This window comes from Nocardioides ganghwensis (assembly GCF_014779655.1).
In the GTDB taxonomy this organism is placed as follows: Bacteria; Actinomycetota; Actinomycetes; order Propionibacteriales; family Nocardioidaceae; genus Nocardioides; species Nocardioides ganghwensis.
In genome coordinates this window covers 112,522-168,903 of the sequence record NZ_JACXYX010000009.1, presented here as the reverse complement: position 1 = coordinate 168,903, position 56,382 = coordinate 112,522, and the positions used below count along the sequence as shown (strand labels likewise).

The 56,382-nt window shown below is 72.1% G+C and carries 55 protein-coding genes (2 of these 55 cut by a window edge); 22 read left to right on the top strand and 33 right to left on the bottom strand.

The genetic code is table 11. The annotated features are described in order from the left end of the window. The 6 genes from topA to IEZ24_RS12755 form a co-directional block, all read right to left on the bottom strand. Positions 1-1,960: the 5' portion of a type I DNA topoisomerase gene (topA, locus tag IEZ24_RS12780; protein WP_129454230.1), read on the bottom strand. The gene continues 764 nt to the left of window position 1, outside the view; only the first 1,960 of its 2,724 coding nucleotides appear in the window; its start codon is at positions 1,958-1,960; its stop codon lies beyond the left edge, outside the window. Positions 1,961-2,120: 160 nt separating this feature from the next. Beyond that, positions 2,121-2,876, bottom strand: a complete 756-nt coding sequence (locus IEZ24_RS12775) for a sugar phosphate isomerase/epimerase family protein (RefSeq protein WP_207206739.1) — start codon at positions 2,874-2,876, stop codon at positions 2,121-2,123. Between the two features lie 332 nt (positions 2,877-3,208). Continuing rightward, the gene (locus tag IEZ24_RS12770; protein WP_129454229.1) at positions 3,209-5,335 is read right to left on the bottom strand and encodes a PQQ-dependent sugar dehydrogenase; all 2,127 of its coding nucleotides are present in this window, start codon (positions 5,333-5,335) and stop codon (positions 3,209-3,211) included. A gap of 212 nt (positions 5,336-5,547) precedes the next feature. After that, positions 5,548-7,041 (bottom strand): DUF7059 domain-containing protein, encoded by a 1,494-nt coding sequence (locus IEZ24_RS12765; protein WP_129454228.1) that lies wholly within the window; start codon positions 7,039-7,041, stop codon positions 5,548-5,550. Between the two features lie 119 nt (positions 7,042-7,160). Further along, the gene (locus tag IEZ24_RS12760; protein ID WP_129454227.1) at positions 7,161-9,476 is read right to left on the bottom strand and encodes a sodium-translocating pyrophosphatase; all 2,316 of its coding nucleotides are present in this window, start codon (positions 9,474-9,476) and stop codon (positions 7,161-7,163) included. Positions 9,477-9,688: 212 nt separating this feature from the next. Beyond that, on the bottom strand, positions 9,689-10,024 hold the full coding sequence (locus IEZ24_RS12755) for an anti-sigma factor antagonist (RefSeq protein ID WP_129454226.1): 336 nt from the start codon (positions 10,022-10,024) through the stop codon (positions 9,689-9,691). Positions 10,025-10,247: 223 nt separating this feature from the next. Between IEZ24_RS12755 and IEZ24_RS12750 the strand changes: the two genes are divergently transcribed. Next, entirely contained in the window at positions 10,248-12,590 is a 2,343-nt protein-coding gene (locus IEZ24_RS12750; protein ID WP_242498418.1) for a DEAD/DEAH box helicase, read from the top strand. A 16-nt stretch (positions 12,591-12,606) separates the two neighbouring features. Continuing rightward, the gene (locus tag IEZ24_RS12745; RefSeq protein WP_129454225.1) at positions 12,607-12,912 is read left to right on the top strand and encodes a hypothetical protein; all 306 of its coding nucleotides are present in this window, start codon (positions 12,607-12,609) and stop codon (positions 12,910-12,912) included. Positions 12,913-12,930: 18 nt separating this feature from the next. Here the strand turns inward: IEZ24_RS12745 and IEZ24_RS12740 are convergent, their stop codons facing one another. From IEZ24_RS12740 to IEZ24_RS12715, 6 genes are all read right to left on the bottom strand, one after another. Further along, positions 12,931-13,278: an Rv3654c family TadE-like protein gene (locus IEZ24_RS12740; RefSeq protein ID WP_191192856.1), complete on the bottom strand. Its 348-nt coding sequence runs from the start codon at positions 13,276-13,278 to the stop codon at positions 12,931-12,933. After that, positions 13,275-13,637, bottom strand: a complete 363-nt coding sequence (locus IEZ24_RS12735) for a TadE family protein (protein ID WP_129454224.1) — start codon at positions 13,635-13,637, stop codon at positions 13,275-13,277. Before IEZ24_RS12735 ends, IEZ24_RS12740 begins: the two co-directional genes overlap by 4 nt. Next, a complete protein-coding gene (locus IEZ24_RS12730; protein WP_129454223.1) occupies positions 13,637-13,816 on the bottom strand; it encodes a DUF4244 domain-containing protein in 180 nt (59 codons plus the stop codon). The genes IEZ24_RS12735 and IEZ24_RS12730 overlap by 1 nt, the downstream gene beginning before the upstream one ends. 141 nt (positions 13,817-13,957) lie before the next feature. Beyond that, positions 13,958-14,641, bottom strand: coding sequence for a type II secretion system F family protein (locus IEZ24_RS12725; protein ID WP_242498417.1), 684 nt, complete (start codon positions 14,639-14,641; stop codon positions 13,958-13,960). After that, the gene (locus IEZ24_RS12720) at positions 14,638-15,321 is read right to left on the bottom strand and encodes a type II secretion system F family protein (RefSeq protein ID WP_129454222.1); all 684 of its coding nucleotides are present in this window, start codon (positions 15,319-15,321) and stop codon (positions 14,638-14,640) included. Before IEZ24_RS12720 ends, IEZ24_RS12725 begins: the two co-directional genes overlap by 4 nt. Further along, the gene (locus IEZ24_RS12715; protein WP_129454221.1) at positions 15,315-15,890 is read right to left on the bottom strand and encodes an ATPase, T2SS/T4P/T4SS family; all 576 of its coding nucleotides are present in this window, start codon (positions 15,888-15,890) and stop codon (positions 15,315-15,317) included. Before IEZ24_RS12715 ends, IEZ24_RS12720 begins: the two co-directional genes overlap by 7 nt. A 136-nt stretch (positions 15,891-16,026) precedes the next feature. On the opposite strand from IEZ24_RS12715, the gene IEZ24_RS12710 reads away from it, so the two are divergent. Genes IEZ24_RS12710 through IEZ24_RS12700 form a run of 3 tightly spaced genes read left to right on the top strand, consistent with a single transcriptional unit; the run spans position 16,027 to position 17,733 of the window. Then, on the top strand, positions 16,027-16,866 hold the full coding sequence (locus tag IEZ24_RS12710) for a hypothetical protein (RefSeq protein WP_129454220.1): 840 nt from the start codon (positions 16,027-16,029) through the stop codon (positions 16,864-16,866). Next, positions 16,863-17,321, top strand: coding sequence for a hypothetical protein (locus IEZ24_RS12705; RefSeq protein ID WP_129454219.1), 459 nt, complete (start codon positions 16,863-16,865; stop codon positions 17,319-17,321). The genes IEZ24_RS12710 and IEZ24_RS12705 overlap by 4 nt, the downstream gene beginning before the upstream one ends. Next, positions 17,314-17,733, top strand: a complete 420-nt coding sequence (locus tag IEZ24_RS12700; RefSeq protein WP_129454218.1) for a hypothetical protein — start codon at positions 17,314-17,316, stop codon at positions 17,731-17,733. Before IEZ24_RS12705 ends, IEZ24_RS12700 begins: the two co-directional genes overlap by 8 nt. A gap of 503 nt (positions 17,734-18,236) precedes the next feature. Here the strand turns inward: IEZ24_RS12700 and IEZ24_RS12695 are convergent. Then, positions 18,237-18,443: a hypothetical protein gene (locus tag IEZ24_RS12695; protein ID WP_129454217.1), complete on the bottom strand. Its 207-nt coding sequence runs from the start codon at positions 18,441-18,443 to the stop codon at positions 18,237-18,239. 201 nt (positions 18,444-18,644) lie between these two features. On the opposite strand from IEZ24_RS12695, the gene IEZ24_RS12690 reads away from it, so the two are divergent. After that, positions 18,645-19,163 (top strand): hypothetical protein, encoded by a 519-nt coding sequence (locus tag IEZ24_RS12690; protein ID WP_129454216.1) that lies wholly within the window; start codon positions 18,645-18,647, stop codon positions 19,161-19,163. Positions 19,164-19,247: 84 nt separating this feature from the next. On the opposite strand, the gene IEZ24_RS12685 is transcribed toward IEZ24_RS12690, so the two are convergent. From IEZ24_RS12685 to ssd, 8 genes are all read right to left on the bottom strand, one after another. Continuing rightward, positions 19,248-19,811: an HK97 family phage prohead protease gene (locus IEZ24_RS12685; RefSeq protein ID WP_129454215.1), complete on the bottom strand. Its 564-nt coding sequence runs from the start codon at positions 19,809-19,811 to the stop codon at positions 19,248-19,250. Further along, complete coding sequence (locus tag IEZ24_RS12680) at positions 19,811-21,049, bottom strand: phage major capsid protein (protein ID WP_129454214.1); 1,239 nt, start codon at positions 21,047-21,049, stop codon at positions 19,811-19,813. The genes IEZ24_RS12685 and IEZ24_RS12680 overlap by 1 nt, the downstream gene beginning before the upstream one ends. A 265-nt stretch (positions 21,050-21,314) precedes the next feature. Then, a complete protein-coding gene (locus IEZ24_RS12675) occupies positions 21,315-21,758 on the bottom strand; it encodes a hypothetical protein (protein WP_129454213.1) in 444 nt (147 codons plus the stop codon). A 127-nt stretch (positions 21,759-21,885) separates the two neighbouring features. Continuing rightward, positions 21,886-22,209, bottom strand: a complete 324-nt coding sequence (locus tag IEZ24_RS12670; RefSeq protein WP_129454212.1) for a hypothetical protein — start codon at positions 22,207-22,209, stop codon at positions 21,886-21,888. 408 nt (positions 22,210-22,617) lie between these two features. Next, positions 22,618-22,965, bottom strand: coding sequence for a hypothetical protein (locus IEZ24_RS12665; RefSeq protein ID WP_129454211.1), 348 nt, complete (start codon positions 22,963-22,965; stop codon positions 22,618-22,620). 416 nt (positions 22,966-23,381) lie between these two features. Beyond that, on the bottom strand, positions 23,382-24,887 hold the full coding sequence (locus IEZ24_RS12660; protein WP_129454210.1) for a recombinase family protein: 1,506 nt from the start codon (positions 24,885-24,887) through the stop codon (positions 23,382-23,384). A gap of 16 nt (positions 24,888-24,903) precedes the next feature. Further along, entirely contained in the window at positions 24,904-25,557 is a 654-nt protein-coding gene (locus IEZ24_RS12655) for an ATPase, T2SS/T4P/T4SS family (protein ID WP_129454209.1), read from the bottom strand. Then, entirely contained in the window at positions 25,554-26,567 is a 1,014-nt protein-coding gene (ssd, locus tag IEZ24_RS12650) for a septum site-determining protein Ssd (RefSeq protein ID WP_129454208.1), read from the bottom strand. Before ssd ends, IEZ24_RS12655 begins: the two co-directional genes overlap by 4 nt. Positions 26,568-26,700: 133 nt before the next feature. Here ssd and IEZ24_RS12645 point away from each other — a divergent pair, with 133 nt between their 5' ends. Continuing rightward, on the top strand, positions 26,701-27,498 hold the full coding sequence (locus IEZ24_RS12645) for an HAD family hydrolase (protein ID WP_129454207.1): 798 nt from the start codon (positions 26,701-26,703) through the stop codon (positions 27,496-27,498). Positions 27,499-27,746: 248 nt separating this feature from the next. On the opposite strand, the gene IEZ24_RS12640 is transcribed toward IEZ24_RS12645, so the two are convergent. After that, complete coding sequence (locus IEZ24_RS12640; protein ID WP_129454206.1) at positions 27,747-28,466, bottom strand: Fic family protein; 720 nt, start codon at positions 28,464-28,466, stop codon at positions 27,747-27,749. Between the two features lie 84 nt (positions 28,467-28,550). On the opposite strand from IEZ24_RS12640, the gene IEZ24_RS12635 reads away from it, so the two are divergent. The 9 genes from IEZ24_RS12635 (at position 28,551) to IEZ24_RS12595 (ending at position 38,839) form a co-directional block, all read left to right on the top strand. Continuing rightward, positions 28,551-29,861: a hypothetical protein gene (locus IEZ24_RS12635; protein ID WP_129454205.1), complete on the top strand. Its 1,311-nt coding sequence runs from the start codon at positions 28,551-28,553 to the stop codon at positions 29,859-29,861. 36 nt (positions 29,862-29,897) lie between these two features. Next, positions 29,898-30,749, top strand: coding sequence for a class I SAM-dependent methyltransferase (locus tag IEZ24_RS12630; RefSeq protein ID WP_129454204.1), 852 nt, complete (start codon positions 29,898-29,900; stop codon positions 30,747-30,749). A gap of 79 nt (positions 30,750-30,828) precedes the next feature. Then, positions 30,829-32,202: a calcium-binding protein gene (locus IEZ24_RS12625; RefSeq protein ID WP_129454203.1), complete on the top strand. Its 1,374-nt coding sequence runs from the start codon at positions 30,829-30,831 to the stop codon at positions 32,200-32,202. Between the two features lie 94 nt (positions 32,203-32,296). Continuing rightward, a complete protein-coding gene (locus tag IEZ24_RS22370; protein ID WP_129454202.1) occupies positions 32,297-33,571 on the top strand; it encodes a calcium-binding protein in 1,275 nt (424 codons plus the stop codon). A gap of 70 nt (positions 33,572-33,641) precedes the next feature. Further along, positions 33,642-35,045: a calcium-binding protein gene (locus tag IEZ24_RS12615; protein ID WP_129454201.1), complete on the top strand. Its 1,404-nt coding sequence runs from the start codon at positions 33,642-33,644 to the stop codon at positions 35,043-35,045. Between the two features lie 30 nt (positions 35,046-35,075). Further along, positions 35,076-36,203: a sensor histidine kinase gene (locus tag IEZ24_RS12610; RefSeq protein WP_129454200.1), complete on the top strand. Its 1,128-nt coding sequence runs from the start codon at positions 35,076-35,078 to the stop codon at positions 36,201-36,203. Then, positions 36,200-36,913 carry a LytR/AlgR family response regulator transcription factor gene (locus tag IEZ24_RS12605; protein ID WP_129454199.1) on the top strand — a complete coding sequence of 238 codons (714 nt, stop codon included), beginning with the start codon at positions 36,200-36,202 and terminating at the stop codon, positions 36,911-36,913. The genes IEZ24_RS12610 and IEZ24_RS12605 overlap by 4 nt, the downstream gene beginning before the upstream one ends. A 10-nt stretch (positions 36,914-36,923) precedes the next feature. Beyond that, positions 36,924-37,325 carry a hypothetical protein gene (locus IEZ24_RS12600; protein ID WP_129454198.1) on the top strand — a complete coding sequence of 134 codons (402 nt, stop codon included), beginning with the start codon at positions 36,924-36,926 and terminating at the stop codon, positions 37,323-37,325. After that, positions 37,322-38,839: a sodium/solute symporter gene (locus IEZ24_RS12595; RefSeq protein ID WP_129454197.1), complete on the top strand. Its 1,518-nt coding sequence runs from the start codon at positions 37,322-37,324 to the stop codon at positions 38,837-38,839. The genes IEZ24_RS12600 and IEZ24_RS12595 overlap by 4 nt, the downstream gene beginning before the upstream one ends. A gap of 6 nt (positions 38,840-38,845) precedes the next feature. On the opposite strand, the gene IEZ24_RS12590 is transcribed toward IEZ24_RS12595, so the two are convergent. From IEZ24_RS12590 to IEZ24_RS12570, 5 genes are all read right to left on the bottom strand, one after another. Next, a complete protein-coding gene (locus tag IEZ24_RS12590; RefSeq protein WP_165356022.1) occupies positions 38,846-38,989 on the bottom strand; it encodes a hypothetical protein in 144 nt (47 codons plus the stop codon). Between the two features lie 328 nt (positions 38,990-39,317). Next, a complete protein-coding gene (locus IEZ24_RS12585) occupies positions 39,318-40,430 on the bottom strand; it encodes a uroporphyrinogen-III synthase (RefSeq protein WP_129454196.1) in 1,113 nt (370 codons plus the stop codon). Beyond that, entirely contained in the window at positions 40,427-40,825 is a 399-nt protein-coding gene (gene nirD / locus IEZ24_RS12580) for a nitrite reductase small subunit NirD (protein ID WP_318151921.1), read from the bottom strand. Before nirD ends, IEZ24_RS12585 begins: the two co-directional genes overlap by 4 nt. Next, positions 40,822-43,407, bottom strand: coding sequence for a nitrite reductase large subunit NirB (gene nirB / locus IEZ24_RS12575; RefSeq protein ID WP_129454195.1), 2,586 nt, complete (start codon positions 43,405-43,407; stop codon positions 40,822-40,824). The genes nirD and nirB overlap by 4 nt, the downstream gene beginning before the upstream one ends. 76 nt (positions 43,408-43,483) lie before the next feature. Continuing rightward, positions 43,484-43,723 carry a hypothetical protein gene (locus IEZ24_RS12570; protein ID WP_129454194.1) on the bottom strand — a complete coding sequence of 80 codons (240 nt, stop codon included), beginning with the start codon at positions 43,721-43,723 and terminating at the stop codon, positions 43,484-43,486. Positions 43,724-43,779: 56 nt separating this feature from the next. Here IEZ24_RS12570 and IEZ24_RS12565 point away from each other — a divergent pair, with 56 nt between their 5' ends. Together IEZ24_RS12565 and IEZ24_RS12560 are read left to right on the top strand one after the other, a co-directional pair. Next, a complete protein-coding gene (locus IEZ24_RS12565) occupies positions 43,780-45,237 on the top strand; it encodes a phospholipase D family protein (RefSeq protein ID WP_242498416.1) in 1,458 nt (485 codons plus the stop codon). A 143-nt stretch (positions 45,238-45,380) separates the two neighbouring features. Next, positions 45,381-45,779, top strand: a complete 399-nt coding sequence (locus tag IEZ24_RS12560; protein WP_129454193.1) for a DUF1304 family protein — start codon at positions 45,381-45,383, stop codon at positions 45,777-45,779. Here the strand turns inward: IEZ24_RS12560 and IEZ24_RS12555 are convergent. Next, positions 45,692-46,417 (bottom strand): phosphatase PAP2 family protein, encoded by a 726-nt coding sequence (locus IEZ24_RS12555; RefSeq protein ID WP_129454192.1) that lies wholly within the window; start codon positions 46,415-46,417, stop codon positions 45,692-45,694. The genes IEZ24_RS12560 and IEZ24_RS12555 overlap by 88 nt on opposite strands. A gap of 125 nt (positions 46,418-46,542) precedes the next feature. Here IEZ24_RS12555 and IEZ24_RS12550 point away from each other — a divergent pair, with 125 nt between their 5' ends. Further along, positions 46,543-47,649, top strand: coding sequence for an RNA polymerase sigma factor (locus IEZ24_RS12550; protein WP_129454191.1), 1,107 nt, complete (start codon positions 46,543-46,545; stop codon positions 47,647-47,649). Positions 47,650-47,651: 2 nt separating this feature from the next. Further along, a complete protein-coding gene (locus IEZ24_RS12545) occupies positions 47,652-48,977 on the top strand; it encodes an MFS transporter (protein WP_165356021.1) in 1,326 nt (441 codons plus the stop codon). Here the strand turns inward: IEZ24_RS12545 and IEZ24_RS12540 are convergent. From IEZ24_RS12540 to IEZ24_RS12525, 4 genes are all read right to left on the bottom strand, one after another. Continuing rightward, positions 48,877-49,587: a potassium channel family protein gene (locus IEZ24_RS12540; RefSeq protein ID WP_129454190.1), complete on the bottom strand. Its 711-nt coding sequence runs from the start codon at positions 49,585-49,587 to the stop codon at positions 48,877-48,879. The two genes, IEZ24_RS12545 and IEZ24_RS12540, sit on opposite strands and share 101 nt — an antisense overlap. Continuing rightward, positions 49,580-50,947: a TrkH family potassium uptake protein gene (locus tag IEZ24_RS12535; RefSeq protein WP_242498415.1), complete on the bottom strand. Its 1,368-nt coding sequence runs from the start codon at positions 50,945-50,947 to the stop codon at positions 49,580-49,582. Before IEZ24_RS12535 ends, IEZ24_RS12540 begins: the two co-directional genes overlap by 8 nt. Before the next feature lie 33 nt (positions 50,948-50,980). Then, on the bottom strand, positions 50,981-51,946 hold the full coding sequence (locus IEZ24_RS12530; RefSeq protein WP_129454189.1) for an NAD-dependent epimerase/dehydratase family protein: 966 nt from the start codon (positions 51,944-51,946) through the stop codon (positions 50,981-50,983). A gap of 122 nt (positions 51,947-52,068) precedes the next feature. Further along, positions 52,069-52,737 carry a hypothetical protein gene (locus IEZ24_RS12525; RefSeq protein ID WP_129454188.1) on the bottom strand — a complete coding sequence of 223 codons (669 nt, stop codon included), beginning with the start codon at positions 52,735-52,737 and terminating at the stop codon, positions 52,069-52,071. Between the two features lie 246 nt (positions 52,738-52,983). Here IEZ24_RS12525 and IEZ24_RS12520 point away from each other — a divergent pair, with 246 nt between their 5' ends. Continuing rightward, positions 52,984-54,642: an FAD-dependent oxidoreductase gene (locus IEZ24_RS12520; RefSeq protein ID WP_129454187.1), complete on the top strand. Its 1,659-nt coding sequence runs from the start codon at positions 52,984-52,986 to the stop codon at positions 54,640-54,642. Beyond that, positions 54,639-56,051, top strand: a complete 1,413-nt coding sequence (locus tag IEZ24_RS12515) for an ATP-binding protein (protein WP_129454186.1) — start codon at positions 54,639-54,641, stop codon at positions 56,049-56,051. The genes IEZ24_RS12520 and IEZ24_RS12515 overlap by 4 nt, the downstream gene beginning before the upstream one ends. A gap of 22 nt (positions 56,052-56,073) precedes the next feature. Here the strand turns inward: IEZ24_RS12515 and IEZ24_RS12510 are convergent, their stop codons facing one another. Further along, on the bottom strand, positions 56,074-56,382 hold the 3' end of the coding sequence (locus IEZ24_RS12510; protein ID WP_129454185.1) for a sensor histidine kinase. Its footprint extends 612 nt past the window's final position; the window shows 309 of its 921 coding nt (coding positions 613-921); the start codon falls outside the window, past its right edge — the gene reads right to left on this strand; its stop codon occupies positions 56,074-56,076.

The window sequence follows — 56,382 nt, the reverse complement described above, 5'->3', positions numbered from 1 at the left end:
GGACGTTGGCCCGCACGGGCGCGGCGTCGCCGCCGTCGGGGCCGGGGCCCTCGACGTAGGGGCCGTAGCGGCCGACCCGCAGGTCGATCCCGTCCCCGATCGGGAAGGTCGCCATCTCCTTGGCGTCGATCTCGCCGAGGTCGGTGACCAGCGTCTTGAGCCCGACGACGTCGCCGGAGCCGTAGTAGAACTCGCCGAGCTCGGTGGCGCGGTCCTTGCGACCGCCGGCGATCTCGTCGAGCACGTCCTCCATCGAGGCGGTGAACTCGTAGGACACCTGCCGCGGGAAGTGCTCCTCGAGCAGCCGGACCACCGAGAACGCCAGCCACGCCGGCACCAGCGCGGTGCCCTTCTTGTAGACGTAGCCGCGGTTGAGGATGGTGCCGATGATCGAGGCGTAGGTCGACGGGCGCCCGATCTCGCGCTCCTCGAGCTCCTTGATGAGCGTGGCCTCGGTGTAGCGCGACGGCGGCTTGGTCTCGTGGCCCTCGGGCGACAGCGAGGCGGCAGACACGGCCGCGCCCTGGGTGAGGTTGGGCAGGCGGGTCTCGGCGTCGTCGCGACGCTTGGACGCGTCGTCGATGTCCTCCACGTAGGCCTTGAGGAACCCGTGGAAGGTGATCGTGCGCCCGCTCGCGCTGAAGACCACGTCGCGGCCGTCCGCGGCGGCACCGCCGAGGCGGATCGTCACCGAGTTGCCGACCGCGTCCTTCATCTGGGAGGCGACGGTGCGCATCCAGATCAGCTCGTAGAGGCGGAACTGCTCGCCGGACAGGCCGGTCTGCGCAGGCGTGCGGAACGTGTCGCCGGCCGGTCGGATCGCCTCGTGCGCCTCCTGGGCGTTCTTGACCTTGGACGCGTAGGTGCGAGGCGAGTCGGGGAGGTACTCGGCGCCGTACAGCTCGCGCACCTGGTCGCGCGCGGCACCGACCGCGGCGTCCGAGAGCGTCGTGGAGTCCGTACGCATGTAGGTGATGAAGCCGTTCTCGTAGAGCCGCTGCGCGACCGACATCGTCACGCTCGCGCTCATGCCGAGCTTGCGGCTGGCCTCCTGCTGCAGCGTGGTGGTGCGGAAGGGGGCGTACGGGGAGCGGCGGTAGGGCTTGGACTCCACCGAGCGCACGTCGTACGTCGCCTCCGCCAGCCCGGACGCCAGCGCCTCGGCGTCGGCGCGGGACAGGTGGACCCGCTCGGCCTTGCCCTTCAGCTCGCCGGTGTTGTCGAAGTCGGAGCCGCGCGCCACGCGGACGTCGTCGATGGAGTGGAGCTTGGCGGGGAACATCCGCGGGTCGTGGCCGGTGCCGGCGTCGAAGGTGGCGTCGAGGTCCCAGTAGGAGGCGACGCGGAACTTCATCCGCTCGCGCTCGCGGTCGACGACCAGCCGGGTCGCCACCGACTGCACGCGGCCGGCGGACAGGCCGGACATGACCTTCTTCCACAGCACCGGCGAGACCTCGTAGCCGTAGAGGCGGTCGAGGATGCGGCGCGCCTCCTGGGCCTCGACGAGGTCGTCGTTGATCTGGCGCGGGTTCTCGACCGCGGCGAGGATGGCGGGCTTGGTGATCTCGTGGAAGACCATCCGGTGGACCGGCAGGCCCTTCGGCGGCTTGAGCTCGTCGAGGAGGTGCCAGGCGATCGCCTCGCCCTCGCGGTCCTCATCGGTGGCGAGGTAGAGGGCGTCGGCCTCCTTGACCAGCTTCTTGAGCTTGGCGATGTGGCTCTTCTTGTCGCGGGGCACGACGTAGTAGGGCTCGAAGCCGTTGTCGACGTCGACGGCCAGCCGACCCCAGGGCTTGTCCTTGATCTTGGCCGGGGTGTCCGCGGCGTTGTTGGGCAGGTCGCGGATGTGACCGATCGAGGACTCGACGACGTAGTCCGAGCCCAGGTAGCCGCCGATGGTGCGGGCCTTGGCCGGGGACTCGACGATGACGAGCTTTGCCACTTCTGTTTGCTCCCTCATGGTGTGCGCTGCGATGGTGCTCAGCGCCGCAACGGTAGCGCCACATCCCGATATCGCCACTCCGCGCCGTCCACAGCCTCCCCTCCCGACCGCCCCCGGCACGGATCGGGCCCCACGCCGCGAGGACGTGGGGCCCGAGCGCGTCAGGCGGCCGTACGGGTCAGAAGTCGAGACCCTCCAGGTAGCGGAAGCCCGTGTTGGCGGTCGCCGCCGGACGGAAGTCCGGGGTGTCGTTCTCGACGATGTACTCCTCGACCTGGTGCTTCTTGAAGATGGCCGGGAAGTCGACCACGCCGAGCCCCAGGTCCGCCATGTCGCCCGGCTGCTGGCCGTACAGCGCAGCGGCGTCGGCGCCGTGGCGGTCCTTCACGTGGTACTGCCGGACCTCCTGCGGAGCCGAGCGGATCACGTCGTCGGTGAAGGCGACCGGGTCCGCGACCCCGAGGTTCACACCGGCGGTGTAGGCCCAGTAGAGGTCGATCTCGAGGTGCACGAGCGTGGGGTCGAGCTCGGAGGTGAGCACGTCCCACGGGGTCGTGCCGTCCGCGAACGTGATCGTGAACTCGTGGGCGTGGTTGTGGTAGCCGTACCGCAGGCCACGGCTGCCGGCCACCTGCGCCTCGCTGTTCATCTGGTCCGCGAGGTCCTGCCACGCCGCCTTGTCGGGCGAGTTGAAGTAGGGCACGTTGATGAACTTCTGCCGGAAGGTGTTGGCGTCGTCGAGCTTCTTGTTCAGCGCGGCGGCGTCCCGGTTGCTGACGCCGTCGTGGCTGGAGGAGGCCCAGATGCCGCGGGCGTCGAGCTCGGCCTTCAGCTGGGCGGCGGTGTACTGGTACAGACCGGCACGCTCCACGCGCTCGTAGCCGAACTTCGCGAGCTGGTCGAGCATCAGCTTGATGCCGGCGTCGGAGGTCATCGCCGAGCGCAGCGTGTAGAGCTGGATGCTGATCCGGTCCGCCGGTCCGCCGGTACGCGGTGGCGCGGCCCCTTCCCGTGGCTGGGGTCGTCGCCGCGCCGGGGCTGCGCCGCGGTCGCGGGTCCGCCGACGCCCAGCACGGTGGCTCCCGCCGCGCCCGCCACGGCGCCGCGCAGCAGGCCGCGCCGGCTGGCGCCCTTCCTCTCGAGCGACTCGCGCAGGGCGGCGTCGCCGTCATATCCGAAACACATGTGCTGCCTACTTTCTCGGGGTTTCTCAGGGGGGTTTCCAGATGGTCTTCTCAGAGGGCTTTCTCAGAGGTGGTGCGCGTGTCAGCCGGCCGGCTCGAGGACGACCTCGGCGGACCCGCTCAGCGGCGGCTCGGAGCCGGCGTCGGTGTACTCGGCGACGAACACGGCGGCGAGGTCGTCGGTCGCCGGGTCGTGGCCCTCTGGCACGGTCGTGGTGAGCGAGCCCGTGCAGCCGAAGGCGGTGGACTGCGGGTGGCCGTGGGTGTCGTGGCCCAGCACGTAGGTCACGCTGACCCGGCTGCAGTCGACCTCCTGGTCGTCGGTCACGCGCACCTCGTACGTCACGGTGTCGCCGAAGCCGAACTCCTGGTCCGCCACCGGGGTGACGAGCTCGACGACCGGGGCCTGGTTGCCCACCACGATGTCGACGTCGGCCGAGGCGAGGCGTCCGCCGCGGTCGGTCACGGTGAGCGTGGCGCGGTAGGTGCCGTCCTCGGTGTAGGTGTGGGTCGCGTCGGCCCTGCGGCTGTCGACCTTGCCGTCACCGTCGAAGTCCCAGGCGTACGCGAGATCGGTGTCGCCGTCGGGGTCGGTCGTGCCGTCGCTGGAGAACTCCACCGTCAGCGGCGACCGGCCGGCCGTCGGCTCGGCCTTGATGGCCGGGACGGGGCTGCGGTTGCCGCCGGCTCCGACGAAGTCGATCCGGGAGAGCTGCGCGTCGGGGTTCTGGGCGAAGTAGCCGTCGCCGTACTCCAGCACGTAGAGCGCGCCGTCGGGGCCGAACTCCATGTCGATCGGGTTGTCGGTGACGACGTCGTCGACGACGTCCTCGATGGCCGCGACCTCGCCGTCGTCGAGGTGGAGGCCCTTGATGTAGTCACGGGTCCACTCGTAGAAGAGCGGGGTGTCGTCGTAGCGCTCCGGCCAGGCGACGGGGTTGCGACCGCGGGTGGCCTGGCGGTCGTACTGGTAGGCGGGGCCGGCCATCGGGCCGATGCCGCCGGTCTCGAGCTCGGGGAACTCCTCGGAGAGGCCGTAGGTGTACCAGACCTCCGGCTGCTCGACCGGGGGCAGCTCGCGCAGGCCGGTGTTGTGCACCGAGTCGTTGACCGGGGCGTCGCAGTCGAACGTCGAACCGCTGGCGCGGGTGGCGAAGTCGAAGTCGTTGTAGGGCAGCTCGGCAGTGGCGCAGTAGGGCCAGCCGTAGTTGCCGGGCTCGTCGACGACCGCCCACTTGCCGTGGCCGGCAGGCCCGCGGTCGGGGTTGGCGGAGCGGGCGTCGGGCGAGTAGTCGGCGACCCAGAGGTCGTCGGTGTCGGGGTCGATCTCGATGCGGAACGGGTTGCGCCAGCCCATCGAGTAGATCTCCGGCCGGGTCTTCGGGGTGCCGGGCTCGAACAGGTTGCCGTCGGGGATCGTGTAGCCGCCACCGGCCTTGGGCGTGATCCGCAGGATCTTGCCGCGCAGGTCGTCGGTGTTGGCCGACGTCCGCTGGGCGTCGAAGGCCGGGTTGCGGTCGGGACGCTCGTCGAGCGGCACGTAGCCGTCGGACTGGAACGGGTTGGTGTCGTCACCGGTGGAGAGGATCAGGTTGCCGTCGGAGTCGAAGACGATGTCGCCGCCCACGTGGCAGCAGATGCCGCGGTCGACGGGGACGTCGAGCACCTTCTGCTCGGAGCCGAGGTCGACCTGGCCGCCGGAGTAGCGGAACCGCGCGACCGTCAGGTGGCCCTCGAACCGCTCGAAGTCGGCCGCGGTCCCGGTCTCCGGGGCGTCACCCTCGTTGACCGAGGTCGTCGCCGGGTCGTCGACGGGGGTGTCGAGCGGCGGCGAGTAGTAGAGGTAGATCCACTGGTTCTTCTTGCCGTCGTAGCCCGGGTCGAGGGCGATGCTCTGCAGGCCCTCCTCGTCGTGGAGGTAGACCGGGATGCGCCCGGCGACGCTGTTGACGCCGGTCCTGGCGTCGTTGTGCCAGATGACGCCGGCGCGGGTGGTGTGCAGGACGTCGCCGTCCGGCAGGACCGCGAGGTCGACGGGCTCGCCGGGTCGGTCGTTGAGGGTGACCTTCTGGAACGACCCGGAGGGCGGGGGCGGAGGTGTGTCGTCGTGCCCGTCGTGGGCGGTGGCCGCGGTGGTGGCGGCGACGAGGGGCAGGCAGAGGGTGGCGCCGACGGCGGCCGTGAGCCCTGCGCGGAACGGGTGCAACATGTGGGGATCTCCTGTTCCCGAGTGGTGAGGAGGTGGCGGGAGCCGACAAGCAACGTAGGCACGTGACGGGGGTCACGTCAACGATCATGCGTCTTTTGCTCGCCTGTCGACACAAGTCCGCCGCGCACGACTCACCCCCAGCGGTGGACCACGCACCGCCGGGTCGCCCCGGGCTCGTTCCGGGCTCGTTCCGGGCTCGCTCCGGGCCCCGATCAGCCGAGCAGGAGGAAGCCCTCTCCCACCAGCTCGCGCACGACCGGGACGTACGCCTCGCGCAGGTCGACCTCGTCGCGCTGCAGCAGCGTGGCGAGGGCTCCGAGCAGCTGCCCCAGGGTGAGGTCGCCGTCGCTCGCGCCGACGAGCGCCGCCTCGACGGTGTCGGCCGTCCGCGCCCGCCGGAAGCCGCGCTGCTGGCGCAGCACGATCGCCTCGGGGTCCTCGGCACCGGGCCGCCCGACGGTCTCCTGCTGGACGTCCTCGCGGGCGCGCAGCGTCGTCGCGAGCAGCGCGTCGTCGTCCAGTCCGCGCAGACCGGTGGCCGCGCCGCCCCAGGCCCGGATCGCCGGGCCGATCGGCTGCTCGACGTCGTACGGCCACTCGAGGAGCTCGTGCCGGCCGGCCACCGCCCCGGAGCCGCCGCTGCGGACGTTGACCCAGCCGAACCCGATCCCCTCGATGCCCGTGTCCTCCAGCCACGACAGCCACGTGTCGTAGCGCTCGGCGTAGTCGGGGCCGCCGTGGTGGCCGCTGTCCTTGAGCCAGAGCTCGACGTACGCCGCGGGGTCGAGCACCTCGCGCTGGACGACCAGCGCGTCGCAGTCCTCCCGCAGCCACGAGCCGAGCCGCTCGTCCCACGGCCGGCCCTCGACGATCGCCCAGTTGGCCAGGACCTGCAGCCAGCCGCCCTCGGCGAGGTGGTCCGGGCCGGTGCGCACGATGTGCTCGACGACGCGGTCGCCGGGCAGCCCGGAGTCGCGGTAGACCAGCCGCTCCCCCGTCGCCGGCGAGATCACGAAGGGCGGGTTGGTGGCGATGAGGTCGAACCGCTCCCCCGCCACCGGCTCGAAGAACGACCCGTCGCGCACGTCGACGACGATGTCGTTGAGGGCGGCGTTGAGCCGGGTCATCCAGAGTGCGCGGGCGTTGACGTCGGTCGCCACGACCGTGTCGGAGTGGGTGGCGAGGTGCAGGGCCTGGACCCCGCACCCGGTGCCGAGGTCGAGCGCGCGCTCCACCGGCTCGCGCATCGTCAGCTGCGCGAGGCTGGTCGACGCGCTCGAGATGCCGAGGACGTGGTCGGGGCCGACCGCGACCGGCGCCCCGTCGAGGCCGGGCGTCAGGTCGGAGACCACCCAGAGGTCGCGCTCGATGCCGGCCTCGGAGGCGGCGTACGGCCGGCAGTCGGTCCGCGCGGCGACCTCGCCGACGCTCTGCTCGAGCAGCCCGGCGTTGCAGAGGCGGTCGACCAGGCCGGGCAGGGCCCGCTCGGCGTCGTCGCGCGGCACCGGCGCCTGGAGCAGGAAGAGCCGGACCAGCGTGTCGAGCGGATCGCCGGACCTCGTACGCCTCAGGGCGGGGAGGGTCTCGTTGCGCCCGAGTGCGCGGTGCGCGTCGTCGCCGATCGCCTCCGCGACCGCGTCGAAGGTGAAGTCGGCGGTGAGCAGGGCGTCGCGCAGCGGGCCGGTGAAGTCGAGGTCGGACGACATGGGCCCAGCCTCCCACCCGGGCCGACCGCGCCGTACGCCGACAACGTCATGGCGCCCGGTCGCCGGAGCGACCAGCCGCCATGACGTCTGGAACGGTGCTGCGGGTGGATCAGGTGCGGTCAGGCGTGGTGCGGGCTGAACGACGACGAGCCGGTGTTGTCGCCGTCGTCGGCGATGGCCACCTCGCGCCGCTTGGAGACCACGACCGCGCCCGTGATGATCGCGACCGCGACCAGCGCGATCACGATCCGCAGGACGTCGTTCTGGTCCTCGCCGACGCTCATGGAGACGATGGCGCTGGCGATGAGCAGCGAGACCAGGTTCATCACCTTGATGAGCGGGTTGATGGCCGGGCCGGCAGTGTCCTTGAACGGGTCGCCGACGGTGTCGCCGATGATCGTGGCGTCATGCGCGTCGGAGCCCTTGCCGCCGTGGTGTCCGTCCTCGACGAGCTTCTTGGCGTTGTCCCAGGCGCCACCCGCGTTGGCCAGGAAGACCGCCATCAGCGTGCCGGCGCCGATCGCACCGGCGAGGAAGCCGGCCAGCGCGGTGACACCGAGGCCGAAGCCGACGGCGACGGGTGCCAGGACGGCCAGGATGCCGGGCGTGACCAGCTCGCGCAGCGAGTCGCGGGTGACGATGTCGACGACCTTGCCGTACTCCGGGCGACCGGTGCCCTCCATGATCCCGGGGATCTCGCGGAACTGGCGGCGCACCTCGAAGACGACCGCGCCGGCAGCGCGGGCGACCGCGTTGATCGCGAGGCCGGAGAAGAGGAACACCACGGCCGCGCCGAGCAGCACGCCGACGAGGACCGCGGGGTTGAAGACCTCGAAGCTCAGCAGGCCCACCTCCTCGGCGGTGGGGCTGGCCTCGGCGAGGGCCTCCGCCACCGACGTGGCGTAGGAGCCGAACAGCGCGGTCGCGGCGAGCACCGCCGTCGCGATGGCGATGCCCTTGGTGATGGCCTTGGTGGTGTTGCCGACGGCGTCGAGCTCGGTGAGGATCTGCGCGCCCTCGGGGCTGACGTCGCCGGACATCTCGGCGATGCCCTGCGCGTTGTCGGAGACCGGGCCGAAGGTGTCCATCGCGACGATGACGCCGACGGTGGTCAGCAGGCCGCAGCCGGCCAGCGCGACGGCGAACAGCGACACCGTGAGGGTCGCGCCACCGAGGAGGTAGGCACCGAAGACGGCAGCGCCGATCACCAGCGTCGTGTAGACCGCCGACTCGAAGCCGACGCTCAGGCCGGAGAGGATGACGGTCGCGGGACCGGTGAGCGAGGTCTTGCCGACGTCCTTCACGGGGCGGTACTCGGTGCCGGTGTAGTAGCCGGTGAGGGCGAGGATGCCGGCCGCCATCACGATGCCGATGACCACCGCGGCGCTGGCGATGAAGCGCGGGTCGCCCTCGATGCCGGCGAAGCCCTCGCCGAACTCGGCGAAGTCGCCGGGCAGGTAGACGTAGGAGAGGATCACCGACGCCACGGCGCCGACGGCGGCCGAGATGTAGAACGCGCGGTTGATGGTGGTGAGGCCGTTCTCCTCGGGCCGCGGCTTGGTGATGTAGATGCCGAGGACGGCGGTCAGCGCACCGATGGCCGGGATGAGCAGCGGGAAGACGAGGCCCTTGTCGCCGAAGGCGGCCGCGCCGAGGATCAGCGCGGCGACCAGCGTGACGGCGTACGACTCGAACAGGTCGGCGGCCATGCCGGCGCAGTCGCCGACGTTGTCGCCCACGTTGTCCGCGATGGTCGCGGCGTTGCGCGGGTCGTCCTCGGGGATGCCCTGCTCGACCTTGCCGACGAGGTCGGCGCCGACGTCGGCGGCCTTGGTGAAGATGCCGCCGCCGACACGCATGAACATGGCGAGCAGGGCGGCACCGAAGCCGAAGCCCTCGAGCACGACCGGCGCCTCGTCCTTGAAGAGCAGGACGACGACGCTGGCGCCGAGCAGGCCCAGGCCGACGGTCGCCATGCCGACGAAGGCGCCCGTACGGAAGCCGATCGTCATGGCGGGGTCGCGGCCCTCGGACTCGGCCGCCGCGGCCACGCGCAGGTTGGCGCGCACCGCCAGGCTCATGCCGAGGTAGCCGATCGCGGCGGAGAAGCCCGCGCCGACGAGGAAGAAGATGGAGCGCCCGATGCGGACGGCCATGTCGTCGGCGGGCAGCGCGAACAGGACCACGAACGCCACCGCGGCGAAGACCGCGAGCGTGCGGAACTGCCGCTGCAGGTAGGCGTTGGCGCCCTCCTGGACGGCCTGGGCGATGGTCTTCATGTTGTCGGTGCCCTCACCCGCGGACAGCACCTGCGACCTGAACATCGCGGCCATCCCGAGCGCGCCGAGCGCGATCAGGGCGACGACGACGACCAGGACGAGGTTGCCACCTTCGAGCTCCGGCTGCGCAACGACAGCGGGCAAGATCCCCGTCATGCGTGTCCTCCTCGGACTTGAGCTAAGCACTGGAAATGATCCGTGAACGCGCCGGAGTCTACGCAGACGTGACCCAGATCACGGGGCAGGGTGACCCACACCACACCGGCTATCTGGTCCGGTCCCGGATTCGATCGTGACAAAACCCCTCCGGACACGTCCGGAGGGGTGATCGGTGGGCCGCGAGCGGGCCCGCGACGGCGCCGGCTGGGTCAGGCGCCGGGGGTCATGCCCACGGTGTCGTGGATGGTGAACACCTTGGCCAGGCCGGTGATGCGGAAGATCTTGAGCAGGCGCTCCTGGGTGCACACGAGGTCGAGCGAGCCGTCGTGGGCGCGCACCTTCTTGAGCCCGCCGACCAGCACGCCGAGGCCGGTGGAGTCGAGGAACTCGACCGCCTCGAGGTCGATCACGATGTCGTAGGTGCCGGCGCTGACCAGGTCGGTGATGCAGTCGCGCAGCTTGGGCGCGGTGTAGACGTCGATCTCCCCGCCGACGGCCACGACGGCACGACCGTCCACCTCGCGTGTCGCAAGGGTGAGATCCACGACTGCTCCCCGGTCCCCGAACTCGTTCGGACAGTGCGTCTGCGGGCACACCGGTGCCCTTGGTCCATTCGGGTGGTATCAAACCACGAGTCACAAGTGTTGCGCAGGAGTCCTCTCCACATCCCGACCCGATGCCCGGTGGCGGGCCCCGCGGGCGCCCCCTCCGCCGACGTCTCCGGCCTTTGCCAGGCCGACGTCTCCGGCCTTTGCCAGACTGCGCCCGGTGAGCCCCTCCCGTCCCGGCGCCGCGCCTGCGGTGGACGCCCTGGTCCGTCGCCTCGTCGGCGTGCCCGGGCGCGAGGACCGGCTGCGGCACCTGGAGGTGCTGCCCGCCCGGGAGGCCGTCCACGAGGACTGGCCCGGCTGGGTGCCCGACGACGTCCGCGGGGCGTACGCCGCCCAAGGCGTGGCGCGTCCGTGGCGGCACCAGGTGGTCGCCGCCGACGCGGCCCACGCGGGCGACCACGTGATCGTGGCGACCGGCACGGCGTCGGGGAAGTCGCTGGCCTACCAGCTGCCGGCGCTGTCGGCGATCCGGGCGGCCCGCGGGCCACGGGGTGAGCGCGGCGCGTCGGTGCTCTACCTCGCACCGACGAAGGCGCTCGCCCACGACCAGCTCGCCGGGCTCGAGTCGCTCGGGCTCGACGTGCGCCTCGCCGCGCACGACGGCGACTCCTCGCGCGAGGAGCGGGACTGGACGCGCGACTTCGGGGAGTACGTCCTGACCAACCCCGACATGCTCCACCGCTCGCTGCTGCCGTCGCACCACCGGTGGGCGCGGCTGCTCGGCTCGGTGCAGTACGTCGTGGTCGACGAGTGCCACCACTACCGCGGTGTCTTCGGGGCGCACGTCTCCCACGTGCTGCGCCGGCTGCGGCGGGTCTGTGCGATGTACGGCGCGCACCCGACCTTCGTGCTCGCCTCGGCGACCGTCGCCGAGCCCGAGGTCACTGCCGCCCGGCTCACCGGGCTCGACGTGGTCGCGCTGACCCGCGACGACTCGCCGCGCGGGGAGGTCTCGCTGCTGCTCTGGGAGCCGCCGTTCACCTCGCACGCAGGGGAGAACGGCGCGCCCGTGCGTCGGGCCGCGTCGTCGGAGGTCGCCGACCTGCTGGCCGACCTGGTGGCCGAGGACGTACGCACGCTCGCCTTCGTCCGGTCGCGCCGCGGGGCCGAGCAGGTGGCCCTGACCGCCGCCGACCTGCTCGCCGAGGTCGACCCGTCGCTGCCCGGGCGGATCGCGGCCTATCGCGGGGGCTACCTGCCGGAGGAGCGACGCGCGCTCGAGGCGGCGCTGCGGCGCGGGGACCTCATCGGGCTGGCGGCCACCAACGCGCTCGAGCTCGGCATCGACATCAGCGGCCTCGACGCGGTCCTCGTCGCCGGGTTCCCCGGGACCCGCGCGGCCTTCTGGCAGCAGGTCGGGCGCGCCGGGCGGGGGGCGCAGGACGCACTCGGGATCCTCGTCGCCAAGGACGACCCGCTCGACACCTACCTGGTGACGCACCCCGAGATGCTCATCGGCGCTCCCGTGGAGGCCTCCGTCTTCGACCCGTCGAACCCCCACGTCATGGGACCGCACCTGTGCGCCGCCGCGCAGGAGCAGCCGCTCACCGAGGCCGACCTGCCGCTCTTCGGGCCGACCGCCCGCGAGGTCGTGGACGAGCTGACCTCGCTCGGGCTGCTGCGCCGGCGACCCCGCGGGTGGTTCTGGACGGACCGGTCGCGCGCCGCCGACCTCGCCGACATCCGCTCGGCCGGCGGATCGCCCGTGCAGCTCATCGAGGCCGACACCGGTCGCGTGGTCGGCACCGTCGACGCCGGCGGCGCCCACAACCAGGCCCACCCGGGTGCGGTGTACGTCCACCAGGGCGAGACCTGGCTCGTCGAGGACCTCGACCTCGAGCACCACGTCGCGGTCATGCGCCGCGACGAGCCGGCGTACAGCACCACCGCACGGGAGGTCACCGACATCAGCATCGTCGCCACCCGTGAGCGGCAGTCGTGGGCCGGCTGCGAGCTGGCGCTCGGCGAGGTGGACGTGTCGCACCAGGTGGTCTCCTTCCTCAAGCGGCGCCAGCCCGGCGGCGAGGTGCTGTCGGAGGACCCGCTCGACCTGCCCGAGCGGACGCTGCGGACCACGGCGGTGTGGTGGACCGTGCCGGACGACGTGGTCGCCGAGGCGGGACTGGCCGCGCTCGACGTCCCGGGCGCCGCCCACGCCGCCGAGCACTGCTCCATCGGCCTGCTCCCCCTCTTCGCGACCTGCGACCGGTGGGACATCGGCGGCGTCTCGACCGCACGGCACGCCGACACGGGAGTGCTGACCGTCTTCGTGTACGACGGCCACCCGGGCGGGGCCGGCTTCTCCGAGCGTGGGTTCCGCACGGCCGCCACCTGGCTGTCGGCCACCCGCGAGGCCATCGCGAGCTGCGAGTGTGCCAGCGGATGCCCGTCGTGCATCCAGTCGCCCAAGTGCGGCAACCAGAACAACCCCCTCGACAAGGCCGGCGCCATCTCTTTGCTCGATGCCCTCCTCGCGGGTGCACCCCGCGACCACGGATAGGGCTAGATTCGGGACCATGGTGATCCTCGGTCTTGGCCTCATGATCCTCGGCGCGATCGCCGTGCTGTCCGCGCTGTTCGTCAGCGAGCCCGGCACCGGCGGGGAGCTCCTCGGCTTCGAGGTCACGACGTTCGAGTCCTTCCTCGTGGGTGTCGCCGCGGGCGCCGCGATCCTGTGGGGCTTCGCGCTCCTCAAGTGGGGCACCCGGCGCACCCTGGCGCACCGCAAGGAGCGCAAGGAGCTGACCAAGCTCAACGAGAAGCTCGAGCGGGTCGAGGCCGAGCGCCGCGAGGACGACCCCGAGCGGCGCGACCCGGCCTGACCCACCCCGGCCCGACGCTCACCCGGGCCCGGCACGCGCCTCGGCCGTCACCCGGACCTGCGACCACCTCGACGCCCACGGGAGCTCGGGACCGGGCACCGACACCGCGACACTGACCTCCTCACCGTCGAGCCGGCACCGGTCGAGGGCGGCGTCGTTGGCCGCGGCGACGCGACCCGCCTCCACGCAGGAGTCGCCCGTGGCTGCCGCACCGGCGAGCGCCGAGAGGTCGGCGGCCGCCTGGGCGCGACGCTGGGCCACGACCAGCCCGCCGGCCGCGCCGAGGCCGACCATCACGAACATCAGCACCCCGGCCATCGCCACCACCACGACGGTCGCCCCACCCACGTCGTCGCGCCGGCTCACGACTCCTCCACCACAGCGACCGACTCGGACGAGACCGTGACGCCCGGCAGCGACCCCAGCAGGCCGCCCGGGCCCGAGACCCGCGCGGAGGTGGTCACCACGACCTCCGCGTCGCCGACGTGGATGCTGACCTCGGCCGACTCGGGAGCGATCCGCAGGGCCACCGCCTCCGCCGCGGCGACGTCGTCGCCCCGGGCCACGATCCGGGCCGCCTCCCGGGAGGCGTCGACGACCCGGACCTGGGCCGCGCCGACCGCCAGCACCCACACGAGGCCGGCGGTCAGTGCGACCAGCAGCGGGATGCCCAGTGCGAGCTCGGCGGTCGCCGCACCCCGCTCCTGCCGGGCACGCGTGACCATCAGCCGATGCCGAGCAGACCCATGACGTGCTTGAACAGCCGCTCCAGCAGCTGGTCGCCGAACGCCCCGGTGAGCAGCGTGTAGAGGAGGCCGGCGAAGCCAGCCCCCGCTGCGGTGCCCACGGCGTACTCCGCGGTGGTGATGCCGGACTCCGACCTGTGGTGACGCTGGACCTTCATCGATTCCCCTGTCGTCGCGGGGCTCCCGATGAGTCCCGACCGGGACCCAGCCTGCGAGCACCCGGCTGCTCCTGCACGACCACGCCGCCGAGGCTGTGGAGGACGCCCGGAAAGGCCTGCCTGTGGACGTCCTGCGGCCCGTCACCGCGCCACCGCCCCGAAGAGCGAGGCGACCGTCGGCACCACGCCGAGCAGCATGAAGGCCGGCAGCAGGCACGCGCCCAGGGGGATGGCGGCGGCCACGCCGACCCGCCGCGCCGCGTCCTCGGCACGGGCCAGCGACTCCCGCTCGAGCTCGTCGGCGAGGCGCTCCACGGCCTGGACGACGGAGGCGCCGGACGCCTGCGAGCGGACGAGGGCACGCGCGAGCGGCGCCAGGGCGTCGTCGTCGTCGATCGCCGACCAGGCGTCGACGCCGGCTCCCCAGCGGGCGCGCTCGACGACCGGCGCCAGCCGGTCGGCCGCCGGCCCGGGCAGTGCGGCGCAGACCCGCGCCAGCCCAGCGACCGGCTCGGCGCCCGCCCGCAGCGTCGAGGCGAACAGGTCGACGAGGTGGGGCAGGGTCCGCTCCACCTCCGCGCGCTCGCGCCGGTCGGGTGCGTTCTCTGCTCCTGCGAGCACCTGCCGGGCACCCACGGCCGCGACCAGGCCCACGACGACACCGGCCCACCCGCCGACGAGCAGCCACCCGCCGATCGCGACCCCGACGACCGCGACCGGGCGAAGTCCGGGACCCGACGGGCTGACGACGCGGACGGACCGGGGCAGCGGCGGCAGCATCGCGGCGACCGCGGCCGAGGCGAGGACCGCGCAGACCCAGGTCACGGCGCAGCCGCCCGATCGGCCATCCGTTCGATCCACCAGAGGCCGGCGCCGACGAGGCTCACCCCCACGGCAGCACAGGCCCAGCCGACCGGAGTGCCCAGCAGGAAGGACCACGGGTCGGACCCGGCCCCTGACCCCATCAGCAGCACGGCCAGCGGCAGGCACGCGACCAGCCGGGCGGTCGCCCGGGCGGACGCCAGCTCGGAGTCGACGAGACGGCGCGTGCGTCGTCGGCCCCGCAGGCCTCGGGCGGTGCGCTCGAGCGCGGCAGCGAGTCCGTGCCCGGAGTGCTGGGAGACCTGCCAGGCGCCGGCGACCCACCGGAGGTCCGCGGCACCCCGCCTCTCGGCTGCCACGCGTCGCATGGCCTCAGGCACGTCGGCGCCCAGCCGGAGCGCGTCGACCACTGGGCCGAGCGGGGGCCACCGTTCGGCCGCGGCGGACAGCGCGGCCTCAGGCGGACGCCCGGCGGCGAGGTCGGCGGCCAGGAGGTCGCACACCTCCAGCACCGCGGCCTGGTCGGCGGCGGTGCGACGGCGGGCGGCGTACGGGGAGGGCGGCCGCCGCGATGGGACGGGAGACCGGCGCGCGGAACCAGAGCGGACCGGGGGCACGAGCGTCGCGACCGCTGCCCCTGCGAGCAGCGCGGCGAGCACCGCCGCGAGCCAGGCCGTCACCACGCCACCGACCCGAGGCGCGCGGCCAGGGTCGCGGCCGCCGGTCCACGCACGACGCGGTCCGGCTCGAAGGTCGCCGCCGTCCGCAGCACGACCAGGCCCGAGTCGTCCCGCTCGGGGACGCCGAGCTCGACGACGCGTCGGCGCCCGTCGCGACCGCGACCGAGGTGGATGACCACGTCGAGCGCCGAGGCGAGCTGGCTGTGCGCGGCCGCCCGCGGGAGACCCGCGGCGAGGGCGAGCGCCTCGATCCGGGCGGGGACGTCGGCGGCCGAGTTGGCGTGGAGCGTGCCGCAACCGCCGCCGTGGCCGGTGTTGAGGGCGGCGAGCAGGTCGACCACCTCCGCGCCGCGCACCTCGCCGACGACCAGGCGATCGGGCCGCATCCGCAGGGCCTGCCGCACCAGCGTCTGCAAGGAGATCTCGCCGGCGCCCTCGATGTTGGCCGGACGACCCTCGAGGGCGACGACGTGCGCGTGCTCGGGTCGCAGCTCGCTGGCGTCCTCGACCACCACGATCCGCTCACCGGGGTCGACCAACGACAGCAGCGCGGAGAGCACCGAGGTCTTCACGACGGTTCAGTACAGACGTAAAAGAAGTAGCACCCGACACGCTAGGCGCTGAGACGACCGCCCACCCTTGACGAAGTTGGCTAGTGTACAAGCGTGACGCTCTTCAGAGGATGCTCGATGAAGCCATGAGGGCTCGATGACCTACGAGCGGCCGGACAATCTCCCGCGTTACAAGAGCCCTCCGGTGTCAGAGGTGCAACTCGGACTCGTATTGCAGCCAGTTCACATACCGGTGACGATGCTGCCTGCGCTTTTCGAGTTGCTTGAGAACGACTATCCGAAGCGGATGGAACTGCCGCAGAGACCTCCCGAACTTCTCAACGGGAGCATGCGCCGTTCCGCCTTCCGGCTGGAACTTGGGGACATACCGCCCGCCCCGAGAATTCGATTCCGCGACCAGGCGAATACCCGATGGCTCGACCTGCAGTCCGACATGCTTACTTGTGGGTGGCGCAGGACCCCAGACGGCGAGTACCCAAGTTACGGCGATCTGCGTAGCGAGTTCGAGCGCCTTCTGCGTCTCTTTGAGGTCTTCTGGTCTCAGGTAGGGACTGAGGAAGAGCTTTACATCGTTGACACGTCGGTGAAGTACTACAACGACTTCACGGTCGATGCGCAATCGTCCATGGATGCGATGCAGCGCGCGTTTGGCGTTGACATGGAAAAAGTGAGCATCGACGGCCTACCGGCTCCCGGTACGACGGGACTGTTCCTCCGATTCCCGTTCTCGGACGGTCAAGACGGGCCATATGCTCTACTTACGGTGCAGGGTCGCGTGTCGCCACAAGAGCATGACTTTCACGCGTTGCTGAATCTCAGCTACAGGGGGGACCCGTTTGTGAAGCGCTACGACGAAGCAACCGAGCCACTGGACGCCGCGCTGTCTTTCCTCGACAACGGCCACGACCACATCGTCCGCGCCTTCACAGGCGTTACGTCGACTGAACTGCACTCCACCTGGGGTAGGTACCAATGACCGTCATGCACGCTCATCCACGACACATCGGAGACGACGAGAAACTGGCGCGCTCGGCGCGCGTCTCTCATTGGTCGCCGGACCAACCACTTCACGACCCAATCGATGAGTGGCTGCCAGCGGTCCTGGGCAAGCTGAGGCGACTGATGCGCCCTGCGCGGACTGCCTATGACCTGCAAGCAACACCTGACGCAGTGCTACAGACCCTCAACCTGCTCTCAAAGATCATGTCGACCGACACTCCTCCGCCGACCGTCGTGCCGCGGTTCGGGGGTGGCGTCCAACTCGAGTGGCATCAGAATGGCATTGACCTAGAGATCTACGTCGACGCTGACGGCTCTCGAGCCGCGTGGTGCTTCGAAGAGGCGAGCCACCGGGAATGGGACGCCGAGGGCGAAGCTCTACGATTCTCGGCTCTCCGAAAGGAACTGAGCCTTCTATCGCGGCATGACTGACGCGCTAGAGCCCGAGGATCGCATCTACCGACGCCTCCTTCCTACTCACTACGTACCCGACGGCAACCAGGAACGCATGCGTCCGTCGTCGGCGGCCTTCGAACGGCGGCCGCATGAGGCGCACGCGTCCTGCTACATCGATTCCTTGCTCGTAGACAACGGACTACAGCCAGCGGACGTGCTGGACGGTCAGGAACGCCTCGGCCTTGTGCGGGTGGGGGTCGACTGCTTGCGCGACCACGATCGCGATGCCGCGCCCGACCCCGACACCGACCCTGACAAGCCGCACAAGTGCGACCCGGCCCATGGGAAATTGATCGAACCGACTGGCGTCAGCAAGGGTGAGCTCAGGCGCGGCTGGGGCCGGGTCGCGCAAGATTCGCGGGTCGAGATCCTCAAGCCGCCCGGCTAGAAAACACCTACGCGGCGCGTCGAAAGTCGCCCACCGGCGGCGGGTCGCTTGCGGGCGTCGCGGCATGGGCGCCAGAGTGCTGCGGTGCGTGACTGGATCACCGTGCGAGAGGCGGCTCAAATACTGGGCGTGCACATGTCTGCCGTGCCGAAGATGATCCGGCGCGGGGACCTGACCAAGCGCGAGCAACGGCCCATCCTCGACCGAGCCGAGGTCATCGCGCTACGGGAGGCCAGGTCGGCGGCCGCCGATGCTCGTGTAGCTCGTCGAGGCGCGCCCGCGCCTCCCGACGTCGAGCATGAGTGGCTGTCTGCACGTGAGGCGGGCGCTGTCATGGGCGTGGGTGCCGCAGCCGTATCAATCCGCGCTCGCCGAGGACGCTTGCCGAGCGTGCTGCACGACGGTCGGAGATGGTTCCGACGTGATCATCTGGAGCTCGTGCAACGGGCGGATCGGGTTAAACGCGGCGAGCCGGTTGCTCTGGAAGCACGGCCAGCGAGGCGCTAGGCGTCCTCGATGACAGCTCGCTTCCACTGGCCGTCGGCGTAGACCGCAACGACGTCCTGCACGTGGGAACTGGCAAAACCGACAGGGCGATTCAGAACATAGAGCTTGTCTTCGTGAATGACAGCCACTCGCCCCTCGTCGTACTTGTCTCTTGCGTCCGGGGTGCCAGCCGCGCCGAACTGCGTTGTAACCACAACGGCCATGATGAGACGTCTCCTTCGATGTTGCCGCAGCCTCCGTATGAGTCTCCAGCGGTTACCTGCAAACCCTAGGGGCGAGCACCGACACCGCAGAGGCCGCGTGCGCTCCCTCCCCAGATCGATGGACGTCCCAGCATTTGCACGACGCACCAAAGGAAAGCGACATACCCTGAGGAGCCGCTCAACTACTTGGGGGAACCAACAATGCGAGTCGTCGTTCGTTTGCTGCTGTCTGCGCTGATGGTTATAGCTGCCATTGTGGGCGTCGGGACAGCACACGCCGCCGAACCCATGAGCAAGGAGCGCGCCGGCCGCTACTACTTGGCCGGAACGTGTGAGACGAAGCGCGCCTACAACCACTTCGATTGGCATGTGTGGCTCGGCCGAAAGCAGATCAGTAGGCGCGAGGTGGCCAATCGTCTCCCCGAGATCAAGCGTCTCACCGCGCGATACGCCCGCGCTGAGCAGCGTTTCCTCAATCGCCTGAAGAACCCGCCCGCGGCCTGGCCATCTGACGTTCGTACGCCGGTCAAGCGCATGGCGACCCTCCAAGGTCGATACGTCAACGCCCTACTGCGCGCCTCGAGGGCGGCTAATGCGGGCTCGTGGGGGTTCTGGATCAAGACAGCTTGGCGCGCGGGCGACTACAAGGACTACCCCGAGATCATCCGGGAGCGACTCGAGCTTCCGCCCCCCGGCAAGGGCTGCGGCCAGCTGGGCTAAGCCGCCCCCGCCTGTCGCCTCGACCCATGCACGTTTTGTGCGCCTTGCCGGGGCCAAGCGCCTCGCTCCGGCCAGGCGCGCCTCTTACCCCGGCAAGTGGTGCTGATCCAGCCGTTCGGAGACGACCAGCCAGTCGCGGAGCCACGCATGGCTGTGTTCCCGCTCTGTCTTGATGGCTGAAACGGAGGCACGTGGGTTGGCTGGGAAGACGACGACCGACGTTTCCCAGAGGCGCACCGACTTGAGCACGCGCACCTGCTGGCCGTCGCGCGCCTCGTAGACGTAGTCGACTGGTTCGTAGCCGATGGACAGTCGGGACAGATGTCCCTCGGTCAGCAATGTCCGCACGGCTTGGGCGGACGGGATCGAAGAGAACGCTGCCTCGATGACGAGTCCGTGCGCGTCCTCGCGAGCGTCGGTGATGGTGCCGAGCACGGAGCTGGTCGACGCGTTGTGGTCGGCCAGGAGCGGTATGCCTCCGTTGGCGCGCAGGTCGGCGATGGTGTCGGCGAATGCTCCGCGCTCGACGACGTCGCCTTGCCGGTCGACGTTGCCGAAGGTGGAGGCGTAGCCGGTGAGGGTGCCGCCGTTGGCGGCACCCCCTTTGGCGCTCCACTGGACGTCGAGCGTCTTGGTCTCGCGGGTCATCAGACGAGGTACTTCGCGATCGCCGACGGGCGGATGACGTCGCCACCGACGCGGTGGGTCAGCAGCAGCCCGACCTTGCCTTCTGCGGCATAGAGCTCGTCGAGCCGCTGCACGGTGAGACGTCGTCGGTCCGCGACCATGTACCCGGCGTGGAAGTCGCCGAACAGGGCGGACGGATCGGTCGCGGTGCCGGTGGTGGTGGGCGCGGGAAGGCCGTCACAGGAGTAGGCCGGGTACCCGAACAGCGTCGGAGGCTCACCTGCCGCCGAGTTCGGCTGCAGCAGGTAGCGACCGTCCGCGTCCTTGATGAGCGCCACGGCCTCCTCCACGGCGCCGTGCATGACGTAAGCGCCGTTGCGGCGGAACCGCGAGGCGACCTTGAACGGCAGACGCTTGAGGTCGTCGGCGGTGACGACCGCGTTCACGGCAGCGGTGACGTTCTGCGTGACGTTGTGGTGCGCCGCCCACGGTTGACCGGTTCCCGAGCCGTTTGCGAACGCGTTGTCCTCGATCTCTGCGAACGCAAGCGCCAGTGCATTGCGGACGATCTCGGCGAGGTTCTCGTCGGAGTCCTCCAGCTCGTCGCGACCGATCTTGGCCAGGCAGGTCAGGTCGTGGACCTCGATGGTGTCCTTGGCAGCGGGGGTCGCGGCCAGCCCGTCGGGCGGAGTGGCACCGGTCTCGAGCTTCCCCCAAGCCGGCGTACCGACAGCCACGGAGCCGACGTCGACCTTGTTCTTCGTCGTCGGTCGCACGAACGCGATCCGACGGAACACCGCCTCCTTCGCGAGCGCTTTGAGAATCGTGCCCGCGAAGTCAGTCGGGACGAGGTTCTGCCCGGTCGCGTTCTCGACCAGGTCTGCCTTGTGCTCCGGGGCGATCGTGCCGGTGCGCACGAAGTCCAGGAACGCCTTGGACTGCGGCGAAAGCACCGAACCGTCGTCGTGGCTCGGCGAGCCGGGCGTATAACCCTTCTCGGAGCGGTACGTCGGATCGTCGCCGGTCGCGCCGTTGCTCATGTCGTGCTTGTAGTCGGGCTCGCTGAGCCAGTCCTCGGTCTCGACGAGCAACGCCTCACGCTGAGCGCGCTGCCGGTAGTCGGAAGCCGCCTTCAGGTGCTGCTCCATCTGGTGGGCAGCCTCGGCGGGCATCGTCTTGCCCTCGAACTCGTCGTTGATCGCGCGAGCCTGAGCGGTGTGCTGAGCTGCCTTCTGCTGCAGCTCTCGAATGGTTGCCACGGGTCTGAACTCCTTCGTGGTGGCAGGGACGAATCAACCTGCGCCTCGTCGTCGGAGACACCACATGCGGAGTCGTCGTCCGCTGTGCCCGTGATCCGCCTCGTCGGCGGTCTCGTCGCGGCTCGTCGCCACGGCCCAGCAGGGCCTGGGAGTTCCCTGCAGTTCGACTCCTGCCGGAGTCCATTCCGCGCTCGTCACGCGGGACGCTCGCTGCGGGCTCGTCACCCGTGGTCGCGCCATCGGCTCGTCACCGACATCTCAAACCCTACGCCTCACCTGGGACATCGCCCCACCAGCCCGTCACCCGGTCGCTCGCGGCGTCGCGGTCGAGAGCCCGATACGTTCGTCGTCGCTCGCTCGCTTCGTAGCGCAGCATCTGCCCCAAGCAGGCATACATCCGGTGGCGTCGCTCGTCGAGTCGTCCGTCGTCGTGGAACAGCCGCTGGTGCGCCTCCATCGCCTCGTGGAGGTCTGAGTCCGGCAGCGCCTCGATGGCCTCGACGACGCCGTCGAGGCGGTATGCCTGCCCGTTCATCCATCTGTTCCACTCGTGCTCGCATGCAGTAGCCATCGCCAGCGCGAGCCGACGTTGGGGCAGCTCGCAACGATCTGCGATGCGCTCGAACATGGCTTTGAGAGCCAGAAGGTCGATCCCGTGGCACGCGGCCAAGCGTTCGGCCAGATCGTCGAGCAGGGCTGGCGGGATCATCCTGCGCTCCCGTCGCGCGACAAGCGCGGCTTGTCGCTGAATTGACGCGGCAAGTCCGCCCGCCCGATCACACATGGGGCGCCTTGAAAGCCCATCAGATCGAGGCTGGCGGCGTCTGGCGACGTAATCACGACGACCCCTGCCCCTGCTCGCGCGCCCGTTGGCGCCGCAATCGGTCAGCGAGACGCATCCTCCGCTCCGCGATGTCCAGCTGACGTCTCGTCGCTCGGTCGGCAGCCTCCTGCGCCTCGGCCGCGAGCCGCGCCGCCCACCGAGCGTCCTGCGCGTCGTCGGCTGCCAGTGCCTCTTCGACGGTCCCGCCACTCTGCAGGACCGCGATCCCGGACTCCGTCGACACGAATCGACGCGGCGCGTTCGTTGACGGCACGGGCGGCAGAACGTGTGCCAGGTCGGCGAGGTCATCGCCGTCCTGCGGCTTCTTCTTGGTCATCGAGCGTTCCTCCCAATCAGAAAAATGCGAATTCCGGATCCCGGTCGGGTTACTTGTCACCGGGAATGCCGCCCGACGCAGGCTGGGCCGCTGTTGCGCCGATGCAACCGGTGCCCCTCCCCCGGGGGTCCTCGTCGTGCTCACACAGTTGGCAGCACGGCAGTCCGAGGCGTTCTCGGCGCGCGTCGCACTCGCGTTCGCTCGCGCGGCAGACGCGGCACGACTCATCGTGCGGCTGCCAGCCGTCGCAGGCGCGCGTGCGCGTTTGGGCCTTGCGGGCGGGCAGTGCCAGAAGCCCAGATAAGACCGGGTACGGGGCGGGACGGGACGGGACGGGGTCCTGTGACGCGCGACGTGACGTGATGCGAGACGTGACGCGTGACGTGACGCGTGGCGTAATGCGCGACGTCATGCGTTACGGCCGTTGCTTATGCGGCGGGCCCGGTAGGCCTTCGATCGCGCGGCAGCCTGCGCCTTGCGTGCCCTGATCTCGTCCGGCGTCGGCTGATCGCCCATCGCGTGGGTGATGCGCCAGCCCGTCTGGGTCTCCTGCCAGAACCCGGCCGCAACCAGTTCGGCAATCGCCGAGGCGGGGTCAGCAGTCTCGACGAACCGGCGGATGTCGCGTGGCGAGAGATCCCCGCCGGTCTCGCGACGCATCGCCCACAGCAGGCCCTCGACGTGGGTACGGAACGCGGCGTCCGAAAGGTCGGCGCAAGCGTCGCCGAAGTCGTCGGAGAGTTTGGCCCAGGTCATGACTCTTCTACAGGCACGCCAGCCGTCACCGCCCGGGGCGCGGTGGACGGCGACGGCTGGTGTGGATCGTGTGCGCGCCCCATCTTGATCACCCGCTCCCGTTGCTAGCGACGATCGACGAGAGCCTTGCCAGTTGAGACGTAGATAGAGGCGGCGGCGAGTTTCGTCGGGCGCGCGCCTCGTCTCGCGCGGCACGAAGTTCCTCGACGGTGAAGGACTGACGCCCGACGGAGGCCGAGCGGGCGTGCGTGACCAGCGCTGGAGCTGGGCTTCGACGCCGGGCGTCAGCTCGAGGGACGCTGGTCACGGATCACAGTGTCACCCCGGTTTTCGGCCCTCATCGGGTCACGGAACGCCCTGCAACGCGGGGGGACACCATGACGCTGAAATTCGCGCCGTCAACCTATTGACAGGGTCTACAGCGGCTCGACTCTCACGCGTTCCGGCGGGATGCGGTAAGTCCCATCCGGGAGCCTCAGGCTGTTCGGCAGCCGTCCCGGCCCGGACGGCTTGACCGTGACGCGAGCCAGCAGCCGCAGGATGTCGCGCTGGCGTGCGAGGTCGAGGCTCGTCCAGACTTCAGCGGCGTCCTGACCGCCAGTGAACTCGCGCAACGGCGTGGGACGCGCCGCGACCGCGGCGAGCCGTGCCTCGCGGTCCGCGATGCGTTCCTTGAGGGTAGCGATCGCAGCCCGAAGATCGTCGATGTCTTCGGCGTCGGGGTCGGCCAGCGCGGCACGCAACTGGCGGATGCGCGTCTCGTCCTTCGCGATTGCGCTGGCGAGGTCCTCCTCGGCGGCGCGTTCACCGTGCGGGTCGTGGCGAGAGTTGAGCACCTGTAGAGCTGCCGGGTCCGAGAGGCGGTCGAGCAGCTCGCCGATGACGTGGCGGTCGAGGGCGCGCGCATCGGCGGTCACGTGAGACGGCCCGGTGTGGTGGCTCCGACAGCGGTAGGCGGGTCGGCGGTCCTTCCCTCCCCCGCCTCGACCGGAGCAGTAGAGGGTGTCGCCGCACGTGCCGCACGCGTAGATACCGGATCCCAGCCAGCGCGGTGCGTTACCGGGTGTTGTGCGGCGGCTGGGGTCGCTCAGCAGAGCAGCCACGGCACGCCAGGTGTCCTCGTCGAGGATTGCCGGCCAGCGGCCCTTCCCGACGATCTCGCCTCGATGAACGGCCAGTCCCGCCACCCTCGGGTTCATGAGGATGTCTCGGAGGACCTTGCTCTGCCACGCGCCGCCTCTGACCGTCGGAACCTCTCGTTCGCGGAGATCGACGATCAGGGCGCGCAGCGACTTTCCTGCCGCTAGCGCCGCTGCGAGTCGGCGAATCTCGCTCGCCTCATCCTCTCGCACCGTCATGCCGTCGTTCTCATAGCCGAATGCTCGGGTGCCTCCGTGGTGCCCTCCGTTCTCCGCACGGGTCCGGGCAGCACGCGCCACGCGTCGGCCGGTGTCTCGGCTGGCCTTGTTGGCGATGGCGACCATCACACGTGCCATCGTCACGTCGGCGTCGGTGGAGAGTCGTAGTGAGCCGGTGACGGATTCGACGGGCAGTCCCGCACAGGCATGTTCGACGAGATCGATCAGGTCCTCGAGGTCGCGAGGATCGCGGCACGCTCGATCGAGGTCGTACGCGATCAAGCCGTCGGCCTGCCCACTGACAAGCATGTCGAGGGCGCGCCTGAACTCGGGTCGGACGACACGCCATTCGGGATGCGTCTTGCCTGGGACGTTGACCTTGCGCCGCTTGAACGCGCTCGTGTCGGGCTCGCGCAGGACGTGGGTGTCGTCAGGGCCAATGCCCCAGCGAAGTCGGTCGGCGAGCTCGCGGGCGTCGCGGACCTGGTCAGACACGGATCGACCGTCACCACGGGCGTCCGAGATTCGCGCGAGGACGATCGCGTTGCGGGGTCGACTGGTCATCCTTCAATTGTGCGCTCTAAATACGTCGTGAAACAACCCTCGTCTTGCCCGTGCCGGTGCCGCCGGTGACGAGGAACGCACAGCGCGAGTCGACGACCTCCTCCAGCAGGAAGGCGCCGTCCGGTGGCACCGCGCCCGCGGCCACCAGCTCGGGGAGCGTCCACACCCGGCCCCGCGGCACCCGCAGCGACAGCACGGTGCCGGAGCGGGCCACGGGCGCCAGCACGGCGTGGAACCGCGTGCCGTCGGGGAGGCGTACGTCGGCGTGCGGGGTGGCGTCGTCGAGCCGTCGCCCGGCGGAGGCGGCCAGCCGCTGCGCGAGGCGGCGTACGGAGGCGTCGTCGGGGAAGGTCACCGAGACCCGCTCGAGGCCGACGCCGCGATCGATCCAGACCTCGTCGGGGCCGTTGACCAGCACGTCGGTGACGTCGGGGAGCCGGAGCAGGTCCTCCAGCGGGCCGGCACCGAGCACGTCGCGCCGGAGCAGGTCGTGGACCGCGAGCACGGTCGCGTCGCCGACCGGGGACCCCGACGCCCGCAGCGCCTCCGCCACCCGGTGCGGGGTCAGCTCGCCCGCGGAGCCGGACAGGCGGCGGCGCACGTCGTCGAGCACCGCCATCGGGACGGGGGTGGGCGCGGGGACGGACGCGGTGGAGGTCGGGGCGCTCATGCCGCCTCCGCCAGGAGGTCGCGGGCCGCCCTGGCGAGCGGGCCCCGCCCGGCCAGGGGCCCGAGGCCGCGGTCGACCGCGGCGGCGAGGCCGCGCTGGTCGGCGACCGCGGCGACGACCGGCAGGCCCGTCACGCGCTCGGCGTCGGCGTCGCCGAGACCGCCGGGGCGGACCACCAGTCCCGCCCGACCGGTTCGGCCGAGGCCGGCGACCAGGCGGGCAGTGGCCGCCAGACCGGGCACCGTGGCCGGGGTGACCACCAGGAGGTCGTCGCAGCGGTCGGCCAGCTCGGCGAGGTCGGCGCCGCCCTGTCGGGCGAGGTCGACCACGACGAGGCCGTGCCCCCGCACGGCAGCGGGCAGGATCCTGCGGGCAGTCGGCACGTCGAGCCGCCGCCGCAGGCCCGACCAGGTGAGGACGCCGAGGTGGTCGCGCCGGGGAACACCCTCCCGCAGCGCCCCGGCACCCAGCCGCCCCGACGTCTCGGCGAGCGCCTCCCACCGCACCCCGGGCACGTCCTCCATCCCGAGCAGCCGGTCGACGCCCGGCCCCAGCGGATCGCCGTCCACCAGCAGCGTCGGCGCTCGTCGCGCGTGCCACTGCGCGAGCGCGCACGCGAGGGTGGTCGCGCCGGCACCGCCCGTGCCGCCGACGACCCCCACGAGGCGGCCCGGGGAGCCCCGCTCGCCCACGTCGGCGAGCACGTCGGACAACCACGGCGTCCCGTCGGGCAGCCCGACCACCGAGTCGGCGCCCAGCGTCACGGCGTGGCGGAAGGCGGCGTCGTCGGGCGGCATCCCCACCACGTGGACCCCGGGCCGTCTCGTGGGCGCGAGCGCGGCGACGGTCTCTGCGAGGTCGGACCCCACCAGGACCAGGTCGGCCTCCCGCCACGCCGCGAGCGACAGGCCGGGGTCGGCGCAGACGTCGGCGCCGATGCCCGCCGCCGCGCAGAGCGGGATGACGGACTCGTGGACGGACGGGGAGCGGGTGATCAGCAGGACGGGCATGCGACGAGCGTCCGCGTCGGCACCGACGCCGGTCAGCGCCGACGCCCCGGGCCTGTGGAGGAGCGCCGGGCGCGGGCGCCTGTGGACGGCTGATGGCCCACGATCGCGGTCGTACGGCCCCTACGATGGCGGCATGACCCGCCCGACAGCGGCCTTCTTCGACCTCGACAAGACGATCATCGCCAAGTCGAGCACGTTGGCCTTCAGCCGCGAGTTCCAGGCGGGCGGGCTCATCTCGAGGCGCGCGATGCTGCGCTCGGCGTACGCCCAGTTCATGTTCTTCACCGGCGGCGCCGACCACGACCAGATGGACAAGATGCGCGAGTTCATGTCGCAGCTGTGCGCCGGCTGGGACGTGGCGACGGTGCGCGAGATCGTCCACGAGACCATCGACAACATCGTGGAGCCGCTGGTCTACGACGAGGCGGTCACCCTGATCGAGGAGCACCGCGCCGCCGGCCGGGACATCGTCATCGTCTCCGCCTCAGGTGCCGAGGTCGTCGAGCCGATCGGGCAGCTGCTCGGCGCGGACCGGGTCATCGCGACGCGGATGGAGATCGTCGACGGGAAGTACACCGGCACCATCGACTACTACGCCTACGCCGAGGAGAAGGCGCGCGCCATCCAGCACCTGGCCGAGACCGTCGGCTACGACCTCGACGCCTGCTACGCCTACAGCGACTCGGTCACCGACGTGCACATGCTGGAGGTCGTCGGACACCCGTTCGCGGTGAACCCGGACAGGGAGCTGCGCCGCATCGCGGGTACCCGCGGCTGGCCGGTCCTGCTGTTCGTACGACCGGTCGCCCTGCGTCGCCGGCTGCTGGTGCCGGCCACCAGGCCGACGCTCGCCGCCCTTGCAGTCGGAGGGGCCATGGCTGCCGGCGGGGTCCTGTGGGCCAACCGTCGCAGGCGGATCACCGACGCCTGAGCGGGACCCATCGACGGCCACCAAAGTCAACCCTTGAAGGTGGCCGGCGACAGGGATAGAACTGAGGCAGAACTACACAGCAGCACGTGGTCCAGGTACCCACGCGGCGATCCACCCATCCGATGGGGTGCTGGCCGATCGGGATCTGCCCGAGGCAGCAATTAGACAATGCACGCTTGGTAGCCAGGCATCACGTGTCAGCGGCGGCACCCGATCCATGTGAGCGGGTGCCGCTCGCACGTGCTGGGTCAGGCGGTGCGCAGGGGCGATGCCTCGGCGCCCGCCGCGAACGCCTCGGCCCCGTAGAGCGCCCAGGCGTGCACCCCGCTCGGCCCACCGTCGCTGTAGGCGCGCAGGTTGGACTCGTACGCCGCGCGGTGGGCCAGGTGCCCGGCCTCGGGGACCACGAGCGACTTGGCGTCCACGCCGCGGGAGACGAGCACCAGGCGCTCCAGGGCGCGGGCGACGATGCCGTTGTGCGAGACGAACGGCGCCGCGGTCGCGACGTCGGCGTGGGCGATCGCGGCCACGAGCAGGGCGGGCGCCTCCGTGCCGGAGAGCAGCAGCTCGGCGACCCCGCGCAGCCGGTCCGCGGAGGCGGCGTCACGCGGGCGGCCGAGCTCCTCGGGCGACAGCGACGAGGACGCGACCACCGTGTGCAGCCGCGCGATCGCCTGCAGCGGCGCGGTCTTGAGCAGCGGCGCCAGCGCGAGCATCGAGGCGGACAGCCGGACGGCGTCGGCGGCGATCTCGTCGGCCTCCCCCGCCCGTACCTCCTCCAGCGTCGATGCCGATCCCTCGAGCACGGCGCTCGCGTGGGCGCCGCGCAGGAGCGACTCGGCGGTCAGCTCGGGGGACGTACGCCGCAGGCCGCGGTCTCGCAGCATCACGTCGATCCCGTCCCGGGTGCCGGCGTAGGCCGAGCGGACGCCTTCGAGGTCGGTGAGCCAGGCGAGCGGGTCGGTCATGGGGAGGACGGTAACGGCGTGACAACCGATCGGGGCCGGCGGGCGTCTGACCGGTAGAAGCCGGCAACCGACCGAAGGACACCCATGCGACGTCTCGTCCCCCTGCTCACGACCGCGACGCTCGCCGTCGCCCTCACGGCGACCACCTCGACCGCGACCGCTGCTGCGGGCACCTGCCGCGGCGTGCCCGCCACGCTGGTCGGCACCCCCGGACAGGCACTGACCGGCACCGACGGGCCCGACGTCGTCGTGACCGACGGGGCGAACCTCGTGAAGACCCTCGGCGGCAACGACGTGGTCTGCGTGACCGGCGGGCCCTCCCAGGTGTACGCCGGGGAGGGCGACGACGTCGTCGACGCGTCCACCTCCACGAGGTTCGGCGCGCAGGTGCGGCTCGGCCCGGGCAGCGACCAGTTCGTGGGATCAACGGGCTTCGACGTGGTCTACGCCGGCGAGGAGGCGATCCCCGGCGTCGCCCCGGGCGCGGACGCGGAGCGGGACGTCATCGACACGGGGCCGGCCGGCCGGGTCCGCGACTCGGTCACCTCGGGCCAGGCGGGTACGCCGAACGCCGACCACGTCCGGATGGGCAGCGGACAGCTCAGCTGGGCGGGGATCCCGACCGCGGCCACGGACATCCGCGGCGGCGGCACCAGCAGCCTCAACCTCGAGCCCGCCGCGGGCGAGCTCGTCACGCTCGACGGCCGTGCCGGCACCCTTGCGGTCCATGCGCAGCCCGTCCTGCACTTCGACGGCTTCGCCGAGTACCGGGTGTACGCGCCCACCGGCCTGGGGTACTTCGCCTTCCGTGGCGACAGCCGCACGGAGACCCTGAACCTCCACCTGGGTGCCGACACCCCCCACCGCGTCATGATGGGCGGCGGGAACGACCACCTCCGCTTCATCCGGACCGACGCCCTGCCCGCGGGCGGGACGTACGACGGCGGCCGCGGACGCGACCAGCTCACCCTCGCCCTGCCCGACGAGCGGGACCTGGACCTCGACCTGCGCAAGGGCAGGCTCTCGATCGGACAGCGGTCCGCCGAGGTCACGGTCCCGGCGCGACGATTCGAGGACGCCTGGGTCATGGCCCGCGACGTCGAGCTGCTCGGCACGCCCGCGCGCAACGAGCTCGTCGTCGGCGCGTGCCGGTCGCGGGTGGACGGTCGTGACGGACGCGACGTGCTCGCGACCTTCGAGCAGTTCGACGAGGACGCCGAGCTGGAGTGCAAGCCGCGCGCCCGGCTGCTCGGCGGGAGCGGCAACGACAGGCTGACCGGAAGTCGCGGTCCCGACGTGCTGCTCGGCGGCCCCGGCCGTGACCGTGCGGACGGCGCCAAGGGCCGCGACGTGTGCGGGGCCGAGGTGCGCAAGCGGTGCGAGGCACGTCGCTGAGCACCCGGGGGCAGGCCCGCTTGTAGCCTGACACCGATGAGCGACGACCCCACCTCCAGCCCCGCCCCCGTCGACCGCGCACGGTCCTTCGGTTCCGTCGCCGAGGCGTACGACCGCGGCCGCCCGGCGTACCCCGCCGACGCGGTCGCGTGGCTGGCCGGCGGCGAGGCGCGGGTGGTCCTCGAGCTCGGCGCGGGCACCGGCAAGCTGACCCGCGAGCTCGTCGACCAGGGGCACGCGGTCTTCGCGACCGACCCCGACGAGGCGATGCTGGCCGTGCTGCGCGAGCGGGTGCCCGAGGTGAGCGCCAAGGTCGCGACCGCGGAGGAGATCCCGGCCAACGACCGCTCGGTCGACGTGGTGGTGGTCGCGCAGGCGTTCCACTGGTTCGACCACGAGGCCGCGCTGCCCGAGATCGCGCGCGTGCTCAAGCCGGGCGGTCACGTCGCGCTGGTGTGGAACAGCCGCGACGAGCGGATCCCGTGGGTGCGGCGGATGGGCGACATCCTGGGCCGGCAGGACCTCGACACGTCGTCGTCGGAGCACCTCGTGCACAGCGACCTCTTCGGCTTCATGGAAGAGGCGAGCTTCAAGCACTGGCAGGAGATCGACCGCGAGACGATCCTCGACATGGCGCGCTCGCGCTCGAGCTTCGCGGTGATGGACGAGGAGGAGCAGGCGAGCCACCTCGCCGAGGTGCGGGCGTTCTACGACGACTTCGGCCGCGGCATGGACGGCATGCAGATCCCCTACGTCACGCGCTGCTACCGCGCGGTGGTGGTCGACCGCGACGACACGGGGCCCGCCCCGGAGCACGAGCCGTCGCAGGAGGGGCCGGTCGTGAGCGACGGCACCGACACCGACATGTTGCTCATCGACTTCCGCTGACGTCCGAAGGGTCCGCAACCTTCGGGCCCCCGCGCGCATCACACCTCCGGAAGCACGACCACGACATCTCGGGGGATCCATGCGACGTACGACGTCACTCACCGCCGCCGGCCTGCTCGGCCTGGCCCTGCTCGCACCGACCACCTGGGTCGGCCCCGCGTCCGCCGCGGGGGAGACCTGTCGCGGGGAGGCGGCGACCATCGTCGGTGTTCCCGGTCGCGACATCGTCGGGACCGAGGGTCGCGACGTCATCGTGACCAACCGGAGCCAGGACGTGGAGGCGCTCGGCGGCGACGACCTGATCTGCATCACCGGACCGGACCAGCGGTCCGGGTACCGCCCCGTCGAGATCGACGCGGGCGCGGGCGACGACGTCGTCGACGGCACCGCCGCCGCGGACTGGCCGATGTCCGGCAGCCTCGGTCCCGGAGCCGACACGCTCCACGGAGGGGCAGGCTCAGAGCACGTCGACACCGGGGCGCGCTCGGCGGACTACGCCCACGTCGACACCGACCACGACGTGGTGCTCGGCGGGGGCGGCGCCGACAGCGTCACCAGCGGCCAGACCGGCGCGCCCAACACCGACGTCATCGACCTGGGTGGCGGCGACGACCACCTCGGCTATTCCGGGACGGCCACCGGCGGCAGCACCGTCACCGGCGGCCCGGGCGACGACGTGCTCTCGGTCGTCACAGCCGCCCACGCCCTCACCGTCGACAACGACCTGGGCCGGCAGACGGAGGACGGTCTGCCCACCCTCACCTGGACCGGGCTCGAGGGATTCACCGTGTGGGCGTCGCACGAGGACCGGATCGACCTCGACCTCCAGGGCACCGGGGCCGACGAGAGCTTCACCGTCTACAGCGAGCGCGGCGTCGTCCGGGCATCGATGCGCGGTGGCAGGGACACCTTCACGACCAGCTCGACCCTCCTCGACGGGAGCGTCGTCGACGCCGGGGCGCATCGAGACCTGTTCTACGCCATGGACCGCGACCTCGACCTCGACCTCGACCTGGAGGAGCAGCTGCTCGTCACCAGCGACGGCGCGTCGTCGTCGCGGGCGGACGTGGAGGCCTTCGAGGACGCCGATCTCCACGGCAGGACCGTCTCGCTCACGGGGGACACCGGCCACAACGACCTCGGCGTCTCGGCCTGCGAGGGCACCGTACGGGGTCGCGACGGCCGCGACAGCCTGCGCCGTGCGTACGACTACTGGTTCGAGACGAGGCCGGGTTGCGGCGAGCGCTACAGGATGAACGGCGGCGCCGGCGCCGACCGGATCAAGGGCCACGGCGGCGCGGACCGTCTGGTGGGCGGCTCGGGCAACGACACGCTCGAGGGCTCCAACGGCGCCGACACGCTCGTCGGCGGGCCGGGGCGCGACCGTGCCGACGGCGGCCAGGGACGACCGGACCGCTGCGTCGCCGAGCGCACGAAGCGCTGCGAGCGCTGACCGCCGTCCGGCACCACGACCACTCGACCGACCTTCTCGACCTCACCTCTCGACCTCACCTCTCGACCACAGATCTCGACCACAGGAGAAACCCGTGCGACGTACGACCTCACTGACCGCTGCAGCTCTCATCAGCCTCACCGCGCCGGCCCTGGCCATGACCGGCCAGAGCGCCGCCAACGGTGCCGCCGAGACCTGCCAGGGCAGGACGCCGACGGTGATCGGCTCGGGCCATCGCGTCGACGGCACGGAGGGACCCGACGTGATCCTCACCAACGGCGTCCGGTCGGTCTACGCCCTGGGCGGCGACGACCTCATCTGCATCTCCGGCCCCTACACCGGGAAGAACTACCCCGTCTTCGTGCGGGCCGGCGACGGCAACGACGTCGTCGACGGGACCGGCTCGCCGCGGCAGGAGGTGTACGCCTTCCTCGCCTCCGGCGTGGACACCTTCCTCGGCGGTGACGCCCGCGACTTCGTCGAGCTCGACCACCCCGACGCCGCGGGCGGCGTCGACACCGTCCACGGCGGGGGCGGCTCAGACTCGATCCGGATCCAGACCGGCCCCGGCGACGTCGTCGTCGACAACGAGGTCGGGCGCTTCACCTCCGCCGGCGAGGTCCGCACCACCTGGACGAGCGTGGAGGGGTTCGGTATCGACCAGTCCACCGGATCGCAGCGGATGACCTTCGTCGGCACGGACGCCGACGAGTCCGTGAGCTGGTCGTCGTCGGACGACGCCACCGTCGACGTCACCCTGGGCCGCGGTGACGACCACTGGTCCAGCCCGACCCCGCCGACCCCGTCGAGCCGCCTCTTCGGTGGGCCGGGTCGCGACAGCATCTACATGGCCTCCGAGGAGGCCGGCATCGACCTCGACCTGCGCGCCGGGACCATGGGCGTCGCGGCCCCTGCGCCCTACGTCGTGACGGCCTCCGACTTCGAGGACGCGGACCTCTTCGCCCCGAGCGTCACCGTGCGGGGCACCGACGGCCCCAACGACATCGGCCTGACCGCCTGCACCGGCGTGGTGCGCCTCGGCGGCGGCGACGACTCGGTGCGTCGGCAGTACGACTCCGGCTTCGAGTCCGACATCCGGTGCGAGGAGACCCTCACGGCCAACGGCGGCTCCGGCGACGACGAGCTCTCCGGCACGCGGGGTGACGACACGCTCAAGGGTGGCTCCGGCAAGGACGTCCTCAAGGGCGGGTTCGGCAAGGACCGGCTCGTCGGCGGCCGCGGCCACGACCGGCTCGTCGGCCAGGCCGACGCCGACGTGCTGCTCGGCGGCAAGGGGCGCGACCGGGCCGACGGTGGCACCGGCCGCGACCGCTGCCAGGCCGAGCGCGAGCGGCGCTGCGAGCGCTGAGCGCTCGCAACTTCCCCGCGCCCTCGCTCGTCACACCACTGGACACCGACACAGGACACGGGAGGACACCATGCGTCGCAGCCCGCTGACCGCGCTCGCACTGATCGGACTGGCCGCGCCGGGCCTGGCCCTGCTCGGCCCAGCCCCCGCGACGGCGGTCGCCGAGACCTGCCGGGGCGAGGCCGCGACCATCGTCGGCACCGGGCCCACGATCACCGGCACCGAGGGTCGCGACGTCGTCGTCACCAACGGGGCCACGCAGGTCCGCACGGTGGGAGGTGACGACGTGATCTGCGTGACCGGAGGGACAGCGCAGACCGGACGGACCACGATCGTCTCCGGGGCCGGCGACGACGTCGTCGACGCCACCACGGCCCCCGGGTGGTTCGTCCAGGCCGAGCTGGGCGAGGGTGCCGACCGCTTCGAGGCAGGCGCCGCAGGCTCCAGCGCCTACGGGGCGTACATGAACCCACTCCCCGCGGACACCGAGAAGGACGTCGTCATCGGCGGCACCGGGTCGGACTCGGTCACCAGTGGCGTGTCCGATGAGCCCAACCCCGACGTCATCGACCTCGGCGCCGCCGACGACGGCCTCACCTACGGAGGGACCATGGCGCCCGGGGGATCGATCGACGGCGGTGCCGGCGAGGACCTGTTCACCCCCTTGACGGGGCGGCTCGGCGCCAAGGTGATCGACAACGCGGCCGGGATCCTCACCGTCGACCAGCAGGTCGTGGCGACCTGGACCGGTCTCGAGACCTTCCACACCGGGACCATCAACGGCGCCTCCCTCCGGTTCGTCGGCACCGCGGCCGACGAGGAGCTCGTCGGCCGGGCCTCCGGGCCGATCCACGCGACCTTCGGCGCGGGCGACGACAGCCTCGTGACGAACGAGGCGCCACGTGCCGGCAGCTCGATCGCCGGCGGGGACGGCCGCGACGTCGTCTACGTCAGCACGGAGTCGGGCCTCCTGGACCTCGACCTGCGACGCGGCAGGCTGACGACGGATGCCGACGACCCGTACACGGTCCCGCTCACCGACGTCGAGGACGCGACGCTGCACGCGCGCCGGGTCGTCGTCGCGGGTACTGATGGACGCAACGCGCTGCAGTTCTCCGCCTGCGACGCCACGCTCCGCGGCCGAAAGGGCGCCGACACGGTCACGCGGAACTACGACACCTGGTTCGAGAGGGTCTTCTGTCCTCGATTCATGAAGGCGAGGATCAACGGCGGACGAGGACACGACGACCTGCGTGGCACGCGCGGTCGCGACGTCGTCCGTGGCGGTCCGGGCAACGACGTCCTCGACGGGCTCGAGGGCCCCGACCGGCTCTACGGAGGCGACGGACGTGACGAGCTGAGAGGCAGGGACGGCACCGACCAGCTCTTCGGCGGGCAGGGACGGGACTCCGCCTTCGGCGGGCAGGGACGGGACACGTGCCGCGCCGAGGTCCGTCGGTCCTGCGAGCGCTGACCCGCCCCGGATCGGGGTTAGTCTCCGGCCATGGCGTGGAGATGGCGGCGTACGTCGTTGGGCGGCGAGGCGGACCGCGCCGCCTTCCGCGCGCTGCACAACGCCTCGCTGGCGAGCCCGGCGTTGCGGGAGGGCCTGACCACCGCCAGCGCCGAGAAGTCGGTCGGCCACCTGCGTGCGCTGCTCGGCACTCCGGCGGCCGGACTGGGTGACACCAGCGGGCTCCTCGCGTGGGACGGGCTCGGCGCGCACCACCGGTCCCAGCTCGCCGGCACGATCCGGCAGGTCGCCGAGACCGGGCGCACGATGATCGTCGACGAGCGGACCCTGGTCTGCGACAACAGCGGCTGCGAGGTGCGCCAGGCGATCGTGAGCCCGCTCGTCGTCGAGGACACCCTCGTCGGTGCGCTCGTGGTCGGCGCGCCGCACACCACAGGCGGGCTGGTGCGAGCCGCCGACGAGGTCGCCTCCTGGGTGAGCGGGCAGCTCGAGCTGGCCGAGCTCGACGCGTCGCGGACCCGGCTGATGGAGGCCGAGGTCCGGGCGCTCCGGGCGCAGATCAGCCCGCACTTCGTCTACAACTCCCTCGGCGCGATCGCCAGCTTCGTGCGTACGGACCCCGACCGCGCCCGCGAGCTGCTGCTGGAGTTCGCCGACTTCACCCGCTACTCCTTCCGCCGCCACGGCGAGTACACGACGCTCGCCGAGGAGCTGCGCTCCGTGGAGCGCTACCTCCTGCTCGAGCAGGCGCGCTTCGGCGAGCGCCTCCAGGTGACGCTCCAGATCGCGCCCGAGGTGCTGCCCGTGGCGGTGCCCTTCCTCTGCATCCAGCCGCTCGTCGAGAACGCCGTGCGACACGGCCTCGAGGCGAGCGCCGACAAGGCCGACGGCGTCGGCCGGCTCTCCATCACCGCGCGCGACCTCGACCAGGAGTGCGTGCTCGAGGTCGAGGACGACGGCACCGGCGAGGACCCCGAGCGGGTGCGCCAGGCGCTGGCCGGTGACGCCTCGATGGACTCCGTCGGCCTCGGCAACGTGGACGCTCGGCTGCGCAACGCGTACGGCGACGACTACGGTCTGGTCGTCGAGACCGCGCCCGGCGCCGGCACCAAGGTGATCGTGCGGGTGCCCAAGTTCGCCCCGGGGGTCCAGGTATGACTGCACTGAAGGTCCTCGTCATCGACGACGAGCGCCCCGCCCTCGACGAGCTCACCTTCCTGCTCGGCCGCGACCCACGCATCGGGGAGGTGAGGGGCACCGACTCCGCCACCGAGGCGCTGCGGGTGCTGCAGGCGGAAGAGGTCGACGCGGTCTTCCTCGACATCCAGATGCCCGGCCTGACCGGGCTCGACCTCGCGCAGGTGCTGTCGCGCTTCAAGACCCCGCCGCCGGTGGTGTTCGTGACCGCGCACGAGGAGCACGCCGTGGCGGCCTTCGAGCTGCGCGCCGTCGACTACGTCCTCAAGCCGGTGCGCGAGGAGCGCCTCGCCGAGGCCGTACGCCGCGTCGTCGAGGCCGGCGGCCCCGCGCCGTCGGGCGACGTCCAGATCCCCGTGGAGCGTGGCGGCGTGACCCGCTTCATCAACCGCTCCGAGATCACCCACGTCGAGGCGCAGGGCGACTACGCCCGCCTGCACACCGCCGAGGGCTCGCACCTGGTCCGTACGCCGCTCTCCTCGCTCGCCGAGCAGTGGGCACCGGCCGGCTTCGTCCGGATCCACCGCTCCGTCCTGGTCGCACTCCCCCATGTCGAGGAGGTGCGCAGCGAGGGCGGCCGCGTCAGCGTCGTGATCGGCGGAGTCGAGCTGCCGGTGAGCCGCCGCCACACCCGCGAGCTGCGCTCGGTGCTGACCAGGCGTGAGACGTGACGGCAGCGCCGTGAGCGACCAGCCGCCCCCGCGCGTACGCGTCACCGGCCCACCGCGGCGCCGCGCCCACTCCGTACGCTCCGCCGGCACCCGCGAGATCGACGCGGAGACCGCGCTGGGTGAGGTGTTCATGCGCTCCCTGCTCCGCGAGCAGCTGTTCCTCGCGCTACGGGTCCTCGCGGCGCTGGCCGCGACCGTGGGGATGCTGCCGTTGCTGTTCCACCTGATCCCGGCGCTCGACGACGTGCGGGTCGGGCAGATGCCGCTCTCCTGGCTGCTGCTGGGCGTGCTGACCTATCCCTGGCTGGTGCTGCTCGGCTGGTTCTACATCCGGCGCTCCGAGGCCCACGAGCGCGACTTCGCCGACCTCGTCGGGTCGGTGGACGAGCGGGACCCGGCGGACCCGCGGTGACCACCGACGTCGTGCCGGGCCTCGTGGCCGTCCTGCTCGTGTCGCTGGCCACGCTGGTCATCGGCACCTGGGGCCTGCGGATCTCGCGCACGACGAGCGACTTCTTCGTGGCCTCGCGCACCGTGCGGCCCCGGCTCAACGCGAGCGCGATCGGCGGCGAGTACCTCTCCGCCGCCTCCTTCCTCGGCGTCGCCGGGCTGCTGCTGACCTTCGGCGCGGAGATGCTCTGGTACCCCGTCGGGTGGACCGCGGGCTACCTCGTCCTGCTGGTCCTCGTCGCCGCCCCGCTGCGGCGCTCCGGGGCGTACACGCTCCCCGACTTCGCCGAGGCACGGCTCGGCTCGCGCGGCGTGCGCAAGCTCTGCTCGGTGCTGGTCGTCGGGATCGGTTGGCTCTACCTGCTGCCGCAGTTCCAGGGGGCGGGCGTCACCCTCCGCTCGACCATCGGGGCACCGCCGTGGGCCGGCTCGCTGGTGGTCGCGGTGGTGGTGCTGGCGTCGGTGAGCCCGGGCGGGATGCGCTCGATCACCTTCGTGCAGGCCTTCCAGTACTGGCTCAAGCTCACCGCCCTCCTCATCCCGGTGTTCGTGCTGCTCGCCGTCTGGCTGGCCGACGGCGCGGCCGACCCCACGACCGCCGCGCCGAGCTCGTGGTCGGTCCCGCTCGCCTCGCCGGGCGGGGGCATCGGCCTCTACACGACGTACTCCCTCATCGTCGCGACGTTCCTCGGCACGATGGGGCTGCCGCACGTCGTCGTGCGGTTCTACACCAACCCCGACGGCCGCGCGGCCCGCCGTACGACGCTCGCGGTTCTCGCGCTGCTGGGCATCTTCTACGTCCTGCCGCCGGTGTACGCCGCCCTCGGCCGCATCTACGCACCCGACCTCGTCGAGGGGCGCTCCGACGTGCTGGTGCTCGAGCTGCCGAACCTGATGGTCGGCGGGGCGGTGGGCGCCGTGCTGACCGGGCTCGTGACCGCGGGCGCGTTCGCGGCGTTCCTGTCGACCAGCTCGGGGCTCACCATCGCCGTGGCCGGCGTGCTGTCGCAGGACGTGACGGGGCGGCGGTGGGGGTCCTTCCGCCTCGGCGGGGTCGCGGCCTTCCGCGTGGCCGCTGCGATCGCGGTGGTCGTCCCGCTGCTGATGTCGCTGCCCGCCCAGGACGTCGCGGTCGCGCGGACCGTCGGCCTGGCCTTCGCCGTGACGGCCTCGACGTTCGCCCCGCTGCTGATGCTGGGCATCTGGTGGCGCGGCCTGACGCCTGCGGGTGCCGTCGCCGGTCTGCTGGTCGGAGGGCTGGGGTCGGGCGTCGCCGTCGCCTGGACCCTCGCGACCTCGGCGTCCTCGGGCTGGACGTCGGCCCTGCTCGGGCAGCCGGCCGCGTGGTCCGTGCCGGCGTCGATCGTCACCATGGTCGTGGTCTCACGGCTGACCCGCGCCTCGGTCCCCGCCCACGCGGGGCGGTTCATGGTGCGGCTGCACACGCCCGAGGTGGTCGAGCTCGAGCGGGGCTGACCGGGATCACCTGGTCGTCTGCACCGTCCGCGGCCCCGTCCCGGTCGGGCCGAAAGTGTCGTCCCACCAGTCCGAGGCCCGATTGAGCAGCAGGATCAGGCCGATGAGGACGAGCATGAGCAGCAGCCCCCGCAGCGGGTCTCGCTTCACGTGAGCTCCTCTCCTGCCGTCAGCGGCTCGATTCCCAGACGTTGGCGGGAGCATCGCACCCTGGGCTGGACTGCCACCAACCCAGGCAGTTCGGACCGGTCGCCGCGTGGGCCACGCTCAGCCCAACCGCTCCTGCCGCGAACTGCCTACGTTGGGCCGCCGCTGTGCCGCGCTGACAGGTGCACCATGTCGGCAGTTCACGCGTCCGACCCTCAGGCGCCACGCTCAGTCGGTCGCCGGGAGCTTGCGAACTGCCTGCATGGTGTTCACCCCTGACGGGGCTGTGGCCCGACCCGGTCCGGTCCCCGCCGTCCATGCCCGGCGACGCTCACCCCACCGCCAGCCGGTACCCCCGCTTCACCACCGTGAGCACCGCCTTGGTCCCGATCGCCGCCCGCAGCCGCGCGACCGCCATCTCCACCGCGTGCTCGGACCCGGCCTGGCCGGAGGGCAGCGCAGCCAGGAGGGCGCGCCGCGAGACGACGTGACCGGGGTTGACGAGCAGGGCGAGGAGCACGGACAGCGGCGCGGGTGACAGCTCGACCGGTACGCCGTCGAGGAGCAGCGAGTCGGAGTGCACGATGAGGGTCTGCCCGTCCGCGAGGCGTACGTCGACCCCGTCGCGCCGCGTCGGCAGCTCGGTCTCGAGCTGCTTGACCATCCCGGCGAGGCGCGAGCGCTCGGGGACGATCGTCGGGACGCCCCACATCTCGAAGGCCGCCGCGGTGACCGGTCCCACGCAGGAGGCGACGACGTCGGACTGGAAGGCGGAGACCACGTCGTCGCGGCGACCGACGGAGTACGCCGCCTCCATCAGCGCGCCGACGGCCGGCGCGGAGGTGAAGGTGACGGCGTCGAGCTCGCGGTCGGCGATGAGGTCGATCATGTGGAACATGGGCGACGGGTCGTCCGCCGAGGCGACGCGGTAGATCGGCACTGTGACCACCGAGGCCCCCTGCCGCCGCAGGGCGTGCGCGGCCATCGACAGCGACTGGCCGTGCTCCTGCACGACGATCCGCTTGCCGGTGAGGTCGCGGCCGCGCAGGTGGGCGAGGACGTCCTCGAAGCACTCCGACTCCGGCGCCCACAGCTCGCGCAGCCCGTTGGCTCGCAGCACGCCGACGCTCTTCGGGCCGCGCGCGAGGATCTCCGCGGCGCCGAGCGCGGCGACCAGCTCGTCGTACAGCCCCGCCTCGGACGCCGCCGACAGCCAGGTCTTCATGCCGATGCCCGTGGTCGCCAGGAACAGGTCGACCGGGCCGACCAGCACCTCCTTGGTCGCGGCGAGCAGCTCGGCGAGGTCGACGTGGTTGGGCTCGAGCGACAGCGCCGCGGCCCACTCGACCGTGGCACCGCGACGCTCCAGCAGGGCCACCTGCTCCTCGGCCTTGCGAGCAGCGGTGACCCCGATCCGGAAGCCCTCGAGCGGGCGGGCGCTCACGTGACGCCCCCGACGTGCACGACGCCGTCGACGACCGAGACGGCGTACGCCGGCACCCGCACGCTGTCGTCGTCGAGGCACTGGCCCGTGCGGAGGTCGAAGGCCTGCTTGTACATCGGTGAGCTCACCACGGGAGCGTCGCCGCGGTTGCCCACGATCCCTCGCGAGAGCACCGAGGCCCCGCTGAACGGGTCGACGTTGCCGATCGCGAACACCGAGCCGTCGTACGTCCGGAAGACCGCGACCGCCGCCCCGCCGACGAGCGCCGCCACCCCGCCCTCCAGCGGGATCGCCTCGACGGCGCAGACGGGGGTCATGGAGTCCGGGGTCATGGAGTCCGGGGTCATGGAGTCCGGGGTCATGGCATCGGGAGTGGAGTCGGTGACGGTGCTCATGCGGGCGCTCCGACCGGGATCAGGGCCGGGGCGATGGGCTGGATCTGGTCGCGCTCCGTGGTGAAGGCGATCGACGGGTCGGGGGTGCCGGGCGCGTTCACGAAGGACACGAAGCGCTCGAGCTTGGCCGGGTCCTCCAGCGTCGCGCGCCACTCGTCCTCGTAGCCGCCGACGTGTCGTGCCATCTCGGCCTCCAACTCGGCACCGAGGCCGAGGGAGTCCTCGACGACGACCTCACGCACCCGGTCGAGCCCGCCCTCGAGCTGCTCGATCCAGGTCGACGTGCGCTGGAGCCGGTCGGCGGTGCGGATGTAGTACATGAGGAAGCGGTCGAGGTAGGCCACCAGCGTGGCGGTGTCGAGGTCGCCGGCGAGCAGCCGGGCGTGGGCCGGGGTCGCACCACCGTTGCCGCCGACGTAGAGGTTCCACCCCTTCTCGGTCGCGATGACGCCGAAGTCCTTGCCGCGCGCCTCCGCGCACTCGCGCGCGCACCCGCTGACGCCGCCCTTGAGCTTGTGGGGGCTGCGCAGGCCGCGGTAGCGCAGCTCCAGCGCGATCGCGAGGCCGACCGAGTCCTGGACGCCGTAGCGGCACCAGGTCGAGCCGACGCACGACTTCACGGTGCGCAGCGACTTGCCGTAGGCGTGCCCGGACTCGAAGCCGGCGTCGACGAGCCGCCTCCAGATCACCGGCAGCTGCTCCATCCGGGCACCGAAGAGGTCGATCCGCTGACCGCCGGTGATCTTGGTGTAGAGCCCGAAGTCGCGCGCCACCTCGCCGATGACGATGAGCTTCTCGGGGGTGATCTCGCCGCCGGGGATGCGCGGGACGACGGAGTAGGTGCCGTTGCGCTGGATGTTGCCGAGGTACTTGTCGTTGGTGTCCTGCAGCTCGGCGGTCACGGGCTCCAGGATGTGGGTGCTGGTCTGGCTGGCCAGGATGCTGGCGATCGCGGGCTTGCAGATGTCGCAGCCGCGGCCGGTGCCGTGGGCCTCGACGATGTCGTCGAAGCGCCGGTAGCCGTGCACCGCGACGACGTCGAAGAGCTCCTGCCGGGTGAGCCGGAAGTGCTCGCACAGGCCCTTGTCGACGACCTTGCCGACGCTGGCGAAGTGGTCCTCGATGATGTTCTTGACCGTCGAGACGCACGACCCGCAGGTCGACCCGGCCCGCGTGCACTGCTTGACGTCGGCGACGCTCTCGCAGGCCTCGTCCGTCAGCGCGTGGAGGATGTCGGCCTTCGTCACGTCGTTGCACGAGCAGACCTGCGCCTCGTCGGGCATGCCGATCTGCACGCCGCTGGAGGCCGGGAGGATGAGCTGCTCGGGGTTGTCGGGCAGCGCCATCCCGCTGCTGACCATCGGTCGCAGCACCCCGTACGCCGACGCGTCGCCGACGAGGATCCCGCCGAGGAGCCGGGTCCCGTCCTCGCTCACCACCAGCTTCTTGTAGACGCCGGCCACGGCGTCGGAGTAGGTCAGCTCGAGCGCGCCGTCAGTCGTCGCGAACGCGTCACCGAAGCTCGCCACGTCGACGCCGAGGAGCTTGAGCTTGGTGGACATGTCGGCGCCGGTGAAGGCGCCGGGCCCGTCGAGGAGGGCGTCGACGACGACCTCGGCCATGGTGTAGCCCGGCGCGACCAGGCCGTACATCGTGCCGCCCGGTGCCGCGCACTCGCCGATCGCGAAGATGCGGGGGTCGGCGCTGCGGCACTGCTCGTCGACCAGCACGCCGCCGCGCGGGGCCACCTCGAGGTCGCACTCGCGGGCCAGCGCGTCGCGGGGGCGGATGCCGGCGGAGAACACGACGACCTGCGTCTCAATCACGTCCGTCGGGGCGCCCTCGTCGGTGCCGGCCTGCCTCACACGCAGGCCGGTGACCGCCTCGCCCCCTTCGATCTCCTCGGTGAGGACACCGGTGTGGACCTTCACCCCGAGCTTCTCGATGTGCCGCACGAGCGTGGAGCCCGCGGCGCCGTCGAGCTGGACCGGCATCAGCCGGGGGGCCATCTCGACGACGTGGGTGTCGAGCCCGAGCTGCACGAGCGCGTTGGCCGCCTCCAGGCCGAGGAGCCCGCCGCCGATGACGACACCGCTGGTCGCGCTCTCGCTGGCGGCCTTGATGGCCTCGAGGTCCTCGATCGTGCGGTAGACGAAGCAGCCGTCCTTGCCACGGCCCTCGACCGGCGGGACGAACGGCGCCGCGCCGGTGGCCAGCACCAGGACGTCGTACTCGTGCACGGTGACGGCACCCGGGTTCGACAGCAGGTCGGGCACCGCCGACGGCGGGGAGACGACGGTGACGGTCTGCGCGACCCGGTCGACCTCCGTCACCACGCTGTCGAGGACCAGCCGCACCCGCGGGTCGTCGTACGCACCGCCGGGCAGCAGGGACAGCGCGTCGGAGCCCTGGCCGAACCAGCTGGTGAGGGCGACCCGGTCGTACGCCTCCCGCGGCTCCTCGCCGAAGACCAGGAGGTCGTGGGTCTCGGTGAGACCGCGCTCGACGGCGGCCTGGGCGAACCGGTGGCCCACCATGCCGTGCCCGACGACGACGATCCGCTGACGCTTGCCTGTAGCCATGCCGATGACGGTAGGAAGCGGATGTTGTCTGCGGCTTCCCGGAATGTTTCGGGCGTGAAAACTGGCCGGCACGACCTCACGCCTGCTCGGCCAGCTCCGGGCAGAGGAGCGCCAGCACGCGCAGCTGGTCGCGGGTGACGTACGACGGGTTGCTGCCGGCGTCCACCGGGTCGGTGCGGTAGGTCGGTCGCACGCACCACGACTCCGCGTCGGCGAAGCCGGCCCGCAGGTGCGCCTGCGTCGAGGGTTCCGAGCCGGTGGCCTTGAACAGCCACGCACCGAGCGTGTCGGTGGTGAGGGCACGGGTTCCAGCCACTCCCTGAGGGTGGCACACCGTCGACATGCGGGCTGCTCGGGTGCGAGCGTGGGCGGGTGAGCGAGTGGTTCCTGCCGGAGACGGAGCGGCCCTGGACCAGCGGCAACCTGGTGGTCCCGCGGGTGCACGGCGCCGCCTACTTCGCCCGGCTGGTCGAGCTGGTGGAGGCGACGGGGGCCGGAGACCGGATCTTCTTCACCGACTGGCGCGGCGACTCCGACGAGCGGCTCACCGAGGACGGGCCGACCGTCGCCGAGCTGCTGAGGGCCGCGGCGGCGCGCGACGTCGAGGTGCGGGCCCTGATGTGGCGCTCGCACCCGGGACGCCTCAACAGCGAGGAGAACAGCCACCTCGGCCGGATCATCAACGAGTGCGGCGGCGAGGCGCTCCTCGACGAGCGGGTGCGCAAGGGCGGCTCGCACCACCAGAAGCTGTTCGTCGTGCGCCGCAGGGGCAAGCCCGAGGAGGACGTGGCCTTCGTCGGCGGGATCGACCTCTGCTACAGCCGGCGCGACGACGCCACGCACGCCGGTGACCCGCAGGCGGCGCCGCTCGACGACCACTACGGCGACGCTCCGCCCTGGCACGACGCGATGGCCGAGATCCGCGGGCCGGCGGTCGCCCATGTGCTCGACACCTTCGCCGAGCGGTGGGACGACCCGACGCCGCTCGACCACCGCAACCCGTACCGCGCCGCCGCTCACCGGATCGCCCGGATGCCGCGCCGCCCCGAGCGGCTGCCCGAGCGGTGGGACCCCCCGCCCCCTGCCGGCCGGCACCAGGTCCAGATCCTGCGCACCTACCCGTTCAAGCGGCCCCGCTACCCGTTCGCGCCAGACGGCGAGCGGTCGATCGCGCGGGCGTACTCGCGGGCCTTCGACCGCGCCCGGCGGCTGGTCTACGTGGAGGACCAGTACTTCTGGTCCGACGTCGTCGCCGCGACCCTCGCCGACGCGCTGCGCCGCGAGCCCGGCCTCCAGGTCATCGCCGTCGTGCCGCGCTTCCCCGAGGAGGACGGCAGGGTCGCCGGTCCGCCGATGAAGCACGGGCAGCGCATCGCGTGGGAGCGGCTCAAGGAGGCCGGCGGCGACCGCTTCGCGATGTTCGACCTGCACAACGCCGCGGGCACGCCGGTCTACGTCCACGCCAAGGTGTGCGTGGTCGACGACGAGTGGATGACGATCGGCTCCGACAACCTCAACCTCCGCTCCTGGACCCACGACTCCGAGCTCACGTGCGCCGTCGTCGACCCCGACGGCCTGCTGCCGCGCGACCTCCGAAGATCGCTCTGGGCCGAGCACCTCGGCCTGCCGGAGGACGATGCGCGGCTGACCGACCTCGACGACCCGGTGCGCCTCTGGGCCTCGCGCGTCGGTGTGCCCGGGAGCCGCATCGAGGTGCACGAGCCGCCCCGGCTGGCGCGGCGTACGACGGTGTGGGCGCGGCCCGCCTACCGCCTCGTGTACGACCCGGACGGCCGACCGCGGCGGTTGCGGGGGACGACGGAGTTCTAGCGGAGGGCGGTGATCCGCTCGCCGAAGGAGGTCGGCACCGCCTGCCCCCTTGACAGTGGTCAGTTTAACTGACCATCATGGTCAGAGAAACTGACCACCTTGGGAGCAGTCATGACCCGATCTCCTTCCGTGCGCGTGGCGTGATGGACGTCCTCGCGCAGGCCTGCACCGCCGTGGCGTCCGTCGTGCTGATCGCGGTCTTCCCGCTCGAGGCGTTCCTGGTCGACCGGCCGTGGGTGCAGCGGTTCCTCGGCATCGAGCCGCACGGCATCGCCCACGTGCACCTGTGGTCGTTCTGCATCGGCGCCCGCAACGCGCTGGCCGGCGTCGGCGGGCTGGTCGGGCTCTGGATCGTCAACCGCGGCGACGAGACCGTCGGCACCGCCGTGGTGGTCACCGTGCTGACCTACATGCTGCTGTCGTCGCTCGCGATGGCGGTCGCCGACCTGCTCGGCTACTGGCTCCCTCGCGGCGGGAGCGTCCGCGGGACGGTCGCGTCGTCCGTGCTCCCGGCGGTCGCCCTGGTGTCGCTGGCCCTCTGACCGGGCACGAGGAGCACGCGGCTCACCACGACGAGCCAGGTGGTCGCGAAGACCACGCTGGCGAGGACGTCGGTGAGGTGGTGCGCACCCTGGTAGAGACGCGAGGGGGCGACGACCAGCGGCACCACGAACAGCGGCCAGGTCCAGCGCCGCCACTCCGGCCGCACCCAGGCGACCCAGAGCGCGATGCCGCCGTAGACCAGGATCGCGGTCGCCATGTGGCCGGACGGATAGCTGTGGTCGGGGACCAGGCCCGGGTCGAGGATCTCCACCGGTGGGCGGTCGCGCGGGACGACGTGCGTGACGAGCACGTAGAGCGCGAGGTAGCCGGCGACCAGCACCGTGAAGTAGACGACCGGGCGCCACGAACGCCTCGCCCTCGCGGCGACGAGTGCGACCACGAGCGCCAGGCCCACGCCGACGATCGTGTCCGCGACGTGGCTGCCCGCGGCCGCGGCCGTGTCGAGGCCGGGCGTGCGGTGCGAGGCCAGCCACCGCACGAACCGGTCGTCGGGGGGCTCGACCACGGACGACAACGGCCCGGTGATCAGCCAGCCCAGGGCCAGGGCGGCCGCGACGAGGGCGACCCAGGCGAGGGCCAGGATGCGTGCGGCCGTACGGCGGCTCGGTTCGGTCACGGCCAGAGAGTGCACCGAAACGGGTGCGTCCGTCCTCACCCCTGACGGACAATTCGTCGGAAAAGTGCGTTGGTCCGGCCGCTGTCGGCGCGATCAGTGGTCATCCACGCACCTGAGGAGACCTCGTGACCGGCATCCTGCACCCGACGCCCCCGCTCTGGACGACCGCCCAGCGCGCCCGCCTCGTACGCCTGTGTGCCGCCCTCCTCGGCCCCGCCGCTGCCGAGGACGTGGCCCAGGAGGCGCTGCTCGAGGCCTGGCGCCACCGCGAGCGGCTCGTGGAGCCGGCCGGCGCCGACGCCTGGCTCGGCGCGATCGCGCGCAACGTCTGCCGGCGGTGGCTCCGCGCGAGGGGGGCGGACCGCTCGGTCCCCGCCGACACCCTGCCGGACCGGGGAGTGGCGCTCGACGACGTCCTCGAGCGCGCGGAGGTGGTCGACCTGCTCGAGCGCGCGCTCGGCCGGCTCCCGGGGCCGACAGCCGCGGCGCTGGTCGGCCACTACGTCGACGAGCTGAGCCACGCCGAGATCGCCGCCGGCCTCGGCACGACGACCGATGCGGTCTCGATGCGGATCAGCCGGGGCCGGGCGAGGCTACGGCACCTCCTGGAGACCGAGTACGCCGACGACGCCGCCGGGTGGACCGGCGCCGACGCGGGCTGGCGCACGACCAGGCTGCCGTGCGCCGACTGCGGTCGCACCGGCATGGAGATGCGGCGCGACGACACCGAGGTCGCCTTCCGCTGCCGGCGGTGCGACGGCGGTGGACTCTCCTCCCGACTGCCCCTCGACGCGCCCGCCTTCTCGGCACTGGTCGGGGACGCCCGGCGTCCCACGGCGCTCCAGTCCAGGGTCGCGGCGTGGACGCACTCCTACTGGGCGCACGAGTCGCCGCGCTGCGTGCGCTGCGACCGGCCCGTCACCCCCCGGCGGTACGTCCGCGACACCGCCGAGCCGTGGCCCGTGCGGCGCGGCTGGTTCGTCGAGTGCGCCGCCTGCGGGGAGGCGGTCAACAGCTCCGTCGCCGGCATGGTGCTGGCGCTGCCGGAGGTGCGCGAGGCCCGCCGCCGCGACCCCTCGCTCCGCACCCTGCCGGTGCGCGAGGTCGTGCGCGACGGTCACGAGGCGAAGGTGGTCGCCCTCGGCACCGCCGAGGGCACGCCGCGCGTCGGGGTCGTCGTGCTCGAGCGCACCTTGCGCGTCGTCCACGTCGACGCGCCCGCGAACGGCTAGGCGTGCTCGCCGTCCTGCGACGGCGCGACTTCGGTCTCCTCTGGCTCGCCGGGCTCGTCTCCGTGGCGGGCGACTGGGTGCTGGCGACCGCGCTGCCGTACGTCGTCTACGTCCAGACCGGCTCGGTCCTCGCGACGGCCGGGATGGTCGCCGCCGAGCTCGTCCCGTCCATCGTGCTGAGCTCGTTCGCGGGCGTGTTCGTCGACCGCTGGGACCGCCGCCGCCTGCTCGTGGTGACCAACCTCCTGCAGGCCGCCGTGGTCGCCGCCCTGCTGCTGGTGGCCGACGGCGCGCTCGTGGTCGTCTACGTCGTGGCCGCCGCGCAGTCGGCGCTCGCCGCCTTCTCGCAGCCCGCCGAGTCGGCGCTGCTGCCGAGCCTGGTCGGGGAGGACGAGCTGGTGGCGGCCAACGCGTCGAACGTGCTCAACAACCGTCTGGGCAGGCTGGTCGGCACGCCCCTGGGCGCCGTCCTCCTGGCCACGCTCGGCCTCGAGGCGGTGGTCGTGGTCGACGTCCTGACGTTCCTCCTGGCGGCGGGGCTGGTCGCGCTGATGACCCCGACCGCGGGGTCCCCGGACGACGGTCCCGGACTCGTGGAGGCGGAGTCGGCCCTCGCCCGCTTCTGGGCGGAGTGGCTGGCCGGACTGAGGGTGGTGCGGCAGGACCGGGCGATCGCGGTGCTGTTCGTGGTCTTCGGGCTGATGACCTTCGGCGGCACGATGCTCGACCCGCTCTTCGTCCCGTGGGTCACCGACGTGCTCGGGCAGGGAGTCGGGGCGGTCGCGCTGCTGACGACGACGTCGTCCCTCGCCGGGATCCTCGGCTCGCTCGTGGTGGGCGGCATCGGTCGACGGGCGTCCGCCCGGACCCTGATCGGCTGGGGGTCGCTCGTGGCCGGTCTCGTGCTGCTGCTGCGCTTCAACCTCCCCCACCTGTGGGTGGCGGTCGCGCTGTCGGCGGTCGGAGGCGTCACGGCGGTCGCCTCGTCCGTCGGCGTCGAGACCCTGGCCCAGGAACGCACGCCCGAGCACCTCCGCGGCCGGGTGTTCGGGTCGCTCCAGGCCACGGTGTGGCTGGCCAGCCTGCTCGGCGCGGTCGTCGGCGGCGTGGTCGGCGAGCTGGTCGGCGAGCTGGTCGGCCTGCTGCCGGCCCTCGACCTCGCCTCCGTCCTGGTCGGACTGTCCGGCGTCGTCGTGCTCGCGCTCGTGGGACCCGACCGCGCCGAGGTCACCAGGGCCGGCCGGGGCTCCTCCGCTCGGTGCGCGGCCCCGCGTCGTACTCGAGGGCGCAGAACTGTTCCACGGCGGCCTTCGGGCCCGAGACGATGATCTCGGCACCCTCGCGCAGGACGGTGCTGGGGGTGGCATAGGTGAAGTCCTCGCCGAACGGCTTCACCCCGACCACCGTGATGCCGTACGCCTGCCTGACGCCGTAGCCGCCCAGGCTCCGGCCGATCAGGGCGCGCGGAGGCCGCGTCTTGGCGAAGGCGTAGCCGTCGTCGAACTCGATGTACTCGATCATCCGGCCGGTGACCAGGTGCGCGACGCGCTTGCCCATGTCGTGCTCGGGCCGGACGACGTGGTGGACGCCGATCTGGTTCAGGATGCGCGCGTGCGCCTTGCTGATCGCCTTGGCCCACAGGTTGCGGACGCCGAGCTCGAGGACCACCGACGCCGACAGGATGCTCGCCTCGAGGTTGGTGCCGACGCCCACGACGGCCCGGTCGAACTCCGCCACGCCCAGCTCGCGCATGGCATCGAGGTCGGTCGAGTCGGCCTCCACGACGTGGGTCAGCCGGCCGGCGAGGGAGCGTACGACGCGGGGGTCGGCGTCGACGCCGAGGACCTCGACGCCCTCCTTGGTGAGCTCAAGCGCCAGCGAGCGGCCGAAGCGGCCGAGACCGACCACGACGACGCCCTGCGAGTCGTTCCTAGCCAATGAGGGGCCTTCCTTCGGGGAGTCGGTGCAGGTGCGAGCGGTCGCGCATCGCGAGCGCCGAGACCAGTGTGATGGGTCCGAGACGCCCGACGAACATGAGGACGACGAGGACGAGGTGGGCTGCCGTCGGGAGGTCGGCGGTGATGCCGGTCGAGAGCCCGACGGTGGCGAATGCGGACACCACCTCGAACAGGGCGTCCTCGGTCGACACCGCGGCCAGCTGGAGGACGAGCAGCGTCGAGGCGACCACGGCGCCCACCGCGAGCAGCGCCACGGTCAACGCCTGGCGGACCGCACGCGGGTCGATCCGGCGACCGAAGGCCGTGGCGTCGGACTCCCCGCGCACCTCGGCCAGGATCGCGAAGAACAGCAGGACGAAGGTCGTCACCTTGATGCCACCGGCCGTGCCCGCCGAGCCGCCGCCGATGAACATGAGGATCACCGTGCCCAGCAGCGTGCCCTCGTGCATCTGGCCGTAGTCGAGGCTGTTGAACCCGGCCGTGCGTGGCATCACGGCCTGGAAGAAGCCCGCCAGCAGGCGGTCCGGGGTGCTCAGCGCGCCGAGGGTGGCGGGGTTGTCCCACTCGCTGGCCGTCACGAAGACGGTGCCGAGGACCAGGAGGACGGCCGTGGCGGCGAGCGTCATCCGGGTGTGCATGCTCCAGGCCCACGTCGGGTGGAAGCGGCGGTAGAGCTCGAGCCAGACCGGGAAGCCGAGTCCGCCGGCGATCACGGCGAAGGCGATGGGCAGGCAGATCCACGGGTCGGACACGAACCCCATGAGGCTGTCGCTGTAGAGCGCGAACCCGGCGTTGTTGAAGGCGGAGATCGAGTGGAACACCCCGAGGTAGGCCGCGTGGCCCCACTCCTCGTCGTACCCCCAGGCGAACCGGAGCGTGAGGAGCACCGCCGTCACGGCCTCGAATAGGAGGCTGATCGCCACGACGCCCTTCACCACCGTCCGGACATCACCCAGGCCGGTCGCCTTGGTCTCGGCCGCGGCGCTGAGCCGCGAGCGCAGCCCCAGGCGACGGAAGACCAGCAGCCCGAGGAGCGACGCCAGGGTCATGATCCCGAAGCCCCCGACCTGGATCAGGCCGAGGATGACGACCTCGCCGAAGGTCGACCAGTAGGACGGCGTGTCCACGACGACCAACCCGGTGACGCACACGGCGCTGGTGGAGGTGAAGAGCGCGACGACGAACGGCGCGCCGACCTGCTCGGTCCGCGCCTGCGGCAGCATCAGCAGGGCCGTGCCGGCCAGGACCGCCAGCGCGAAGGCGACCACCACCACCTGCGCGGGGTGCCGCAGCCACGGGCCGCCGTCGCGGCGCAGGGCCCGTACGAGCGAAGCCGTCACAGCCCGAGGCTAGGGCACACCCTCCGGCGAGCCCTACGCGGCAGCCATCTCGGCACGGACCGTGTCGAGCATGCCCTCGCGCAGCGGCCGGGACGTCCAGCCCAGCTCCTTCTCCGCCTTGGTGCCGTCCCCGAAGTAGGTGGCCATGCCGGCGTGGGCGGCGTCGGCGGTCAGGGGTTGCGGGACGGGCACCAGGCGCTCGACGGGCGCCGTCATCGCGGCGAACACCCCGATGAGGCGGTTCGGCAGCAGGATCGGGCCGCGTTTCCGGGCCTCCGTGGCGACCAGCCCCAGGACCTCGCCGTACGCCGCCCGCTCGCCGGCCAGCATGTAGGACTCGCCGACGACCCCCTTCTCCATCGCCAGCACGTGTCCCCGCGCCGCATCGGCGACGTGCACCCACGAGATCGCGCCGTCCCTCGGCCCCAGGACGGGACGTCCCCGGATGATCTGGCGGGTCAGCTGCCCCAGGGTGCTGCCGGTGTCGCCGGGTCCGTAGATCGCGCCCGGCATCACGATGACGAGCGGCAGGCCGCGTGCGGCGTACCCCTGGGCGATCCGGTGCGCCTCCGCCTTGGTCCGGTCGTACTCGTTCGCCCACGGGCCGGAGTGGACGTACGTCTCGTCGTGGACCTGCCCGCCGGTGTCGGAGTTGATCGCGGTCGAGCTCGTGTAGACCGTGCGCACCCCGGCGCGAGAGGCCGCCTCCAGCGCGTTGCGGGTGCCGGTCACGTTGACGCGACGCAGCGTCTCGTGCTCGCGCCTGCCGTGCTTGAACCAACCCGCCACGTGGAAGAAGCCGTCGCTCCCCTCGAGGAGACGGTCGAGCGCAGCGAGGTCGTCGAGGTCCCCGACGACCAGCTCCATCCCCTCGTCGTGCAGGGCGGTGGCCTTGGCGGGGTCGCGCACCAGCGCGACCACGTCGTGTCCCGAGCTGAGCAGCTGGCGGGCGAGCTCCCCGCCGAGGAAGCCGGTGGCTCCGGTCATGGCGTAGCGCATGGAAGCATCATGATCCTCCTCGACGCCCGGCACCGACCCCCGGCGGGACTGGTCTCGACCACCCTTTCGGCGGGCCGGAGGTCCGCCGGCGCGAAGGGTTCGCACCGCGCCCGTCGAGCCCCTCACGCTCCGGTGAGGGCGCCCGCCTCCTCGGCGCCGTGCGCCAGCTCGACCCGCGCGACCTCCGCGAAGGTCCTCCCGGCGGTGAAGGACGTACGCAGGAGCGTCACGTGGGACGGCGACCAGCGCGCACCCTCGTGGGGCGCCTCCCTGCCGGCGATGCCGTCAGGCGCCGCGGCCCCGTCCTCGAGATCGAGCGAGCCCAGCGGGAGCTCGCTGCGGAAGCTGCGTCGGTCGAGGAAGAACCGTTGCAGCCGAGCGACCTCGTTGATGTTGCGGTAGATCTCCCGCAGGGCGTCGACGTCGCCGTCGAGCTGGGCCGTGACCTCGAACGGGTGGGCCTCCGCCACGCGCACCCCGCTCACGCGCAGCACGGGCGCCCGCCACGTGCCGGCCACCGCGTCGAGCGCCCTGGCCAGACCCTCGGCATCGGTCGCGGTGACGTTGCCGAACTTCGCCAGGCGCACGAAGACGGACTCCGGTGCGGCGGGCACCACGGCGACGACGGGCGTGGCGGGAGGCTCGACCGGCCGACGGGCGAGGAGCCGGTCCAGGAGGCGGCGACTCGGCTGTTCGGGGACGGCCGGCGCCGGCGGGAGCAGGTCACCTGCTGCCTCGAGAGCGCCTTGCACCACGCCCGGAGGCGGGACGATCACCGCGTACAGCTGCATCGTTGACCTCCTTCGGTGACGACCGGCGACCGGACGCACCGTCCACGAGAATTCCCTCCACCCTAGGCCTCGCAGGCGGATGTCCGGTCCGCCGCGCGTCGGCCACGGACCAGCCCGGCTCCCAGCCGCACGGTCGTGGTCCGACGTGCGGTCAAGCTGGTCTCGACCACCCTGTCGGCGCCGCCCGGACGGCAGTAGCGTCCGAGGACGGCGACGCTCTGCCGGTGTCGAGTGGGGGAGGTGCCGATGGCGAAGCCCGCCATCCTCGCGGTCGACGACGACGCGGCCGTGGTGGCTGCCGTGGTGAGGGACCTGCGCCAGCGCTACGGCGAGGACTACCGCGTCCTGCGCGCCACGTCCGGACCGGAGGCGCTCGAGGTCCTGGCCGACCAGCTGCTCAAGGACCGGCCCGTCGCCGCGGTCGTCTCCGACCAGCGGATGCCCGGGATGTCCGGCATCGAGGTGCTGCAGGCCGTGCGCCAGCAGTCGCCCGACTCCAAGCTGCTGCTCCTGACGGCGTACGCCGACACCGATGTCGCGATCCGCGCGATCAACGACATCGCGCTGGACTACTACCTGATGAAGCCGTGGGACCCGCCCGAGGACCGGCTCTACCCCGTGCTCGACGACCTCCTGCGCGACTGGGCCAACGACCACCCCGACCGCGACTCCGAGGTGCGGGTCGTGGGACACCGGTGGTCCGAGCGGACGGTCGAGGTCAAGACCTTCCTCACCCACAACCACGTGCCCTACCGCTGGCTCGAGGTCGACGGCGGCGAGCCGGACGGGGAGGCGGCCCGGCTGCTCGAGCTCGCGGGTGCCGGTGTCGACGACGTGCCGGTGGTCGCCCTGCCCGACGGGACGGCGCTCCGCTCCCCCACCACGGTCGAGCTCGCCGACGCGCTGGGCCTGCGCACCCGGGCGGAGCGCCCGCTCTACGACCTGTGCATCGTCGGCGCCGGTCCGGCGGGTCTCGCGGCAGCGGTGTACGCCGCGAGCGAGGGGCTGTCGACGGTGGTCGTCGAGCGGGACGCGCCCGGCGGCCAGGCCGGCCAGAGCGCGTCGATCGAGAACTACCTGGGCTTCCCCAAGGGCCTGTCGGGGGCCGACCTCACCCACCGGGCGGTGGCGCAGGCGGCGCGGTTCGGCGCGGAGATGGTGCTGGCGCGCGACGTCGTCGGCTTCGAGACCCGCGGCCCGGTGCGAGCGGTGCTGCTCGACGGCTCCACCGACATCGAGGCCCGCGCGGTCCTGGTCGCCAGCGGGGTGTCGTACCGCCGGCTCGGCGCACCCGACCTCGACGAGGTGGTCGGTCGCGGCCTCTACTACGGCGCCAGCGCGGGCGAGGCGCCGCAGACGGCCGGTGAGGACGTGTACGTCGTCGGCGCGGCCAACTCGGCCGGGCAGGCCGCGCTCAACTTCGCCCGCTACGCCCGCCGGGTCGTGCTGGTGGTGCGCGGCGACTCGCTGGAGTCGTCGATGTCGCAGTACCTCGTCGGGCGGATCATGACCGCGCCCAACGTCGAGGTGCGGCTGCGGACCGAGGTCGTCGGTGCCCGCGGCGACGGGCACCTCGAGGCGATCTCCCTGTGCGACCGGGGCGCGGGCGCGGTCGAGGAGGTCGAGACCGGCTGGGTCTTCGTCTTCATCGGCGCGGCACCACGCACCGACTGGCTGGGCGACGTCGTCTCCCGCGACGACCGCGGCTTCGTGCTCACCGGGCCGGACCTCCCGGCCGACGGCGGGTGGCCGCTGGAGCGAGGACCGTTCGCCCTGGAGACCAGCGTGCCCGGGGTCTTCGCCGCGGGCGACGTGCGCCGCGACTCGATGAAGCGCGTCGCGTCCGCCGTCGGCGAGGGCGCGATGTCGGTCCACCTCGTCCACCGCTACCTGGCGACGACATGACCCCCGAGCCGACCCCCGACCAGACGCTGGCCGGCGAGCTGCGCGCCGTCCCGATGCTCGACGGCTTCACCGACGCCCAGGTGGCCGAGCTCGCGGCCGCCGGGTGGGAGGAGTCGTACGAGCCGGGGTCCCGCCTCTTCGACGAGGGCCGACCGGCCGACGACTGGTGGGTGCTGCTGTCCGGCCGCATCGACCTCGTCCGCCGGATCGGCCACGAGGAGGCGATCATGGCGACCATGGAGGACGCCGGCCAGTGGGCGGGTGGCTTCCGCGCCTGGGACGAGCACGGCATCTACATGGGCTCGGCGCGGGTGATGGAGCAGAGCAGGGTGTTCCGGCTGCCGGCGTCGGAGCTCCGTCGCATCGGACAGGACTGGTTCCCCTTCGCCGTCCACCTGCTCCGCGGGCTCATCGGCACGGCCCGGCGCATCGAGAGCAACGCCCGCCAGCGCGAGGCGCTCGTCGCGCTCGGCACCCTCGCCGCCGGCCTCGCGCACGAGATCAACAACCCGGCCTCGGCAGCGGTCCGCTCGGTCGGCGCGCTCCAGCAGTCGAGCGACGACGTCTTCGCCTCGCTCCAGCGGCTCGCCGGGGTGGGGATCTCGGCGCCCCAGTTCGTCGCCCTCGACGAGCTCCGCCGCTCGATCGACCCCGCCGCGGCGCCGACCGGCGTCGCCCTCGCCGACCTCGAGGAGCAGCTCACCGACTGGCTCGAGGAGCACGGCGTCGATCGTGGATGGGTGATCGCGCCGGCCCTCGCCGGCGCCGGGGTCGCGCCCGAGTGGCTCGACCACGCCGCCTCGTCCCTGCCGGGCGCCGCGCTCCAGGCCGGGCTCGAGTGGGTGGCGAGCTCGGTGACGACGTCGGCGCTCATCGCGGAGGCGCAGAACGCCACCCGGCGCATCTCCGACCTCGTCTCCGCCGTGAAGTCCTACTCCCAGGTCGACCGCGCCGCCGTCCAGGCCGTTCGCGTCGTCGACGGACTGGAGAGCACGCTGATCATGCTCGGCCACAAGCTGCGCGACGGCGTGACCGTCGTGCGGGAGTACGACGACTCGGTGCCGACCGTGACCGCGAACCCGGGCGAGCTCAACCAGGTCTGGACGAACCTCGTCGACAACGCCGTCGACGCCATGGACGGGGCCGGCACGCTCACCGTGCGGACGTACGCCGACGCGCACCACGTGGTCGTCGAGATCGGCGACACCGGTCCGGGGATGAGCGAGGAGGTCGCCGCCCACGCCTTCGAGCCGTTCTTCACGACCAAGGAGGTCGGCCGGGGGACGGGCCTGGGCCTCGACATCTCCCGGCGGATCGTGGTCGAGCGGCACAGCGGCGCCCTCGAGGTGGACTCCGCGCCCGGCCGGACCGTGGTCCGGGTGCGGCTGCCGCTCGACGCATCGGCCTGACGCCGGCCGACGTACGCCCGGGTCACGGCCTCCGCGTGTGCAGACGGACGTGGGTGCCGGTCGGGTTGCTGCCGACGTCGACGGCGGAGACGAGCTGGCGGGCGAGCCAGAGCCCGTAGCCGTGGTCTGCCGGCTGCGCTGGCGGGACCACCCCGGACAGCACGTCCACGGGCGGGCCGCCGCCGTCCTGAACGTGGCAGACCCACATCCCGTCCTCGTCGTAGAGGTGCACCAGTGCCGGGGGCGAACCGTGCAGCAGCGCGTTGGTCAGCACCTCGGTGAGGGCCAGCACCACGTCGGCGACCACGTCGGCGTCCAGACCGATCTCGGC

Coding starts and splice junctions, on each gene's coding strand:
- IEZ24_RS12525 (WP_129454188.1), bottom strand. CDS start 52,737: ATGCAGCTGTACGCGGTGATCGTCCCGCCTCCGGGCGTGGTGCAAGGC.
- IEZ24_RS12625 (WP_129454203.1), top strand. CDS start 30,829: ATGCGACGTACGACGTCACTCACCGCCGCCGGCCTGCTCGGCCTGGCC.
- ssd (WP_129454208.1), bottom strand. CDS start 26,567: ATGCCCGTCCTGCTGATCACCCGCTCCCCGTCCGTCCACGAGTCCGTC.
- IEZ24_RS12775 (WP_207206739.1), bottom strand. CDS start 2,876: ATGACCTCCGACGCCGGCATCAAGCTGATGCTCGACCAGCTCGCGAAG.
- IEZ24_RS12690 (WP_129454216.1), top strand. CDS start 18,645: ATGCGAGTCGTCGTTCGTTTGCTGCTGTCTGCGCTGATGGTTATAGCT.
- IEZ24_RS12695 (WP_129454217.1), bottom strand. CDS start 18,443: ATGGCCGTTGTGGTTACAACGCAGTTCGGCGCGGCTGGCACCCCGGAC.
- IEZ24_RS12710 (WP_129454220.1), top strand. CDS start 16,027: ATGACCTACGAGCGGCCGGACAATCTCCCGCGTTACAAGAGCCCTCCG.
- IEZ24_RS12655 (WP_129454209.1), bottom strand. CDS start 25,557: ATGAGCGCCCCGACCTCCACCGCGTCCGTCCCCGCGCCCACCCCCGTC.
- IEZ24_RS12770 (WP_129454229.1), bottom strand. CDS start 5,335: ATGTTGCACCCGTTCCGCGCAGGGCTCACGGCCGCCGTCGGCGCCACC.
- IEZ24_RS12730 (WP_129454223.1), bottom strand. CDS start 13,816: ATGAAGGTCCAGCGTCACCACAGGTCGGAGTCCGGCATCACCACCGCG.
- IEZ24_RS12760 (WP_129454227.1), bottom strand. CDS start 9,476: ATGACGGGGATCTTGCCCGCTGTCGTTGCGCAGCCGGAGCTCGAAGGT.
- IEZ24_RS12745 (WP_129454225.1), top strand. CDS start 12,607: ATGGTGATCCTCGGTCTTGGCCTCATGATCCTCGGCGCGATCGCCGTG.
- IEZ24_RS12615 (WP_129454201.1), top strand. CDS start 33,642: ATGCGTCGCAGCCCGCTGACCGCGCTCGCACTGATCGGACTGGCCGCG.
- IEZ24_RS12685 (WP_129454215.1), bottom strand. CDS start 19,811: ATGACCCGCGAGACCAAGACGCTCGACGTCCAGTGGAGCGCCAAAGGG.
- IEZ24_RS12610 (WP_129454200.1), top strand. CDS start 35,076: ATGGCGTGGAGATGGCGGCGTACGTCGTTGGGCGGCGAGGCGGACCGC.
- nirD (WP_318151921.1), bottom strand. CDS start 40,825: ATGAGCACCGTCACCGACTCCACTCCCGATGCCATGACCCCGGACTCC.
- IEZ24_RS12630 (WP_129454204.1), top strand. CDS start 29,898: ATGAGCGACGACCCCACCTCCAGCCCCGCCCCCGTCGACCGCGCACGG.
- IEZ24_RS12530 (WP_129454189.1), bottom strand. CDS start 51,946: ATGCGCTACGCCATGACCGGAGCCACCGGCTTCCTCGGCGGGGAGCTC.
- IEZ24_RS12640 (WP_129454206.1), bottom strand. CDS start 28,466: ATGACCGACCCGCTCGCCTGGCTCACCGACCTCGAAGGCGTCCGCTCG.
- IEZ24_RS12665 (WP_129454211.1), bottom strand. CDS start 22,965: ATGACCTGGGCCAAACTCTCCGACGACTTCGGCGACGCTTGCGCCGAC.
- nirB (WP_129454195.1), bottom strand. CDS start 43,407: ATGGCTACAGGCAAGCGTCAGCGGATCGTCGTCGTCGGGCACGGCATG.
- IEZ24_RS12660 (WP_129454210.1), bottom strand. CDS start 24,887: ATGACCAGTCGACCCCGCAACGCGATCGTCCTCGCGCGAATCTCGGAC.
- IEZ24_RS12705 (WP_129454219.1), top strand. CDS start 16,863: ATGACCGTCATGCACGCTCATCCACGACACATCGGAGACGACGAGAAA.
- IEZ24_RS12560 (WP_129454193.1), top strand. CDS start 45,381: ATGGACGTCCTCGCGCAGGCCTGCACCGCCGTGGCGTCCGTCGTGCTG.
- IEZ24_RS12765 (WP_129454228.1), bottom strand. CDS start 7,041: ATGTCGTCCGACCTCGACTTCACCGGCCCGCTGCGCGACGCCCTGCTC.
- IEZ24_RS12670 (WP_129454212.1), bottom strand. CDS start 22,209: ATGACCAAGAAGAAGCCGCAGGACGGCGATGACCTCGCCGACCTGGCA.
- IEZ24_RS12645 (WP_129454207.1), top strand. CDS start 26,701: ATGACCCGCCCGACAGCGGCCTTCTTCGACCTCGACAAGACGATCATC.
- IEZ24_RS12675 (WP_129454213.1), bottom strand. CDS start 21,758: ATGATCCCGCCAGCCCTGCTCGACGATCTGGCCGAACGCTTGGCCGCG.
- IEZ24_RS12520 (WP_129454187.1), top strand. CDS start 52,984: ATGGCGAAGCCCGCCATCCTCGCGGTCGACGACGACGCGGCCGTGGTG.
- IEZ24_RS12635 (WP_129454205.1), top strand. CDS start 28,551: ATGCGACGTCTCGTCCCCCTGCTCACGACCGCGACGCTCGCCGTCGCC.
- IEZ24_RS12605 (WP_129454199.1), top strand. CDS start 36,200: ATGACTGCACTGAAGGTCCTCGTCATCGACGACGAGCGCCCCGCCCTC.
- IEZ24_RS12515 (WP_129454186.1), top strand. CDS start 54,639: ATGACCCCCGAGCCGACCCCCGACCAGACGCTGGCCGGCGAGCTGCGC.
- IEZ24_RS12700 (WP_129454218.1), top strand. CDS start 17,314: ATGACTGACGCGCTAGAGCCCGAGGATCGCATCTACCGACGCCTCCTT.
- IEZ24_RS12735 (WP_129454224.1), bottom strand. CDS start 13,637: ATGGTCACGCGTGCCCGGCAGGAGCGGGGTGCGGCGACCGCCGAGCTC.